53 protein-coding genes and 1 tRNA gene (2 of these 54 cut by a window edge) are annotated in these 55,749 nt (G+C 71.9%); 23 read left to right on the top strand and 31 right to left on the bottom strand.

Annotated features, from left to right (window positions below):
• The 3 genes from G3I78_RS24725 to G3I78_RS24715 all read right to left on the bottom strand — a co-directional run.
• Positions 1-384, bottom strand: the 5' portion of a protein-coding gene (locus tag G3I78_RS24725; RefSeq protein ID WP_164428208.1) for a chaplin. The gene continues 477 nt to the left of window position 1, outside the view; the window shows 384 of its 861 coding nt (coding positions 1-384); its start codon is at positions 382-384; its stop codon lies beyond the left edge, outside the window.
• Between the two features lie 149 nt (positions 385-533).
• Entirely contained in the window at positions 534-767 is a 234-nt protein-coding gene (gene chpH / locus G3I78_RS24720; protein WP_164428206.1) for a chaplin ChpH, read from the bottom strand.
• Between the two features lie 154 nt (positions 768-921).
• Positions 922-2,247, bottom strand: a complete 1,326-nt coding sequence (locus G3I78_RS24715; RefSeq protein WP_164428204.1) for a M20/M25/M40 family metallo-hydrolase — start codon at positions 2,245-2,247, stop codon at positions 922-924.
• A 198-nt stretch (positions 2,248-2,445) separates the two neighbouring features.
• Between G3I78_RS24715 and G3I78_RS24710 the strand changes: the two genes are divergently transcribed.
• The 4 genes from G3I78_RS24710 to G3I78_RS24695 all read left to right on the top strand — a co-directional run bounded on the left by G3I78_RS24710 (position 2,446) and on the right by G3I78_RS24695 (position 8,567).
• Positions 2,446-2,533: transfer RNA gene (locus tag G3I78_RS24710), tRNA-Leu, on the top strand.
• Between the two features lie 284 nt (positions 2,534-2,817).
• Positions 2,818-6,681 (top strand): Pls/PosA family non-ribosomal peptide synthetase, encoded by a 3,864-nt coding sequence (locus G3I78_RS24705; protein WP_164428202.1) that lies wholly within the window; start codon positions 2,818-2,820, stop codon positions 6,679-6,681.
• Between the two features lie 77 nt (positions 6,682-6,758).
• Positions 6,759-8,123: a M1 family metallopeptidase gene (locus tag G3I78_RS24700; protein ID WP_164428200.1), complete on the top strand. Its 1,365-nt coding sequence runs from the start codon at positions 6,759-6,761 to the stop codon at positions 8,121-8,123.
• 36 nt (positions 8,124-8,159) lie between these two features.
• Positions 8,160-8,567, top strand: coding sequence for a YchJ family metal-binding protein (locus G3I78_RS24695; protein ID WP_164428198.1), 408 nt, complete (start codon positions 8,160-8,162; stop codon positions 8,565-8,567).
• On the opposite strand, the gene G3I78_RS24690 is transcribed toward G3I78_RS24695, so the two are convergent.
• Entirely contained in the window at positions 8,564-9,265 is a 702-nt protein-coding gene (locus G3I78_RS24690) for a FadR/GntR family transcriptional regulator (protein WP_164428197.1), read from the bottom strand. The genes G3I78_RS24695 and G3I78_RS24690 overlap by 4 nt on opposite strands.
• A gap of 137 nt (positions 9,266-9,402) precedes the next feature.
• Here G3I78_RS24690 and G3I78_RS24685 point away from each other — a divergent pair, with 137 nt between their 5' ends.
• The 4 genes from G3I78_RS24685 (at position 9,403) to G3I78_RS24670 (ending at position 13,631) form a co-directional block, all read left to right on the top strand.
• Positions 9,403-9,909, top strand: a complete 507-nt coding sequence (locus tag G3I78_RS24685) for a gluconokinase (RefSeq protein ID WP_164428195.1) — start codon at positions 9,403-9,405, stop codon at positions 9,907-9,909.
• Positions 9,910-9,964: 55 nt separating this feature from the next.
• Positions 9,965-11,362, top strand: coding sequence for a gluconate:H+ symporter (locus G3I78_RS24680; protein WP_164428193.1), 1,398 nt, complete (start codon positions 9,965-9,967; stop codon positions 11,360-11,362).
• Between the two features lie 608 nt (positions 11,363-11,970).
• Positions 11,971-12,663, top strand: coding sequence for a hypothetical protein (locus tag G3I78_RS24675; protein ID WP_164428191.1), 693 nt, complete (start codon positions 11,971-11,973; stop codon positions 12,661-12,663).
• A complete protein-coding gene (locus G3I78_RS24670; RefSeq protein ID WP_164428189.1) occupies positions 12,660-13,631 on the top strand; it encodes a hypothetical protein in 972 nt (323 codons plus the stop codon). The genes G3I78_RS24675 and G3I78_RS24670 overlap by 4 nt, the downstream gene beginning before the upstream one ends.
• A 29-nt stretch (positions 13,632-13,660) precedes the next feature.
• Here the strand turns inward: G3I78_RS24670 and G3I78_RS24665 are convergent, their stop codons facing one another.
• The 4 genes from G3I78_RS24665 to G3I78_RS24650 all read right to left on the bottom strand — a co-directional run bounded on the left by G3I78_RS24665 (position 13,661) and on the right by G3I78_RS24650 (position 17,603).
• Positions 13,661-14,281, bottom strand: coding sequence for a cytochrome b/b6 domain-containing protein (locus tag G3I78_RS24665; RefSeq protein ID WP_164428187.1), 621 nt, complete (start codon positions 14,279-14,281; stop codon positions 13,661-13,663).
• Positions 14,265-14,993 carry a molybdopterin-dependent oxidoreductase gene (locus G3I78_RS24660; RefSeq protein WP_164428185.1) on the bottom strand — a complete coding sequence of 243 codons (729 nt, stop codon included), beginning with the start codon at positions 14,991-14,993 and terminating at the stop codon, positions 14,265-14,267. The genes G3I78_RS24665 and G3I78_RS24660 overlap by 17 nt, the downstream gene beginning before the upstream one ends.
• A gap of 93 nt (positions 14,994-15,086) precedes the next feature.
• The gene (locus tag G3I78_RS24655) at positions 15,087-16,622 is read right to left on the bottom strand and encodes an APC family permease (RefSeq protein ID WP_164428183.1); all 1,536 of its coding nucleotides are present in this window, start codon (positions 16,620-16,622) and stop codon (positions 15,087-15,089) included.
• A 30-nt stretch (positions 16,623-16,652) separates the two neighbouring features.
• The gene (locus tag G3I78_RS24650) at positions 16,653-17,603 is read right to left on the bottom strand and encodes a hypothetical protein (RefSeq protein WP_164428181.1); all 951 of its coding nucleotides are present in this window, start codon (positions 17,601-17,603) and stop codon (positions 16,653-16,655) included.
• A 446-nt stretch (positions 17,604-18,049) separates the two neighbouring features.
• Between G3I78_RS24650 and G3I78_RS24645 the strand changes: the two genes are divergently transcribed.
• Together G3I78_RS24645 and G3I78_RS24640 are read left to right on the top strand one after the other, a co-directional pair.
• On the top strand, positions 18,050-18,943 hold the full coding sequence (locus G3I78_RS24645) for a DMT family transporter (protein WP_164428179.1): 894 nt from the start codon (positions 18,050-18,052) through the stop codon (positions 18,941-18,943).
• Positions 18,944-19,025: 82 nt separating this feature from the next.
• A complete protein-coding gene (locus G3I78_RS24640; RefSeq protein WP_164428177.1) occupies positions 19,026-19,541 on the top strand; it encodes an NUDIX domain-containing protein in 516 nt (171 codons plus the stop codon).
• On the opposite strand, the gene G3I78_RS24635 is transcribed toward G3I78_RS24640, so the two are convergent.
• Complete coding sequence (locus G3I78_RS24635; protein WP_164428175.1) at positions 19,516-20,238, bottom strand: hypothetical protein; 723 nt, start codon at positions 20,236-20,238, stop codon at positions 19,516-19,518. The two genes, G3I78_RS24640 and G3I78_RS24635, sit on opposite strands and share 26 nt — an antisense overlap.
• 65 nt (positions 20,239-20,303) lie before the next feature.
• Here G3I78_RS24635 and G3I78_RS24630 point away from each other — a divergent pair, with 65 nt between their 5' ends.
• Both G3I78_RS24630 and G3I78_RS24625 read left to right on the top strand, forming a co-directional pair.
• Positions 20,304-20,696: a DUF202 domain-containing protein gene (locus G3I78_RS24630; protein WP_164428173.1), complete on the top strand. Its 393-nt coding sequence runs from the start codon at positions 20,304-20,306 to the stop codon at positions 20,694-20,696.
• A complete protein-coding gene (locus G3I78_RS24625; protein WP_164428171.1) occupies positions 20,693-21,016 on the top strand; it encodes a DUF202 domain-containing protein in 324 nt (107 codons plus the stop codon). The genes G3I78_RS24630 and G3I78_RS24625 overlap by 4 nt, the downstream gene beginning before the upstream one ends.
• Before the next feature lie 145 nt (positions 21,017-21,161).
• Here the strand turns inward: G3I78_RS24625 and G3I78_RS24620 are convergent, their stop codons facing one another.
• The gene (locus tag G3I78_RS24620; RefSeq protein WP_164428169.1) at positions 21,162-21,404 is read right to left on the bottom strand and encodes a hypothetical protein; all 243 of its coding nucleotides are present in this window, start codon (positions 21,402-21,404) and stop codon (positions 21,162-21,164) included.
• A 276-nt stretch (positions 21,405-21,680) separates the two neighbouring features.
• On the opposite strand from G3I78_RS24620, the gene G3I78_RS24615 reads away from it, so the two are divergent.
• The 3 genes from G3I78_RS24615 (at position 21,681) to G3I78_RS24605 (ending at position 24,436) form a co-directional block, all read left to right on the top strand.
• Entirely contained in the window at positions 21,681-21,977 is a 297-nt protein-coding gene (locus G3I78_RS24615) for a hypothetical protein (protein WP_164428168.1), read from the top strand.
• Positions 21,978-22,172: 195 nt separating this feature from the next.
• A complete protein-coding gene (locus G3I78_RS24610) occupies positions 22,173-23,216 on the top strand; it encodes a phosphotransferase family protein (RefSeq protein ID WP_164428166.1) in 1,044 nt (347 codons plus the stop codon).
• A gap of 5 nt (positions 23,217-23,221) precedes the next feature.
• Positions 23,222-24,436: an acyl-CoA dehydrogenase gene (locus G3I78_RS24605; protein WP_164428164.1), complete on the top strand. Its 1,215-nt coding sequence runs from the start codon at positions 23,222-23,224 to the stop codon at positions 24,434-24,436.
• Positions 24,437-24,442: 6 nt separating this feature from the next.
• On the opposite strand, the gene G3I78_RS24600 is transcribed toward G3I78_RS24605, so the two are convergent.
• The 3 genes from G3I78_RS24600 to G3I78_RS24590 are packed head-to-tail and all read right to left on the bottom strand — an operon-like array spanning position 24,443 to position 27,488.
• Complete coding sequence (locus G3I78_RS24600; protein ID WP_164428162.1) at positions 24,443-25,036, bottom strand: TetR/AcrR family transcriptional regulator; 594 nt, start codon at positions 25,034-25,036, stop codon at positions 24,443-24,445.
• A 26-nt stretch (positions 25,037-25,062) separates the two neighbouring features.
• Positions 25,063-26,730 (bottom strand): AMP-binding protein, encoded by a 1,668-nt coding sequence (locus tag G3I78_RS24595; protein ID WP_164428160.1) that lies wholly within the window; start codon positions 26,728-26,730, stop codon positions 25,063-25,065.
• Positions 26,727-27,488 (bottom strand): SDR family oxidoreductase, encoded by a 762-nt coding sequence (locus G3I78_RS24590; RefSeq protein WP_164428158.1) that lies wholly within the window; start codon positions 27,486-27,488, stop codon positions 26,727-26,729. Before G3I78_RS24590 ends, G3I78_RS24595 begins: the two co-directional genes overlap by 4 nt.
• A gap of 189 nt (positions 27,489-27,677) precedes the next feature.
• Between G3I78_RS24590 and G3I78_RS24585 the strand changes: the two genes are divergently transcribed.
• Together G3I78_RS24585 and G3I78_RS24580 are read left to right on the top strand one after the other, a co-directional pair.
• Entirely contained in the window at positions 27,678-28,913 is a 1,236-nt protein-coding gene (locus tag G3I78_RS24585; RefSeq protein ID WP_164428156.1) for a DUF1343 domain-containing protein, read from the top strand.
• Between the two features lie 72 nt (positions 28,914-28,985).
• Positions 28,986-30,299, top strand: a complete 1,314-nt coding sequence (locus G3I78_RS24580) for a serine-threonine protein kinase (RefSeq protein ID WP_164428154.1) — start codon at positions 28,986-28,988, stop codon at positions 30,297-30,299.
• Between the two features lie 18 nt (positions 30,300-30,317).
• On the opposite strand, the gene G3I78_RS24575 is transcribed toward G3I78_RS24580, so the two are convergent.
• A complete protein-coding gene (locus G3I78_RS24575) occupies positions 30,318-33,098 on the bottom strand; it encodes a penicillin acylase family protein (protein ID WP_164428152.1) in 2,781 nt (926 codons plus the stop codon).
• Positions 33,099-33,330: 232 nt separating this feature from the next.
• On the opposite strand from G3I78_RS24575, the gene G3I78_RS24570 reads away from it, so the two are divergent.
• Positions 33,331-33,933 carry a hypothetical protein gene (locus G3I78_RS24570; protein WP_164428150.1) on the top strand — a complete coding sequence of 201 codons (603 nt, stop codon included), beginning with the start codon at positions 33,331-33,333 and terminating at the stop codon, positions 33,931-33,933.
• 74 nt (positions 33,934-34,007) lie between these two features.
• Complete coding sequence (locus G3I78_RS24565) at positions 34,008-34,736, top strand: 3-keto-5-aminohexanoate cleavage protein (RefSeq protein ID WP_164428148.1); 729 nt, start codon at positions 34,008-34,010, stop codon at positions 34,734-34,736.
• On the opposite strand, the gene G3I78_RS24560 is transcribed toward G3I78_RS24565, so the two are convergent.
• Together G3I78_RS24560 and soxR are read right to left on the bottom strand one after the other, a co-directional pair.
• The gene (locus tag G3I78_RS24560; protein WP_164428146.1) at positions 34,682-35,413 is read right to left on the bottom strand and encodes a hypothetical protein; all 732 of its coding nucleotides are present in this window, start codon (positions 35,411-35,413) and stop codon (positions 34,682-34,684) included. The two genes, G3I78_RS24565 and G3I78_RS24560, sit on opposite strands and share 55 nt — an antisense overlap.
• Positions 35,414-35,518: 105 nt before the next feature.
• Positions 35,519-36,037, bottom strand: a complete 519-nt coding sequence (soxR, locus tag G3I78_RS24555; protein ID WP_164428144.1) for a redox-sensitive transcriptional activator SoxR — start codon at positions 36,035-36,037, stop codon at positions 35,519-35,521.
• 107 nt (positions 36,038-36,144) lie between these two features.
• Between soxR and G3I78_RS24550 the strand changes: the two genes are divergently transcribed.
• Positions 36,145-36,606: a MaoC family dehydratase gene (locus G3I78_RS24550; RefSeq protein WP_164428142.1), complete on the top strand. Its 462-nt coding sequence runs from the start codon at positions 36,145-36,147 to the stop codon at positions 36,604-36,606.
• Between the two features lie 23 nt (positions 36,607-36,629).
• Here the strand turns inward: G3I78_RS24550 and G3I78_RS24545 are convergent, their stop codons facing one another.
• The 3 genes from G3I78_RS24545 to G3I78_RS24535 form a co-directional block, all read right to left on the bottom strand.
• The gene (locus G3I78_RS24545; protein WP_164428140.1) at positions 36,630-37,256 is read right to left on the bottom strand and encodes a TetR/AcrR family transcriptional regulator; all 627 of its coding nucleotides are present in this window, start codon (positions 37,254-37,256) and stop codon (positions 36,630-36,632) included.
• Between the two features lie 101 nt (positions 37,257-37,357).
• A complete protein-coding gene (locus G3I78_RS24540) occupies positions 37,358-37,645 on the bottom strand; it encodes a YiaA/YiaB family inner membrane protein (protein WP_164428138.1) in 288 nt (95 codons plus the stop codon).
• Positions 37,646-37,704: 59 nt separating this feature from the next.
• Positions 37,705-38,859, bottom strand: a complete 1,155-nt coding sequence (locus tag G3I78_RS24535; protein WP_164428136.1) for an acyl-CoA dehydrogenase family protein — start codon at positions 38,857-38,859, stop codon at positions 37,705-37,707.
• 76 nt (positions 38,860-38,935) lie between these two features.
• On the opposite strand from G3I78_RS24535, the gene G3I78_RS24530 reads away from it, so the two are divergent.
• The 3 genes from G3I78_RS24530 to G3I78_RS24520 all read left to right on the top strand — a co-directional run bounded on the left by G3I78_RS24530 (position 38,936) and on the right by G3I78_RS24520 (position 41,397).
• Positions 38,936-39,577 carry a TetR/AcrR family transcriptional regulator gene (locus tag G3I78_RS24530; RefSeq protein WP_164428134.1) on the top strand — a complete coding sequence of 214 codons (642 nt, stop codon included), beginning with the start codon at positions 38,936-38,938 and terminating at the stop codon, positions 39,575-39,577.
• A gap of 35 nt (positions 39,578-39,612) precedes the next feature.
• Positions 39,613-40,332: a winged helix-turn-helix domain-containing protein gene (locus G3I78_RS24525; protein ID WP_164428492.1), complete on the top strand. Its 720-nt coding sequence runs from the start codon at positions 39,613-39,615 to the stop codon at positions 40,330-40,332.
• Positions 40,333-40,458: 126 nt separating this feature from the next.
• Positions 40,459-41,397: a DMT family transporter gene (locus G3I78_RS24520; protein WP_164428490.1), complete on the top strand. Its 939-nt coding sequence runs from the start codon at positions 40,459-40,461 to the stop codon at positions 41,395-41,397.
• On the opposite strand, the gene G3I78_RS24515 is transcribed toward G3I78_RS24520, so the two are convergent.
• The 12 genes from G3I78_RS24515 to G3I78_RS24460 form a co-directional block, all read right to left on the bottom strand.
• Positions 41,383-42,711 (bottom strand): MFS transporter, encoded by a 1,329-nt coding sequence (locus tag G3I78_RS24515; protein WP_164428132.1) that lies wholly within the window; start codon positions 42,709-42,711, stop codon positions 41,383-41,385. The two genes, G3I78_RS24520 and G3I78_RS24515, sit on opposite strands and share 15 nt — an antisense overlap.
• 131 nt (positions 42,712-42,842) lie before the next feature.
• Positions 42,843-43,922 (bottom strand): Zn-dependent alcohol dehydrogenase, encoded by a 1,080-nt coding sequence (locus G3I78_RS24510; RefSeq protein ID WP_164428130.1) that lies wholly within the window; start codon positions 43,920-43,922, stop codon positions 42,843-42,845.
• Positions 43,923-43,932: 10 nt separating this feature from the next.
• Positions 43,933-45,321, bottom strand: coding sequence for an aldehyde dehydrogenase family protein (locus tag G3I78_RS24505; RefSeq protein WP_164428128.1), 1,389 nt, complete (start codon positions 45,319-45,321; stop codon positions 43,933-43,935).
• Between the two features lie 102 nt (positions 45,322-45,423).
• Entirely contained in the window at positions 45,424-45,876 is a 453-nt protein-coding gene (locus G3I78_RS24500; protein ID WP_164428126.1) for a DUF3574 domain-containing protein, read from the bottom strand.
• Positions 45,877-45,928: 52 nt separating this feature from the next.
• Positions 45,929-47,266, bottom strand: coding sequence for an ABC transporter ATP-binding protein (locus tag G3I78_RS24495; protein ID WP_164428124.1), 1,338 nt, complete (start codon positions 47,264-47,266; stop codon positions 45,929-45,931).
• A 175-nt stretch (positions 47,267-47,441) separates the two neighbouring features.
• Positions 47,442-48,194, bottom strand: a complete 753-nt coding sequence (locus G3I78_RS52130) for a class F sortase (protein ID WP_164428122.1) — start codon at positions 48,192-48,194, stop codon at positions 47,442-47,444.
• A 547-nt stretch (positions 48,195-48,741) separates the two neighbouring features.
• On the bottom strand, positions 48,742-49,320 hold the full coding sequence (locus G3I78_RS24485; RefSeq protein WP_164428121.1) for a hypothetical protein: 579 nt from the start codon (positions 49,318-49,320) through the stop codon (positions 48,742-48,744).
• Positions 49,321-49,416: 96 nt separating this feature from the next.
• Positions 49,417-50,649 (bottom strand): MFS transporter, encoded by a 1,233-nt coding sequence (locus tag G3I78_RS24480; RefSeq protein WP_164428488.1) that lies wholly within the window; start codon positions 50,647-50,649, stop codon positions 49,417-49,419.
• Positions 50,650-50,672: 23 nt separating this feature from the next.
• Positions 50,673-52,103 carry a citrate:proton symporter gene (locus tag G3I78_RS24475; protein ID WP_164428118.1) on the bottom strand — a complete coding sequence of 477 codons (1,431 nt, stop codon included), beginning with the start codon at positions 52,101-52,103 and terminating at the stop codon, positions 50,673-50,675.
• Between the two features lie 121 nt (positions 52,104-52,224).
• Positions 52,225-54,456: a molybdopterin oxidoreductase family protein gene (locus G3I78_RS24470; protein WP_164428116.1), complete on the bottom strand. Its 2,232-nt coding sequence runs from the start codon at positions 54,454-54,456 to the stop codon at positions 52,225-52,227.
• A gap of 101 nt (positions 54,457-54,557) precedes the next feature.
• Positions 54,558-55,175 carry a TetR/AcrR family transcriptional regulator gene (locus tag G3I78_RS24465; protein WP_164428114.1) on the bottom strand — a complete coding sequence of 206 codons (618 nt, stop codon included), beginning with the start codon at positions 55,173-55,175 and terminating at the stop codon, positions 54,558-54,560.
• Positions 55,176-55,239: 64 nt separating this feature from the next.
• On the bottom strand, positions 55,240-55,749 hold the 3' portion of the coding sequence (locus G3I78_RS24460) for a hypothetical protein (protein ID WP_343243838.1). It continues 216 nt past the right edge of the window; 510 of the gene's 726 nt are visible here — the last part of the coding sequence; its start codon lies off the right edge, out of view — the gene reads right to left on this strand; the stop codon is at positions 55,240-55,242.

Genomic DNA, 55,749 nt, shown 5'->3' with positions numbered 1-55,749 from the left:
GCCGGAGTGCGAGCCCCCTGAGCCGCCCGCGCCCCCGTGACCGCCGTGGCCTCCGTGACCGCTGTGCCCGCCGTGGCCGCCCTGTCCGCCACGGCTTCCGTGACCGCCCGAGCCGCCGCGCCCGCCCGATCCCTTGCCGCCGCCCTGGTTGCCGCAGCTGTTGCCCATCGCCGGGTTGAGGACCCCGACGACGTCCACGGTGTTCCCGCAGGCGTTCACCGGTGCGTGCACCGGCGCCGACACCGTGTTGCCCGACAGCACGCCGGGTGAGTTCGTGCTCGATCCGCTCGCGCCCGTGTCGGCGTGGGCGGCGCCTCCCGCGGCGGCGATCACGCCGGTCGCCGCCGCCACTGTCATCAGGCTCTTACGGGTGACTTGTCGCATGTACCGAATCCCTGCCTTCGACCTTGTCTCGAAATACCGCTGCCACGCGGTTCTTTTCCTTTCGAAAAGGCCGGTCGGCCCCGGAGCGCATGGCGCGCGCTCCGGGGCCGACGGGCTCAGCCCTGTCTAACTAAGGGCGAGGCACAACGTCACTTGTTGATGCACGTGTTGCCGAAGGCGGGGTTCAGCACGCCGATCACGGAGACCGTGTTGCCGCAGACGTTCACCGGGATGTGAACGGGAACCTGGACGACGTTGCCGGACAGGACGCCCGGGGAGCCCACAGCGGCACCCTGCGCACCGGCGTCGGCGACGGCAAGGCCCGCGCCCGCGAGAACCAGGCCACCAGTGGCAGCCGCAGCGGCGACGACCTTCTTGATCATTATTCCTCCTCGTTGGCAATGCGATCCCAAGCAGCGGATCGCATCACCTGTAACGAGGAGGGAGTAATGGGGATACGAGCTTATGAGCGCATTCACCCTTCCCGACCGATCTCGCACGGGCGGCCGAATAACCGCGTCAACCCGTTCGGCGCCTTCAGCTCGCGTCGATGAAGCGGTCGAGAACGCGCACGCCGAACTTCAGCCCGTCGACCGGCACCCGCTCGTCCACGCCGTGGAACATCCCGGCGAAGTCCAGCTCCGGGGGCAGCTTCAGCGGCGCGAAGCCGAAGCCGCGGATGCCGAGGTCGTCGAAGGACTTGGCGTCGGTGCCGCCCGAGAGCATGTAGGGGATCGCCTTGGCGGCCGGGTCCTCGGCGACCAGCGCGGACTGCATGGCGTCCACGAGCGCCCCGTCGAAGCCGGTCTCCACGGCCTTGTCGGCGTGCACGTCCTCGCGCCGGACCTTGGGGCCGAGGAGCTTGTCGATGTCGGCGAGGAACTCCTCCTCGAAGCCGGGCAGGAAGCGCCCGTCGACATGCGCGGTGGCCTCGCCCGGGATGACGTTGACCTTGTAGCCGGCGCCGAGCTGGGTGGGGTTGGCGGTGTTGCTGAGGGTCGCGCCGATGAGCTTGGCGATACCGCCGAGCTTGGCGAGGGTGCCCTCCATGTTCTCCGGGTCCAGCTCGGTGCCGAGCGCGTCGCCGAGTTCGTCGAGGAAGGCCCGGGTGGTCTTGGTGACCCGGACCGGGAACTTGTGCCGCCCGAGCCGCGCGACCGCCTCCGACAGCTCGGTGATGGCGTTGTCCCGGTGGATCATCGAGCCGTGCCCGGCGGTGCCGGCCACGGTCAGCTTCATCCAGTGGATGCCCTTCTCGGCCGTCTGGATCAGGTAGAGCCGGCGCTGCTCGTTCACCGTGAAGGAGAAGCCGCCGACCTCGCTGATGGCCTCGGTGACGCCCTCGAAGAGGTCCGGGTGGTGGTCGACGAGGTACCGGGCGCCGAACTTGCCGCCGGCCTCCTCGTCGGCGAGGAACGCGAGGACGATGTCCCGGGGCGGCTTGCGCCCGCTGCGCAGCCGGTCGCGGACGACCGCCAGGGTCATCGCGTCCATGTCCTTCATGTCGACGGCGCCCCGGCCCCACACACAGCCGTCGGCGACCTCGCCGGAGAACGGGTGGTGGGTCCAGTCCTGCGCGTTGGCCGGTACGACGTCGGTGTGGCCGTGGATCAGGAGGGCGGGCCTCGATGGGTCCTCGCCTGCGATCCGGGCGACGGTGGAGGCGCGGCCGGGGTGCGACTCGAAGATCTTCGGTTCGAGGCCCACCTCGGCGAGCTTCTCCGCGACGTACTCGGCCGCCTTGCGCTCCCCCGGTCCCGAGTGGTCGCCGTAGTTGCTGGTGTCGATCTGGATCAGCTCGCGGCAGAGGTCCACGACCTCGTCCTCGCCGGTGACGCCCCTGGCCGTGTCCGTGTCGCTCACGCTGTTCCTCCCGCTGTCACTGCTGGTGGTTCCCCTCATCCTCTCTCCGTCACGGGGTCCGCCCCAAGACCGGGACCGGCCCGTCACAAGGCGTTCACGCGGAGACAGGGGCCGGGACGGGGGGTGATCGGGGCCCCTCGAAAGCCTGGTAATGTTTCCTTCGTCGCCGCGAGGGAAACCCCGCACGACAGACACCTTGTCCGGGTGGCGGAATGGCAGACGCGCTAGCTTGAGGTGCTAGTGCCCTTTATCGGGCGTGGGGGTTCAAGTCCCCCCTCGGACACCAGCCGAATCCCCCGGCCGCTCAGCGGCCGGGGGATTCGTCGTGTTCGACCCCTTGTTCGCTGTATGTGGGGCATCTCTCGCTCGGTGTAAAGATCACCAGGTCAGAGGCTTGCACTCGGCCCGCCGCGGCCCCCGGACGGCCCTCCCGGGTCGCCGTTCCGGTGGCCCGAACCTACCGTCGTACTAAAATTTCGGGCTTGTTACGAGCTGGAGCCGGACAACCCCAGGCAGACCTGCGGGCCCGCCAGCGCCCCGGAGGCTTCCGGGATCGAGACGCGAGGACCGATGGCAGCCACACACGAGAGCAGCGCTCTCGGCCTGCTCAACGAGGAGCTCAGCGCAGAGATCCGCGAACAGTTCGGCGACACCGCCCGATTCTCCGGGGGCTCCGCCGCCTCCCCCCGCACGCTCGTCGACGTCTTCGACGCCTCCGTGCGGTCCTGCCCCGACGAGCTCGCCCTGGACGACGGCACCACCCGGCTCACCTACCGCGCCCTGGCCGCCGAGGTCGAGCGGCTGCGGCGGCGGCTGGGCGAGGCCGGGGTCGGCCTCGGCGACCGGGTGGGCGTGCGGGTGCCGTCCGGCACCAACGACCTCTACGTCGCGATCCTGGCCGTCCTCGCCGCCGGTGCCGCCTATGTCCCGGTCGACGCCGAGGACCCCGACGAGCGGGCCGAGCTGGTGTTCGGGGAGGCGGAGGTCCGGGCCGTGGTCGGCGCCGGGCACGAGCTGACCGTCAACGGACGCGCCGAGGTCCCCGCCGCCCGGCCCGGCATCGAGCACGACGCGTGGATCATCTTCACCTCCGGCTCCACCGGCAAGCCCAAGGGTGTCGCGGTGAGTCACCGCAGCGCCGCCGCCTTCGTGGACGCCGAGGCCGCGCTGTTCCTCACCGAGGACCCCATCGGTCCCGGTGACCGGGTCATGGCGGGGCTGTCGGTCGCCTTCGACGCCTCCTGCGAGGAGATGTGGCTGGCCTGGCGCTACGGCGCCTGTCTGGTGCCGGTACCGCGCTCCCAGGTCAGGAGCGGTGCCGATCTCGGGCCCTGGCTGGTCGAGCAGGAGATCACCGTCGTCTCGACGGTGCCGACGCTCGCCGCGCTGTGGGAGCCCGAGACCCTCAACGACGTACGCCTGCTGATCTTCGGCGGTGAGGCATGTCCGCCCGAGCTGGCGCAGCGGCTGGTCACCGAGGGGCGCGAGGTGTGGAACACCTACGGGCCGACCGAGGCGACCGTGGTGGCGTGTGCCTCGCTCATGTCCGGTGCGGAGCCCATTCGGATCGGGCTGCCGCTGGACGGCTGGGAGCTGGCCGTCGTGGACGAGGCCGGCGACCCGGTGCCGATGGGCGCGAGCGGGCAGCTGGTGATCGGCGGGGTCGGGCTCGCCCGGTACCTGGACGCCGAGAAGGACGCGGAGAAGTACGCGCCGCTGAAGTCGCTGGGCTGGGAGCGGGCGTACCGCAGCGGTGACCTCGTGAAGGCGGAGCCCGAGGGCCTGATCTTCCTCGGGCGGGCCGACGAGCAGATCAAGCTCGGTGGCCGGCGGATCGAGCTGGGTGAGGTCGACGCGGCTCTCCAGGCGCTGCCCGGGGTCGCGGGAGCGGCCGCCGCCGTGCGCACCGCCCGCAGCGGCAACCAGCTCCTGGTCGGGTACGTCGTCACGCAGGACGGCTGGGACCAGGCGACGGCCGTGGAGAAGCTGCGGGCCGAACTGCCCGCCGCGCTCGTGCCGTTGCTCGCGCCGGTCGAGGACCTGCCGACGCGTACCTCCGGCAAGGTGGACCGCAACGCACTGCCGTGGCCCCTGGAGGGTCTTGAGACCGGTGGCCCCAAGGAGCAGTTGTACGGCACCGAGGCCTGGCTCGCCGAGCAGTGGGCCGAGGTCCTCGGGATGCCGGTCGCCAGTGCCCGCGACGACTTCTTCGCCATAGGCGGTTCCAGCCTGGCCGCCGCCCAGTTGACCACCCGGCTGCGCACCCGCTACCCGAGCGCGGCCGTCCTCGACATCTACCAGCAGCCCACGCTGCGGAAGCTGGCCCGGCGCCTGGAGGAGTCCGTCCAGGACGACGGCGCCGAGCGGGTGATCGCACCCGTGCCCGTCAAGGCCCAGGTGATCCAGACCCTCGTCCTGCTGCCGCTGTTCACACTGCTGGGCCTGCGCTGGCTGGTCCCTCTGGCCGCGCTCGGCAACGTCCTGCCGTACTCCTGGCTGCCGTCCACCTCGTGGTGGCTGGTCGGGGCCGGGGCGCTGCTGCTGTTCAGCCCGCCCGGACGGCTCGCGCTGGCGGCCGGCGGGGCACGGCTGCTGCTGCGCGGTGTCCAGCCGGGCCGTCACCCGCGCGGTGGCAGCGTCCATCTGCGGCTGTGGACGGCCGAGCGGCTCGCCGAGTTCACCGGGGCGACCTCACTGACCGGCTCCTGGCTGGAGCGGTACGCGCGTGCCCTGGGCGCCAAGATCGGCCAGGACGTCGACCTGCACTCCCTGCCGCCGGTCACCGGCATGCTCAAGCTGGGCCGGGGCGCAGCCGTGGAGTCCGAGGTGGACCTGTCCGGCTGGTGGCTGGACGGGGACCGGCTGGAGATCGGCCAGGTCAAGGTGGGCGCGCACGCCGTCGTCGGCACGCGCAGCATGCTCTTCCCCGGCGCCCGGGTCGGCAAGCGGGCCGAGGTGGCGCCGGGTTCGGCGGTCACCGGGCAGATCCCGACCGGTCAGCGCTGGGCAGGCGCGCCCGCGGTCAAGCTCGGCAAGGCCAAGCGGAACTGGCCGAAGGAGCGGCCGGTGCGGGGCACCTACTGGCGGGTGATGTACGGCATCACCGGACTCGCGCTCAGCGCGCTCCCCGTGCTGGCGGGCGGCGCCGCGTTCCTGGTGGCCCGGCCCTTCATCGCCGGGTCCGCTCCGCTGGCCGGCGCCTTCCTGGCCCTGGTCCCGGCCACGCTCGCCTTCGGGCTGGCGTACGCGCTGCTGCTCCTGGTCTCCGTGCGGCTGCTGAGCGTGGGGCTGCGCGAGGGGACGTATCCGACGCACAGCCGGATCGGGTGGCAGGCCTGGACCGTGACACAGCTGATGGACCGCTCGCGCGAGACGCTGTTCCCGCTGTACGCCGGTCTGGTCACACCGGTGTGGCTGCGGCTGCTCGGGATGCGGATCGGGCGCGGTGCCGAGGTGTCGACCGTGCTGGCGCTGCCGAGCCTGACGACGGTCGGCGAGGGCGCGTTCCTGGCCGACGACACGCTGACCGCGCCGTACGAGCTCGGTGGCGGCTGGGTGCGGATAGGGCGTGCGGAGATCGGGCGGCGGGCGTTCCTCGGGAACTCCGGGATGACCGCGCCGGGGCGGACCGTGCCGGACGGCGGGCTGGTGGGCGTGCTGTCCGCCACTCCGAAGAAGGCGAAGAAGGGCACGTCGTATCTGGGGCTGCCGCCGGTGAAGCTGCCGCGCAACGCGGCCGACAGCGACCAGAGCCGGACCTACGAGCCGCCGGCGCGGCTGCTGTGGGCGCGGGGCCTGGTGGAGCTGTGCCGGATCGTGCCGGTGTTCTGCTCGGCGGGTCTCGCCGTGCTGACGGTGGCCGCGCTGTGCGTGCTGGGCGCCTGGGCCTGGCTGCTGGCCGGGGTCGTGCTGCTCGCGGCCGGGGTGGCCGCCGGGCTGGTGTCGATGGTCGCGAAGTGGCTGCTCGTGGGGCGGCACCGCAGCGGGGAGCACCCGCTGTGGAGCGGCTTCGTGTGGCGCAACGAACTGGCGGACACCTTCGTCGAGGTGCTCGCGGTGCCGTGGCTGGCGGGTTCCGTGCCCGGTACGCCGGTGCTGACGGCGTGGCTCAGGGGCCTCGGCGCGAAGATCGGCAAGGGCGTCTGGGTCGAGAGCTATTGGCTGCCGGAGACCGATCTGGTGACGCTGGAGGACGCGGCGACCGTGAACCGGGGCTGTGTGCTCCAGACCCACCTCTTCCACGACCGGATCTTGCGGACGGATACTGTTGTTCTCCGTGAGGGCGCCACGCTGGGCCCTGGCGGGATCGTGCTGCCCGGCAGCACGATCGGGGCCCGCACCACCCTGGGTCCCGCGTCGCTCGTCATGGCCGCGGAGTCCGTCCCGGACGACACCCGCTGGCTCGGCAACCCGATCGAGGCATGGCGGCCCTGAACGCGGGCCACTCGGATCCGGTGAGCGGTGCACCGGCGGGTCCAAGTGGCAACGCAGCGCAGGGAGCAGAAGCGGCAGTGGCAGTTCAGCAGGCGGCGGGTTCGGACCCGTACTTCCCGGACCACGGTGACGCCCGGTACCGGGTGCACCGGTACGAGCTCGCGCTGGACTACCGCCCGGGCCCGAACCGGCTGGCGGGCAGCGGCAGGATCAACGCGATAGCGGGGCGCTCGCCGCTCGCCGAGTTCATGCTCAACCTGTCCGACTTCAAGATCGGGCGGGTGCGGGTGGACGGGCGGCAGGCGCACTACACGCACCGCGGCGGCAAGCTGCGGGTGCGGCCCGCGAAGCCGGTGCGGCCCGGGGCCGCGTTCACCGTCGAGGTGCACTGGTCGGGCAACCCCAAGCCGGTGAACAGCCCTTGGGGCGGGCTCGGCTGGGAGGAGCTGGAGGACGGGGCGCTGGTGGCGAGCCAGCCGATCGGGGCGCCGTCCTGGTACCCGTGCAACGACCGGCCCGCGGACAAGGCGTCGTACCAGATCTCGATCACCACGCCGTCGGCGTACGCGGTGGTGGCGGGCGGCCGGCTGCTGACGCGCACCACCCGTGCCTCGACGACGACTTGGGTGTACGAGCAGGCCGCGCCGACGTCCAGCTATCTGGTCGGGCTGGCGATCGGCAAGTACCAGACGGTGCTGCTCGGCGACCCGGGCCCGGGCGGGGTGCCGCAGCACGGGCACATCCCGGCGCAGCTGCTGCCGGAGTTCTCCAGGGACTTCGCGCGGCAGCCACAGATGATGGAGCTGTTCCAGGAGCTGTTCGGGCCCTATCCGTTCGACGAGTACGCGGTCCTCGTCACGGAGGAGGAGCTCGATGTGCCCGTCGAGGCCCAGGGGTTGTCGCTGTTCGGCGCCAACCACGTGGACGGGGCCCGGGGTTCGGAGCGGCTGGTGGCGCACGAGCTGGCCCATCAGTGGTTCGGCAACAGCGTGTCCATCGCGGACTGGCGGCACATCTGGCTGAACGAAGGGTTCGCCAAGTACGCCGAGTGGCTGTGGTCGGAGCGCTCGGGCGGCCGCACCGCCCATCAACTGGCCGCCGCCGCACACCGGTTGGTGTCCTCGCTGCCGCAGGACCTGCGCCTGGCCGACCCGGGCCGCAAGTCGATGTTCGACGACCGGCTCTACGAGCGCGGCGGGCTCACCGTGCACGCGATCCGCTGTGCGATGGGCGACGAGGGGTTCTTCCGGATGCTGCGCGGCTGGGCCGGGCTGCACCGGGGCGGGGCGGTGACCACCGCGACGCTGACGGCCCACGTCAACCGGTACGCCGACGAGTCTCTGGACGGGCTGTTCGAGGCGTGGGTGCACGGCACGGCGCTGCCGCCGCTGCCCACGCTGATCCCGGCCCGGCCCTCGCATCCGCCGACCAACGCCGGGTAGGTCTTCGCACGGGCGCCGTTCCGGGAGAATGGCGTCATGTCCCGACGCACCTCGAAGTCCCGGCCGCGCGCCGCCGCTTCCTCCTGCCCCTGCGGTCTCGCGGAGACCTACGACGCCTGCTGCGGCCGCTTCCACCGGGGCGAGGCCGCGGCGCCGACCGCCGAGGCGCTGATGCGTTCGCGGTACTGCGCCTTCGTGCAGCGCGACGAGGCGTATCTGCTGCGCACCTGGCACCCGCGGACCCGGCCGCCGGGGGTCGGCTTCGAACCCGGCATGCGCTGGACCGGCCTGGAGATCCTGGGAGCGGCCGACGGCACGGCGTTCCACAGCACCGGCACGGTGACGTTCCGGGCGTCGTTCAAGGGCGGTTCGCTGCACGAGCGCAGCCGGTTCGAGCGGGTCGACGGGGTCTGGACGTATCTGGACGGGGAGTTCCTCGACTAGGGCGCGAGGATGTCCAGCTCCTGGAGCGCGCCGGCGGTGATCTCGCGGGTCAGTTCCTCCGCGTGGGACGCGTCGCCCGCGCGGATCGCCTCGGCGAGGCGGACGTGGAGGGTGACGGCGGCCGGGTCGGGGTCCTCGAACATGACCTCGTGATGGGTGCGGCCGGTGAGGACCTCGGCCACTACGTCGCCGAGGCGGGCGAACATGTCGTTGCCGGAGGCGTTGAGGATCACCCGGTGGAAGGCGATGTCGTGGAGGAGGTAGCCCTCCAGACGGTGGCCCTTGGAGTTGGCGACCATGCCGAGCGCGCACTCGGTGAGTTCGGCGCACTGCTCCGCGGTCGCGTTCTTCGCGGCGAGGCCGGCTGCCACCGGCTCGATCGCCGAGCGCAGCACGGTCAGTGAGCGCAGCTGCCGCGGCCGGTCGGCGCCGGCCAGCCGCCAGCGGATGACCTGCGGGTCGTAGACGTTCCACTCCGCCCTGGGCCGAACCGTGACGCCGACGCGGCGGCGGGACTCGACCAGGTGCATGGACTCCAGCACCCGGACCGCCTCGCGCATGACGGAGCGCGAGACGTCGAAACGCTGGGCCAGTTCGTCGGTGCGCAGAACGCTGCCCGGCGGGTACTCGCCCGCGGTGATCGCGGGGCCGAGGGTTTCCAGTACCTGGCCGTGCAGCCCCCGGCCCGATGTGCTCATGCACTCAGAGTACGGGGCACGTCACACCGAGAAAAAGTCAGACTTATTAGTCACAGGGTCTTGAATTTGTCGTACCTAATCGGTTTCAGTTGCGTCGACATCAGATGTCGAGGACGACAGCAGACAGTGAGGCAGCGATGAACACCCCCCATGTCGTCGTGGTCATGGGCGTCGCGGGCACCGGGAAGACCACCATCGGTCCCCTGCTCGCGGCCCGGCTCGGCGTGCCCTACGCCGAGGGCGACGACTTCCACCCGCCGGCCAACATCGCCAAGATGTCGGCCGGCACCCCGCTGACCGACGAGGACCGGTGGCCGTGGCTCGACGCCATCGGCTCCTGGGCGCACGGGCGGGCGGGGCTCGGCGGGGTGGTCAGCTGCTCGGCGCTGAAGCGGTCGTACCGCGACCGGCTGCGGGCCGAGGCGCCCGGGGTCGTCTTCGTGCACCTCGCGGGCGACCGCGCCCTCATCGAGGACCGGATGGCGCACCGGCAGGGCCACTTCATGCCCACCGCGCTGCTCGACTCGCAGTTCGCCGCGCTCCAGCCCCTCCAGGAGGACGAGGCCGGGGTCGTGGTCGACGTCTCCGGCGGCCCGGAGGAGATCACCGGGCGGGCCGCGAAGGCGCTCACCGAACTCCCGTAGCACCCCTTTCCCGAAGAAGTTCCGTAGAAGTCCCCGTACCTGCAAGGGAATCCCCGTGACCAGACTCAGCGTCGAGATGCTGGCAGCGGACGCACCGGAGCCGATCACCTCGGCCGGTCACGCTCAGCTGGGCATCGCCGTACTGGCGGGCATCGCCGTCATCGTTCTGCTCATCACCAAGTTCAGGCTCCACGCGTTCCTGTCGCTGACCCTGGGCACGCTCGTGCTCGGCGCGGTCGCGGGCGCGCCGCTCGACAAGGCCATCGCCAGCTTCACCACCGGCCTCGGCACCACGGTCGCCGGTGTCGGTGTGCTGATCGCCCTCGGCGCGATCCTCGGCAAGATGCTCGCCGACTCCGGGGGCGCCGACCAGATCGTCGACACGATCCTGGAGAAGGCGGGCGGCCGTTCGATGCCGTGGGCGATGGTCCTGATCGCCTCCGTCATCGGCCTGCCACTGTTCTTCGAGGTCGGCGTCGTCCTGCTGATCCCGGTCGTGCTGATGGTCGCCAAGCGCGGCAACTACTCCCTGATGCGGATCGGCATCCCGGCCCTCGCCGGACTGTCGGTGATGCACGGCCTGGTGCCGCCGCACCCCGGCCCGCTGGTCGCGATCGACGCGGTGCAGGCCAACCTCGGCGTGACGCTCGCGCTCGGCGTCCTGGTCGCCATACCGACGGTGATCATCGCCGGTCCGCTGTTCTCCCGGTACGCCGCCCGCTGGGTGGACGTCCCGGCGCCGGACCGGATGATCCCGCAGCGCGCCTCGGAGGAGCTGGAGAAGCGCCCCGGCTTCGGGCCCACGCTGGCCACGATCCTCCTGCCGGTCGTCCTGATGCTCTCCAAGGCGCTGGTCGACATCGTGATCGACGACCCCGAGAACCTCACCCAGCGCGTCTTCGACGTCGTCGGCTCCCCGATGATCGCCCTGCTGGCCGCGGTCCTCGTGGGCATCTTCACGCTGCTGCGCCCGGCGGGCTTCGGCAAGGAGCGGCTCTCCCCGCTCGTCGAGAAGGGCCTCGCGCCGATCGCCGGCATCCTGCTGATCGTCGGCGCGGGCGGCGGCTTCAAGCAGACCCTGATCGACTCCGGTGTGGGTCAGATGGTCCTGGACATCTCCAAGGACTGGTCGATCCCGGCGCTCCTGCTGGCCTGGCTGATCGCGGTGGCGATCCGGCTCGCGACCGGTTCGGCCACGGTGGCCACGATCTCCGCCGCCGGCCTCGTCGCCCCGCTCGCGGAGGGCATGTCGACCGGCGAGCCGGCCCTGCTCGTCCTCGCCATCGGCGCCGGCTCGCTCTTCTTCAGCCATGTCAACGACGCCGGCTTCTGGCTGGTCAAGGAGTACTTCGGCCTGGACGTCGGCCAGACCATCAAGACCTGGTCGGTCATGGAGACGATCATCTCGGTGGTCGCGGGCGGACTGGTCCTGCTCCTCTCGCTGATCATCTAGGGGTACGACGACCCGGTCCCCTTCCCACCTCGGCACCGACGGCTCCACGGCCGCCGGTGCCGAGGTGTTTCCGTCACTCGAACGTCGGTTGGCCCCTGGCTGCGCACCCTGCACGAAGGCGCTTTCCGTCCGGCCCGAACAGCCCCATCATGAAAGGGACTTGGGATGACGGGGGCGTCATGGCGGTCTCACTCGGAGTACGCATCACGGGGTTGCTTCTGGCCGGGACGGTGGCGGTCGCGACGGCGGCGGCTTGCGGCGGGGGCGGCGGGAGTGGCGAGGACAGGTCCGGAGGGGGTGGGCCCAGCATCTCGGACAGCGCTTCCGGCGGGGTGTCGGGTGGGGGCAGGGGCGGTGCCTCTGGGGGTTCCGGTGGCTCGGGCGAATCGAACGGCTCGGGCGGCTCGGGCGGGGGCATGCCGACATGGCGCCCGTCGGACCAGGGCACCGGCGGGAGCGGAAGCGGTGGATCGACCGGGACCGGTGGTTCCAGTGGGTCAGGCGGCTCGGGCGGCTCGGGCGGCTCCAGCGGTTCAGGTGCGTCCGGCGCCTCCGGAGGAACCGTCACCGGCGGCTCGGGCGGCGGAGGCAGCGGAGGCAAGGGCCCCGTGGCCCCGCCCTCCTGGCTCCGGCCGGGCCCCCACTCGCCCAATCTCGAACAGTCGCCCGACCCCGAGCAGGTCTACGACGACCTCGGGGAGAAGCCCCGGAAGTGCACCAGCACCCTTGCGGTCATCGAGGCGCAGCCGGACGAACCCCGGTGGCAGGTGCTGCGCGGACTCGCCGAGGCGTGCCGGGCGCTCCAGGGCCAGGGCGGCGACTGGGACGCGGCGGCCCGGTACTTCACGGCCACCGAGGGCAGGCTCGACACCTGCAAGGGCCGCGCCGCGCGCACCGTGCTCGGTGACGTCCTGCGGTTCCACCGGGAGCATCCGTCGGCCGAGGTGACGCTGCGCGGTTCGGGGGACGGCAGCGGCGCGGACGTCTGCGACTTCCGGATCACCGAGGTGACCGCGGGCGGGGCCGGTGAGCCGATCACCATCACGGTCAGCGGCGCCTACTTCAGCGCGGACGACCTGATCTCCACGACGGTCCTCGTCGACGGGCTGCCGTCGACCGGCGAGTTCGAGATCGTGTCCCGGTCGGGCGACGGGTTCTCCTTCACCGCCGAGGTGCCTCCGCTGGACGCCTACCCGAAGACCGTGGACGTCTCGATCGACTACGGCATCCGGACCACCAAGCGGAACGCCGTGACCGTCCAGGACCCGAACCCGACGACCGCCGCCTCCGCCTCGCCGTGACCGGCACGCCGTCACCCCCGCCCGACCCGGAACCCGCTGCGCCGCCTGCTCCGCCTCCCCCGCCCCCGCCGCGGACCTGGCTGGAGCTGGTCGGCACCGCGGGCTCGCTGCTCTCCCTGTTCACGGCCGTGCTGTTCTACTTCGGCTGGGCGAGCACGGACGCCGAGACCCGGGCGCTCGGCCTGCGGGACACCCTCTTCCGGCTGTCGACCTCCGACTATCTGCTGCGCAGCGTGGACGCCCTGTACTTCCCGGTGCTCGCGCTGGCCGCCGCCTCGATGGTGGCCGCCGTACTGCACCGCGAGGTCCAGAGCGATCCGGCCCGTGCCGCGACGGCGCTGCGGTTCCTGCGGCACGCCTGGCTGCCGGCGCCGCTGCTCGTGCCGCTGTACTACCTGTCCCCCGGCCCCCTGTTCGACCTGCTCATTCCGCTGGCGGCGCTCGTCGGGGTGCTGCTGAGCGCGTACGCCCGCACCCGGCCGGAGCCCGTCGCAGCGGCCCCGCCCGATCCGCCTGAGCCACCTGAACCGCCGGAGCCGCCACGCCCCGTACCGGCCGGGGCGGTCCGGCAGCGGTCCGCGCTGATCTGGGGCCCGGCGCTGCTGGTGGCGGTCGTCGCGCTGTTCTGGGCGGTGTACGCCTACGCCGGGATCATCGGCCGGAGCCGGGCCGCCGAGACGACCGCCACGGTGACCGACGGCTTTCCCGCGGTGGTGGTGTTCAGCACGCAGGACCTCCTGATCCGCGGCGGCGGCAGCTGTGTCGCGGCCATCGACCAGAAGGGCAGCCCCTACCACTTCCGCTACGCCGGGCTGCGGCTGTTCCACGTCTCCGGTGACCGCCTCTACCTCGTGCCCCGGTACTGGGCGCCCTGGGACGGCACCCTGTACGTGCTGCGCGAGCAGGACCCCAGGGTGCGGGTGGAGTACGTCAGCGGGCGGGAGCGCCGGGCGGCGGAGTGCCCCTGAACGCGATCAGGGGCGGCTCGTCGGCCGGGTCAGGGGCGCCACAAGGGGTGTTCCCGCTCGGCCCACTCCCGGCTCACCGACCCCGTCCGCAGCCCCCGCCGTGCCTCCGGGTCGCCCAGTGCCATGCCGATGTGGCCCCCGAGGACGATGCCGATGGTGAGGGCGAGCCAGTCGTGGACGAAGGTCGCGCTGGTGCGCCACTGGATGGGGGTGAGGTGGGTGAACCACATCAGCAGGCCCGTGCCGAGCATGACGAGGCTCGCGCCGGCGATCCAGGCGGCGTAGACCTTCTGGCCCGCGTTGAACTTGCCCGCGGGCCGGACCGCCCGGCGCTTGTCGCGGCGCAGGGCGGCCCGCAGCCAGACCCGGTCGTGCGGGCCGAAGCGGTTCAGGAAGCCCAGGTCGGCGCGGAAGGCACGGGAGGCGAGGCCCGCGAGGACCGGGAGCGGCAGGGCGAGACCGGCCCACTCGTGGATCCGGACCACCAGCTCGCGGCGGCCGACGAGTTCGGCGAGCTGAGGGACGTAGAGACAGGCGGCGGTCACCACGCAGATGCCCATCAGGGCGGCCGTGGCCCGGTGCACCCACTTCTGGGAGCGGCCGAAGCGCCGGACGTCGGTGCGGGACGGGGCGTCAGTTCGTAGGCTCATCGTCCCGTCCGTTCGAGCGGCCCACCCAGGCGTCGACGTCGTAGCCCCGGTCCTCCCAGTAGCCCGGCTCCACGTCCTCGGTGACGGTGATGCCCGACAGCCACTTCGCGGACTTGTAGAAGTACATGGGGGCGACGTAGAGGCGGACCGGGCCGCCGTGGGAGTGGCCGATGTCCTTGTCCTGCATGCGCAGGGCGACCAGGACGTCCGAGCGGCGGGCCTGGTCGAGGGTGAGGCTCTCGGTGTACGCCCCGTCGAAGCAGGTGAAGCGGACGGCGCCGGCCTTGGCGGTCACCCCGGCGGCGTCCAGCAGCGCGGACAGTCGTACGCCTTCGAACGGGGTGTCCGGGACCCGCCAGCCCGTCACGCACTGGACGTCCTTGACCAGCCGGGTCTGGGGCAGGGCCCGCAGGTCGGCCAGGGTGTAGGTGCGCGGGCGGGAGACCAGGCCGTCGATCTTGAGGCGGTAGTTCCCGGCGTTCTTGTGCGGCACGGACGAGGTCACCGAGTAGTAGCGGAAGCCGCCGCCGTTGGGGAGCAGGCCCGTCAGTCCGGTGGGGTCCTTGTCGGCGGCGCTGCCGAGGAAGGCCTCCAGGCCGCGTTGCAGGGTGGGCGCGGCGACCACGCCGAGCGCGCCCAGGCCGAGGGTGCCGAGGAGGACACGGCGGCCGACCGGCTTGCCACGCTGCTCCTCGGGTTGTTCGGAGTTCACGTATCCATTCGAACACCCGCGACCCCGGCGGGGCCAGGAATCGCGGGTGCTCGTCAGACTTCCGTAATCAGTTCTCACCCGGCTCTCAGAGGGCTACGACGCCTCTTCGGCCGCCTTGTCCAGCTGGAACGCCTCGTTGCCGAGCCCGATCCGGGCGTGTGCCTCGGGCTTGCGGGACCGCAGGACCAGGCCCTGGACCAGGCCCACCACCAGGGCGAGCCCGATGATGCCGGGCAGCACCCAGCTGAGCGAGGAGCCGGGTCCGGCGCCGACCAGGACGTCGAAGTCCTTGACCGTGTAGGCGGCGATCACCAGCAGGGCGATGCCCGCGAGGGCGGAGGTGACCAGTCGCCAGGCCTGGGCGCCCGCGGCGCCGCGCCGCACGAAGAAGACGATCACGGAGGCGGAGGCGGCCGCCATCAGCACGATCACGCCGAGCGAGCCGATGTTGCCGAACCAGGTGAACAGTTGCAGCACCGGCACGGTCGGGTCGCCGGTGGGCTTGTCGTCGGTGATCGCGAAGACGGCGATGACCACGACGGACACGACGGTCTGGAGGAGCGAGCCGGTGGCGGGTGCGCCGCTGGAGCTGTTGGTGCGGCCGAAGGCGGCGGGCAGCAGGCCCTCGCGGCCCATGGCGAAGGCGTAGCGGGCGACGACGTTGTGGAAGCTGAGCAGGGCCGCGAACATGCCGGTCACGAAGAGGAAGTGCAGCACGTCCGTGAAGGTGGTGCCGAGGCGGTCCTCGGTGAGGCCGAAGAGCAGGCCCGCGCTCTGCTTCTGGGCCTCGCCGACCACGGCCGAGGGTCCGGTGGCGACGGTGAGGGCCCAGCTGCTGAGCGCGAAGAACACGGCGACACCGCCGACGGCCAGGAACATCACGCGCGGCACGAGCACGTGCGGGCGGCTGGTCTCCTCGGCGTAGACGGGCGCCTGCTCGAAGCCGGTGAAGGCGGCGATGCAGAAGCACAGGGCGGTGCCGACGCCGGCGCCGGTGAGGGTGTCCGGGTTGAAGGCGTGCAGGGACAGGCCCTCGGCGGCCGGGTCGGAGACGGCGGCGATGTCGAAGATGACGACCAGGGCGACCTCGATGACCAGCAGGACGCCGAGCACGCGCGCGTTGACGTCGATCTTCAGCCAGCCGAGCGCGCCGACGACCAGGGCTGCCGCCAGCGCCGGTATCCACCAGGCCACCGACATGTCGCCGTAGGTGGCGAAGAGCCCGGAGACCTCGAAGCCGAAGATGCCGTAGATGCCGACCTGGAGGGCGTTGTAGGCGACGAGGGCGACGAGGGCCGCGCTCGCTCCGGCGGTGCCGCCGAGGCCGCGGGAGATGTAGGCGTAGAAGGCGCCCGCGTTGTGGACGTGCCGGCTCATCTCGGCGTAGCCGACGCTGAACAGGACGAGGACCACGCCGAGGACCACGAAGAGCAGGGGCTGGCCGACGATCCCCATTACCGCGAATGTGGTGGGCATGACACCCGCGACCACCATGAGCGGGGCGGTCGCCGCCAGGACGGAGAGCAGCAGGCCTCCGGTGCCGAGGCGGCCGGCCCGCAGGGCCCGGTCCTGCCCCTTGAACGTACTGATGTCCGGTCTGCTGCTCGTACTGGAACTGTCGGTGGCCATGAGGGACCGTCCTTCTGGGGTTCGGGGGTGTCACACCGTGCCGAGCGCGCTGTCGCGGGCGGCACGGAAGGCGGAGTACGGCTCGCGGTCCGGATAGGACCAGGGGGCCGGGGTGGGGCGTTCGCCGATGCGGTGGAAGAGGGCGGCGGCCTCGGCGCCGCGGCCCTCGTAGACCTTCGCGTGGGCGAGGAAGTTGAGGTCGACCAGTCGGCGGGGGTGGCCCTCCTGCTCCCACTCCAGCCACCAGTCGAAGGCGGACTTCATCACCTGCCGGGCCCGGCGTCCGGTCCAGTGCCCGGAGGCGGCGGGGTCGCGGGGCTCGTGCCCGGCGGTGGCCAGGGCCCGGTAGCGCTCGGTGTGCGCGATGACCGGCAGAATCGCGAGCGGGGAGTCGGCGGGGGCCTGCTCGGCGGCCCAGTTGGCGAAGTCGTAGACCTCGTGCAGCGGGTCGGGGCCCGCCTCGGCCCGCCGCTCGGCCAGCCGGGCGACCATCAGATGGTGGGCGTGGTGGTGGTCGGCGTGGCGCTGTCTGACCTCGCCGAAGACCTCCGCGACCACGTCGGCCGCGCCGAGGTCGCGCTCCAGCAGGAGCAGCCCGAGCCACGGGGTCGGGTCGGCGGGCACGCGCCGGGCCGCGGTCCGGCAGGCCTCGCGGGCGGCGTCCGGCTTGCCCTTGCCCTGCCGGACGCGCTGGACCAGGGCGAGCGCGAGCAGTACGGCGGCGTCGGCGGAGTCCGGCTCGGCGACCAGCCAGTCCCGGGCCCAGGCGTCGCTGTGGGACTCCTCGGCCAGGACCGTGACCCGGTGGCCCCGGCGGTCCCACTCGTCCCCCGTCCGGGTGAGCAGCGCCCGCGCCGCCTGCCATCTGCCCTGCGCCAACGCGGCCCGCGCGTCGACGAGTTCGGCGTCGTCGAGAGCCGCGTCGAAGGCCTGCGCGGCGCGTTTTCGACTGCGGCCGAAGGGGGGCGGGGGTGGGGACACCGTGTGGGTTTTCCTCACGGAACGTGGTTCGTGGTGGCTGGTGCGGTGGTGACACCTGGGCCGCAGACGCGGGCAGGCCGATCACCGATACGGGCAGGTCCGAGCGCTGATTCGCACCGCCACCGGCTGATCACGCACAGCCAACCCCCCGCCAATGGTTCACGTCAAGAGTCGAAGGCGCATTACACGCGTCAACTCTCCATTCCTGAGGGGGACTTGTGACGATCTGGTGCTGATGGGAGCCGGTCAAGGCCCCACGCCTGTGGCGTACGCCATGGCGTCTCACCCGCCCGGACCCCACCATGGCGGGACGGTCCGCCCGTGCGGTGACCGAGTCGACGGCCCGAATGCGGGTACTCCCAGGGGCAGGCCGGGCGCCGGGACGCTACAGTCGGCGACTGATACCACCACCCCCGCCGTCCCGGCCGGACATCGAGGTACGCAGCGTGTCGGTTCTGGTTCTGACTCTCGCCGTGAGCGCTGCCTGCTGCCTGGGCTTCGGCTTCGTGCTCCAGCAGAACGCGGCGCGGCAGGCCCCCCTCAGCGACTTCCTCTCGCCCCGGCTGCTCCTCGACCTGATGAAGGTGCCGCGCTGGCTCGGCGGCATCGGACTCATGGTCGCCGGCATGGTGCTGGGCGCCATCGCGCTGGGCCAGGGCGAGATCTCCCTGGTCGAGCCGCTGCTCGCCACCAACCTCCTGTTCGCCCTCGCCCTCTCCCGCAAGCAGAGCAAGCAGCCGCTGGGCCGGCAGGGCTGGGCGGGGCTCGCGCTGCTCGCGGGCGGTGTGACGGCGTTCATCGTGGCGGGCGAGCCGCGCGGCGGCACCGCGGTCACCGATCCGTTCCGGCACTGGCTGATCATCGGCGCCATGATCGGCCTCGCCCTGCTGCTCACCACCTACGCCAAGCGCTCCCGGCTCAGCGCGGCCCCGGTCCTGCTCGCGCTGGCGGCCGGTCTCCTCTACGGCGTCCAGGACGCCCTCACCCGGGTCAGCGGCCAGCGTTTCTCCGAGGGCGGCCTCGTCTCCGTACTGACCGGCTGGCAGCCCTACGGCGTGCTCGTCCTCGGTGTCACGGGGCTGGTCCTGGTCCAGAGCGCCTTCGAGACCGCGCCGCTGCGGATGTCCCTGCCCGCCCTCACCGCCGCCCAGCCGCTCGCCGGGATCATCTGCGGGGTGGGCTTCCTGGGCGACCGGCTGCGCACCGACACCGCGGCGCTCACCTGGGAGGCGCTGGGGCTCGCGGCGGTCGTCACGGGCATCGTGCTGCTGGGGATGCACCCGGCGATGCCCTGTGGGGCGGCTCCGCGGGAACCTGCGCGGGATCTTCAGCCGAGTTGAGGGAGGGGCCGACGGGACCGGTGGTCGTCCCTGTACGGCTGCCGACTCCGGCATGAACGCGCACCCCTGCTTGGATGGGGACATGAGCGCTGCTGACGAGATCCTCGACATCGTCGACGAGAACGACGACGTCGTCGCACAGTCCCCTCGCGGCGAGGCCTACGCCGCGGGACTGCGCCACCGATGCGCCTTCATCCTGGCCAGGGATGCCGAGGGCCGCCTCTTCGTCCACCGCCGCACCGCCACCAAGCTGGTCTTCCCCTCGCTCTACGACATGTTCGTGGGCGGAGTGGTCGGCGCGGGCGAGTCCTACGACGACGCCGCCCTGCGGGAGGCCGAGGAGGAGCTGGGGGTGACCGGGCTCCCCCGGCCGGAGTTCCTCTTCAAGTTCCTCTACGACGACGGTGCCGGTCGCAGCTGGTGGTCCGCGGTCTACGAGGTCCGCTGCGAGCTGCCGGTGAGCCCTCAGGTGGAGGAGGTCGCCTGGCACGACTTCCTGACCGAGGACGAGGTGGAGCTGCGGCTCGGGGAGTGGGAGTGGGTGCCGGACGGGCTGGAGGCGTACGAGCGGCTCAGGGCGTACCGGTCGAGGGGGTGAGGGGGGCCGGAATTATTCGGGGGAGGCCGCCGCTGCCGCGGTCGAGCGAGCTGTCGCCACCGCCTCCGCTCAGCGGGCTGCTCCCCGGCGCGCTCCAGTACGGGCTCTCCCACAGCGGGTGGTCGAGGAACCGCTCCGCCAGGCCCGGCGCCGCGTCCGGGGCCACACCGACACCGACCAGGGCCGTGGAGATCCGTACCAGCGCCTCCTCCACCGGGGTGTCCGCGTCGCCGTAGGCAGGCAGCAGCAGGAGGAGCCGCAGGTCCGGGTCGCGCACTCCCTCGCCGTCCGCCGGGACCTCGTCGGCCAGGGTGAGCAGGTCGGGCCAGGAGAAGGCCGGGCCGCTGAAGTGCCCGTCGATCGAAGCCAGTTGCCGCTCGCGGGAGAGGGCCTGGTCGGTCAGGAGGTAGTCCGTGCCGGCGTCGTCAGGGAAGTTGCGGTGCACGATCCACAGCACGCGCCCCTCGGGCAGCGGGATCCGGTACGCCGGCCACACCGATGTCGCGTCCCACAGCGCCTCCGCCGCCGCGTCCATGTCCGCCGCGTCCGCGCCGAAGAGCTCGGGCTCAGGGACCGGCTCGCCCCGGACCGCGCCGAGGTAGGCGGGCCAGAACCCGGGCAGGCCGAGCAGGCGCTCGGCCGGGGCGATGCCGTGCCCGGGCATCGCGTACCCGGCCAGTGACGTGGGAACATCCATGCCCGAAACCGTAACGGCCAGCACTGACAACGCCCTTCGACAGCCGGGCCGATAGGCTCGTGCGCGTGATCGATTTCGCACGGAACGTCCGCGTCTGGTTCGCCCCCGAGGAGGTCCGGCAGGAGGGCAGCACCCCCGACTACCGGTTCTCGCTGGCCAACGAACGCACCTTCCTGGCCTGGCTGCGCACCGCCCTCGCCCTGATCGGCGGCGGCTTCGCGGTCGACCAGTTCCTGCCGGACCTGCGCTGGGGCTGGCGGGTCGGGCTGGCGCTCGCGCTGCTCGCGGCCGGGGTGCTGTGCTCGTTGCGGGCGGTCAACCACTGGGTGCGGTGCGAGCGGGCGATGCGGCGGGGCGAGGATCTGCCGACGTCACGGTTCCCGGCGCTGCTGGGTGTGGTGGTCGCGGTGGTGGCCGTGGCGATGGTCGTCGTGGTGCTCGCCGGGTGGGAAGGGTGAGCGCGGACGCGGTCTCCGAGCGCGACCCGGGTCTCCAGCCCGAACGCACCCGGCTCGCGTGGCGCCGTACGACCCTCTCGGGCACCATCTCCGCCGTGCTCGCCGTGAAGACGGCCCTGCACGGCGGCCCGTCCCCCGCGTCCCTGGTCGGCTGCGCCCTGTGCTGCGCCCTCTGGCTGGGGTTCCTCTACCTCGCCCACCACCGCATCCAGGCCCTGACCTCCCCCACCCCGCCCCCACGCCTCACTCCGAGACACGCCACGGCCGCGGTGCTGTGCACGGTGGCGATGGCGGTGTGCGGGGCGGCGCTGGTGTTCTGAGCGACGGCGGTGTGCGGGACGGCGCTGGTGTTCTGAGCGACGGCGGCGTGCAGGACGGCGCTGGTGTTCTGAGCGACGACACCGGGTGACCGGAGGGGCAGAAGCCCAGCGGATTGCGCGCCGGGGCAGCACGGGCCCGGCACGCTCACCGAGACTTCGGCGGATCGGCCGGGCGCCCCGCCGCGGCGTCCTCGCAGCCTTCCCTCCACTGCCGGGACGGTTCCCGTCCGTCCGGTGTCTCGTACTCCGCGCACACGGTCGATTCGTGCCGGCCGGCTTTGTAGCCCTCCTCGTACTGCTGCTGGTATCTGCCCTTGCAGCCGGATACGAGCAGCAGTACGAGGAGGGCTGCCACGCACCCCTTCACATGCTTGGCTCCGTCGTCCATACGGCTCACCCTTCCAGAGCGGCCGGCCACCGGGGCGGGTTCGCCGAACGGCGAGACGGCCGTCTCGGCCGCCCCGGCCCCGCCGCTCCCCGCCGAGCGCCCCACGCCTCCCCGCCGTACCGTCGAGAAAGGGAGCCCCGACACTCACCCCGCACCACGCCCGCTCCTCCGTACGACACCCGCCCCTCCGCGCCACACGCCCCGAATCACCCGAAACATCCCCCACCCATGGCACCCTGTCCGACGTCACCACCCGTCGCTTCGAAGGTGAGCCCCATGACCACCCTCCACCACGAACACGCCGCCCACACCCACGCGCACGGCCCGGACTGCGGTCACACCGAGGTGCCGCACGAGGACCATGTCGACTACGCGCACGACGGGCATCTGCACCGCGCGCACGAGGGGCACTGGGACGAGTGCGAGCCCGGTGGGCATGTGTCGCACGAGGGGCACGAGCACCAGCACGGCCAGGACTGCGGACACGAGAGCGTGCTGCACGGCGACCACGTCGACTACCTGCACGACGGCCACCGGCACGCCTCCCACGAGGGCCACTGGGACGACCACTGACCTGAGAGGGCCTGAGAGGGCCCGAGACGGCCTGAGTCAGAGGCACCGAGAACACCACCGACAGCTCCCCGCCGCACCCGGCGGGGAGCTGTCGGCCTATCGTGGGCCGGATCACGTTCCCCTCCCCCCTCTGGACGACATACCGACCAGTCGGCATGATGGTCGGAACCGTTCACGCGCGCGTAAGGAGCCCCGATGAGCCCCGACCATCCGCCAGGACTCGATCTCGACCGGCTGCGCGGCCTGCTCGACCGCGAGCGGCCCGGCCTGGTGCACGGCCCCCTGACCGGCCGGCTGATCGAGGGCGGACGGTCGAACCTCACGTACGCGGTGTCGGACGGCACGTCGAAGTGGGTCGTACGACGTCCCCCGCTCGGCCATGTCCTGGCCACCGCGCACGACATGAAGCGCGAGCACCGGGTGATCAGCGCCCTGCACCCCACGGACGTACCGGTGCCCAAGCCGGTCCTGCTGTGCGAGGACCCCGAGAACGAGGCGGCGCCCGGGGCGCCGTTCTACGTCATGGAGTTCGTCGAGGGCACCCCGTACCGCACCGCCGAGCAGCTCGCCCCCCTCGGCGCGCAGCGCACCCGGGACGCCGTGCTGGCCCTCGTGGACACCCTCGTCGAGCTGCACGCCGTGGACCCCGCCGAGGTGGGCCTCGCGGACTTCGGGCGCCCCGAGGGCTTCCTGGACCGCCAGCTGCGCCGCTGGGGCAAGCAGCTGGACGCCTCCCGCAACCGCGACCTGGCCGGCATCGACGAGCTGCACGCGACGCTCGGCCGCCGCCTGCCGCAGTCCCCCGCCGCGACCGTCGTGCACGGCGACTACCGGCTCGACAACGTCCTCATGGGCGACGACGACTGCATCAAGGCGATCCTCGACTGGGAGATGTCGACCCTCGGCGACCCGCTCACCGACCTCGGCCTGCTGGTGATGTACAGCCTGCCGCTCGGCACACCCGACTCCCCGGTCTCCACGACCGCCGAGGCGGCGGGCCACCCGGACCCGGCCGAACTGGTCGCGCGGTACGCCGAGCGCTCCGGGCGGGACGTGTCGGCGGTGTCCTGGTACACGGCGTTCGCGTGGTTCAAGCTCGCCGTGATCCTGGAGGGCATCCACTACCGCTACACCCTGGGCCAGACGGTGGGCCGCGGCTTCGACCGCATCGGCGACCTGGTCCCGGTCTTCATCCAGCACGGTCTGACCACTCTTCAAGACGGCATCCAGGAAGGCTGATCCGCATGGACTTCGCGTTCGACGCACGCACCGAGGAACTGCGCTCCAGGCTGCTCGCCTTCATGGACGAGCACGTCTACCCCGCCGAGGCGGTCGCGGAGGAGCAGCGCGCCGAGCTGGCCTCGCCGTGGGACACCCCGGCCGTGGTGGAGGAGCTGAAGGCGGAGGCGCGCAGGCAGGGCCTGTGGAACCTCTTCCTGCCCGACTCCGAGTACGGCGCCGGGCTCACCAACCTCCAGTACGCGCCCCTGGCCGAGATCACCGGCCGCTCCCCGCAGCTCGCGCCCACCGCGCTGAACTGCTCGGCGCCGGACACCGGCAACATGGAGGTGCTGAGCCAGTTCGGCGACGAGCAGCAGAAGAAGCAGTGGCTGGAGCCGCTGCTCGCCGGTGAGATCCGCTCGGCGTTCGCGATGACCGAGCCGGAGGTGGCCTCCTCGGACGCCACCAACATCACGACGTACATCGAGCGGGAGGGCGACGAATACGTCGTCACGGGCCGCAAGTGGTACATCTCCGGGGCGATGAACCCGGACTGCAAGATCTTCATCGTGATGGGCAAGACGGACCCGGACGGCGCGGACATCCGGCGCCAGCAGTCCATGATCCTGGTGCCCCGCGACACCCCGGGCGTCACCGTCAAGCGCGCGATGCGGGTCTTCGGCTACGAGGACCACTACCACGGCGGCCACGCCGAGGTGATCTTCGACCACGCGCGCGTACCGGCCGCCAACCTGATCGGCGAGGAGGGCGGCGGCTTCGCCATCGCCCAGGCCCGGCTCGGCCCGGGCCGTATCCACCACTGCATGCGGCTGATCGGCATGGCCGAGCGGGCGATCGAGCTGATGTGCAGGCGGGCCGTCTCCCGTGACGCCTTCGGCAAGGCGCTGGCCCAGCAGGGCGTGGTGCACAACTGGATCGCCGACGCGCGCGTGACCGTCGAGCAGCTGCGGCTGCTGGTCCTGAAGACGGCCTGGCTGATGGACACGGTCGGCAACCGGGGCGCCCACACCGAGATCCAGTCCATCAAGATCGCCACGCCCCGCGCGGTCGTCGACATCATCGACCGGGCGATCCAGTTGCACGGCGCCGGCGGTGTCAGCCAGGACTTCCCGCTGGCCGAGCTCTACGCCGGCGCCCGCACCCTGATGATCGCGGACGGCCCGGACGAGGTGCACCAGCGGTCGCTGGCCCGGCGCGAGCTGAAGAAGTACCTGTAGGGGCCCTTACGGCCGCAGAGCCCGCAGCAGCAGGTCGGCCAGCTGGTCGGCCACCTCCTGCGGGCTCATCGGTCCGTCCGGGCGGTACCAGGTGGACAGGTGGTGGACGGACCCGAAGTGGTAGTCCACCACCAGGTCGGCCGGGGTCGCCGCGGAGAAGACGCCCGTGGACTGCCCCTCCTCGATGAGCGCCCGGAACCGCTCGTGGTACTTGCGGCGCTCGGCGCGCACCTGCTTGTTCTTCTCCGGGCTCAGGTGGTGCATGGACCGGAAGAAGATCATCGCGTCGTCGAGGTTCTCGATCGTGGTGACCACGACGTCGGCGGCCGCCGCCCGCAGCCGCTTCTCGATCGGCTCGTCGGCGTTCGCGAGCGCGTCGAGCCGCTCCTGCTGGACGCGCAGCACGCGCGCGTACACCTCGTGCAGGAGGTCGTCCTTGGAGCCGAAGTAGTGGTACAGCGCACCCTTGGTGACGCCGGCCGCCTCGACGATCTCCTGCACGGAGGTGCGGTCGTAGCCCTGCTCGGCGAAGAGCCGGGTGGCGGCGGCCAGCAGCCGCTGTGGGACGGGCGTACCGTCTCCGTCCGTCGTCCTGGGCACTGTGCCGCCACCTGCCTTCCGAGAGGTCATTCGCTGCCTTGCGGTCGGGAACGCAGTTCCCGACGGAGGATCTTCCCACTTGCCGTCTTGGGCAAGTCGGGCAGGATCTCCACGTGCCGCGGGTATTTGTAAGCGGCCAGTCTCTCCTTGCAGTACGCGGCGAGTGCGTCGGGGTCGGTTTCGGCACCCGGACGGAGGCTGATGTACGCCTTGACGGTCTCCCCGCGGTACCCGTCGGGCACCCCGACGACGGCCGCCTCGCGCACCGCGGGATGCGTGTACAGCACGTCCTCGACCTCGCGCGGCCACACCTTGAAGCCGGACGCGTTGATCATGTCCTTCTTGCGGTCCACGACGTACAGCCAGCCCTGCGGGTCCATGAACCCGATGTCACCCGTGCGCAGCTCGCCGTCCGGGAAGGTCTCGGCGGTCGCGTCGGGCCGCCGCCAGTATCCGGGCACGACCTGCGGTCCCCGTACGACGATCTCGCCCTGCTGCCCGAAGGGCACCTCGGCGCCCTGGTCGTCCACGATCCGTACGACCGTCTCGGGCCCCGGCACGCCCACCGCCAGCGTCCCGGACACCGGGTCGACGGGCGCCTCCAGCTGGGGCGGCACGGAGGCGCAGGGCGCGCTGCACTCGGTGAGCCCGTAGCCGTTGCGGATGTACGGCCCGAAGCCGGCCCGGAACTTCTCGACCAGGGCGGGCGGCAGCGGGGCCCCGCCGGAGGAGATGTTGACGAAGGACGAGAAGTGCTCGGGGGTGACGTCCGGGTGGGCGGCCAGCGCCATGAAGGCGGTCGAGGGGCCGACCGTGTAGTGCGGCCGGTGCTCGGCGAACGCGGCCAGTACCACGCCTGCCTCGAAGCGGTACGCCAGCACGAGCGTGCCCACGCTGTTCAGACACGCCCCGAGCTGGCAGACCATCCCGGTGATGTGGAACAGCGGCGCGAGCGCGAAGTACACGGGCGCCTCGGGCAGTCCGAGCCCGGTCCGCTGCCGCTCGGCGTTGTACATGATGTTGCCGTGCGTGTTGGTGGCGCCCTTGGGGGTACCGCTGGTGCCGGAGGTGTAGCTGATCAGCGCGATGTCCGCGGGTGCGGGGTCCCGCCCCTCGGGCGCCTTGTGCCCGGCACGCGCGACCGCGACCAGGTCGTCGGCGTCCTCGGCCCGCGGCAGCCGCTCGAAGGTGAGCACGCGCGCGTCGCCGTGGGTCTGGAAATCCAACTCGCACCCGGTGAGGGCGATCCGCACCGGTGAGTCGGCCGCCGTCTCGCGCAGATACGACTCCCAGGCCCGGTCGGAACAGATCAGCGCGGCCACCTCGCCGTCCCGCAGCACATGCCCGACCTCGCCCGACTTGTACATGGGGTTGACGGGGACGACGGTCGCGCCCGCCTTCCAGGCGCCGAGCAGCGCGAGCACGAAGAGCGGGGAGTTCTGCAGCAGGACCGCCACCCGGTCCCCGCGCTCAAGGCCGCGCGCGGCGAGATGTCCGGCGACGGAGTCGCTGAGTTCGTCGACCTCGCGGTAGCTGAGCCGCCTGTCGAAGTAGGCCAGGAAGGGCCGCTCGGGCGCCTCACCGACGGCCCGCCGCAGCGCGTGCACGAGGGAGTCGTCGGGCGCGATCGGACCGCGCTGAGCCTCACTGAGCAGCGCCACCCACGGCTTGGCCGCGTACAGGGAGTCGGTCATCGCACGTCCTCCCACTTCTGCTGGAGGTGGTTCATCCCGGCGAGCCACCGGTCGGGCTGGGCGGCCCGCGCCTGGTAGTACTCGGCGACCTCCGGATGCGGCAGGATCAGGAACCGGTCCTCCGCCATCCCCCGGAACAGCGCCTCGGCCACGTCCTCCGGCTCCACGGCGGTCGGCTTGAGCACCAGGTCCCCCGCGCTCCCGGTCGCGGCGAGCATGTCGGTGCGCACGCCCTGCGGACAGATCGCGTGCACCTTGATCCCCCGGTGCCGGTACGTCAGCGACAGGTACTCGGCGAAGGCGAGCGCCCCGTGCTTGGTGACGGCGTAGGGGGCGGCCCCAATCATGGTCAGCAGTCCGGCCGCGGAGACGGTCGACACGAACCGCCCGCTCCCCCGCTCCAGCCACGCGGGCAGCAGCGCGTGCGCGGCCCGCACATGAGCCATGACGTTGACGTCCCAAGAGGCGGCCCAGGCGCTCTCGTCGAGCGAGTCGCCTCCGAAGGCGACACCGGCGTTGGCGCAGTAGACGTCGACGGTCCCGCCGAGGGCGTCGAGCGCATCGGACACCACCGAGGAGGCATCCCCGGCGACGGCGATCCCCCCGATCGCCTCGGCGACGGCCTTCGCCCGCCCGGCATCGAGGTCGTTGACGACGACCCGAGCCCCTTCCGCAGCAAACCGCCGCGCGAGCGCGGCCCCGATGCCACCTCCCGCTCCGGTCACAACCACTCCGGCGTCGTGCAGGGCTTCCACCATCGGTCTCCTTCGACTACGGCTCGACTGCACAGCCAGACTAACCGGTCGGTATGTTCAAGGAAAGGGTGAGCGGATCGCCCCGTCAGGGGCGCGGGGCTGTATCGATGTGCGGCTCCGCCGCGTGGGCGCGACAAGCCACGAATCACCCGCAGCTTCCCCGCACCCCGCGGGAGCAATACCGTGCCCCCCATGCGCCTATCCAGACGAGCCCTCCTCGCAGCGACCACGGCAGCAGCCTCACTCACCTCGGCCCCACCGGCCTCCGCCGCCCGGCCCAGCCGCAGGCGAACCGGTTTCGAGAACCTCGCCGCATCCGGATACGCCCAGCTCAGCGGCGAGCGTATCGGCATCGTCACCAACCCCACCGGCGTGACCCGGGACGTCCGCCACATCGTCGACGTGATGCACACCGACCCCCGCGTGAAGCTGACCGCCGTCTTCGGCCCGGAACACGGCTTCCGGGGCACCGCACAGGCAGGCGGCTCCGAGGGCCGCTACGACGACCCCGCCACCGGCCTCCCCGTCTACGACACGTACCTGAAGAGCGGGCAGCCCCTCGCCGACATCTTCACCGCCTCCGCCGTGGACACGGTCGTCTTCGACATCCAGGACGTCGGCGCCCGCTTCTACACCTACATCTGGACCCTGTACGACTGCATGGAGGCGGCCCAGCTCGCCGGCAAGCGCTTCGTCGTCCTGGACCGCCCGAACCCCGTCACCGGCCGCGCGGCCCAAGGCCCGGTCCTGCACAGGGAGTTCGCGACCTTCGTGGGCAGGCAGCCGATCTCCCAGGCGCACGGCATGACCGTCGCGGAACTGGCCAGGCTCTTCAACGGCGAGTTCCTGACCACGCCCGTCCCCCTGGACACGGTCCTGATGACGGGCTGGAAGCGCTCCGAGTTCTACGACGCCTGGGACCTGCCCTGGGTCCCGCCAAGCCCGAACATGCCGACCCCCGACACGGCACTCGTGTACTCCGGCACCTGTCTCTTCGAGGGCACGAACCTCTCCGAGGGACGCGGCACCACCCGCCCCTTCGAACTGCTCGGCGCGGAGGGCATCGACGCCCGCTGGGCCGCCGCCGCGAACGAACTCGGCCTGCCCGGCGTGCACTTCAGGGAGGCCTACTTCGCGCCGACCTTCTCCAAGTTCCAGGGCAAGACCGTCGGCGGGGTGCAGATCCACGTCCACGACAAGGCCGCGTACGACCCGGTCCGCACCGGGGTCGCCCTGCTCGTGACCGCCAGGAAGACCTGGTCCGGCTTCGGTTGGCGCGCGGACAACTGGATCGACAGGCTCACCGGCTCGACCCTGGTCCGCACGATGGTCGACGCCGGTGCGAGCGCCGACGAGGTCGTGGCCGGCTGGCGGGACGAACTGTCGGCGTTCCGGCGGATTCGAAAGAATTACCTGCTCTACGGATGAGCCATGACGTATGGCCAACTTCGCCCCGCAGTAGGACGATGCGCACCACTACGGGGGACGAGGGGGCCTGTCATGGCGGATCAGGCGATGAGCGTGACGCCGTACTGGGAGCTGACGTTCGACGCGGACGGGGACCCTGACCCCGGTCGGCGGGACCGGCTGCTCGCCCAGGTGGCCGGGCGGGGCGTCGAGGACCTGGTCGTCTTCTCGCACGGCTGGAACAGCGACCGTTCGGGGGCGACCCGGCTCTACAGCCGCTTCTTCGAGCCGTTCCCCGCGCTCGCGCCCACGGCGAAGCTCGGGTACGTGGGGGTCGTATGGCCGTCGATGCGGTTCTGCGACGAACCGATCCCGGACTTCCCGCGGGCGGTGGCCGCCGAGCTGCCGCCGCGTCCGGCGCTGGACAAGGACACCCGGCACGCGCTGCTCGAGACCTTCCCCGGCCGGGCCACCGTCGTCGACCAGTTGGCCCGGCTACTGGACCAACAGCCGCGGGAGGAAGCCGAGTTGGAGGAGTTCGGGCGGCTGGTGCGGCTGCTGGTGGAGGTCGTGCCGCCGGGGCCGCAGGCGCTGTTCGCGGCGGACACGCTGGCGGAGGGGGTGCCGCAGGACGAGCCGGAGATCCTCGCCGGGTCGACGGCGGCGCTGTGCGAGGAGTTCGCGGGGGCGCTGGCGCGTCTCGAATCGCCGGGCGGCGCCGAGGGGTTCGCGATCCCCAACCCCTGGGACGGGGCGCACGAACTGCTGCGGCAGGGGACGTACTACGCGATGAAGCGGCGGGCGGGCACGGTCGGTGAGCGTGGGCTCGGCCGGGTGATCGGGCAGCTCGCGAAGGCGGCGCCCGGGGTGCGGGTGCATCTCGTGGGGCACAGCTTCGGCGGGCGGCTGGTGTCGTTCGCGCTGCGCGGGCTGCCGGAGGGGGTGCGGACGGTCAAGTCCGTCACGCTGCTCCAAGGGGCCTTCTCGCACTACGCGTTCGCGACCCGGCTGCCGCACGACGCCCGGGCGGGAGGCGTGCTCCAGGGGCAGCAGAACCGGATCGACGGGCCGCTGGTGTGCTGCTACTCCAGCCATGACCAGGCCCTCGGCACGATGTATCCGCTGGCGTCCCGCATGGCGGGCGACGCCCAGGGGGTCGCGGAGTTCGGCGTCGGGCAGGTGCTGGGCGCCAAGTGGGGTGCGATGGGCCACGACGGCGTGCAGGCGGTGCCCGGCACGCCGTCCCTGAAGCTCGCCGACGCCCTGAGGAGACTTCCCGCGAAGGGCTGTGTGAACGTCGACGCGGCCGCCGTGGTCAGACGTGGCGGGGCGCCCGCCGGGGCGCACAGCGACATCGTCCACCGCGAGCTGGCCCAACTGGTGCTGGCGGCGGGCCGTGTGCACTGACCCGCCGCCGTTGTCGGCTCACCGGTGCGAGGTGAACTCCACCACCTGCTGGAAGGTCGGGCGGTTCTGCCAGCTGATGTTGTAGTGCTTGATGCCGCCGAGCGTGCGCTGCACGATCGAGTCGGCGCACCACTGGTCGCCCGCCGAGCACAGGGTGTCGCCCGGGTAGACCTGGGCCGCCGTCTTGCCGGCCGCGGTCTTCAGAGTGCTGATGAGGATGTCCCGGCAGGCGCTGAGGCTGCCGCCGCCGCAGTACTCATTGGCCAGCGGCCCCTGCACGTTCTCCCCGAGGACCGCGCGGACGTCCTTGTCGACATAGCTCCACCAGCCGTACTGGAAGGAGCTGCCCGCGTGGGCGCCGGTGGGACCGTGTGCCGCCGAAGGGGACTCGTCGACGGACAGGTTGGCCTGGAGGGCGGTGTACAGGTCGGTGCCGAGGCCCGGTTCGAAGATGCCCTTGGCCAGCAGGGGCCACCACGCGTCCAGGATGCGGATCGCATCGGCGTCGGCGTACTTCTTCGAACCCGCCGAGGTCTCGGTGCGCTTGCCGCCGTTCGTCAGCCAGGTCTGGAGCTTGGTGACCGCCGCCGCTGCCGTGGAGTCGGTGACCGTCGAGCTGTTGACCACCTTGAGCAGGTCCGGCAGGACGTCCTCCGCGCGCAGGTCGGTGAGAGAAGCGTCGGCCATGGCCTTCACCAGCGAGGCCCGGGTGACCCCGCCCGCGGCGACCAGCTTCTTGACCCGGTCCTCAAGCAGGTTGCCGCGGTGCACGGAACCGTCTCCCCAGGACGCCGTCGAGTAGTCGAGCGCCTGTTTGTTGTTCCAGGAGATGTAGTAGTCCTGGTCGATGGAGTTGGGGTGCGCGGAGGCCGGGGTGTAGTCGGCGGTGTTGGTCGCCGGGTCCCAGTTCTTCCACTCGTACGCCGACTGCGCCCACACCGGGAACTCCGCGTCGACTCCGCTCGCGCGCACCGGGTTGTCGCCGCTGTTGTAGTACGCGGTGTGCGTGGAGTCGGCGTAGAACCAGTTGAAGGTGTAGTTGATGTGCTGCACCGCGCTCTGGAAGGTCTGCGGGCTCTTGACGTAGTCGGGGTCGTTCAGCATCTGGAAGCCGATAATCGAGTCGGCCTCGTGCATGTAGGAGGAGCGCAGGGTGGTGTAGGCGACCTTCTTGCCGCCGACGGTCGCGCGGTATTCGACGGGTCCGTACTTCGTGCGCCAGACCCTCATCGTGTACGACCCCGCGGCGGTGCCGTCGGCCGTGGTCGGGGTCCAGGAGTTCTTCTGCTCGATCTTGTCCATGGCCGTGCAGGTGCCGTGGTACAGGTAGTGGTAGTCGTCCTGGCACAGCTCGACGGCGTAGCTGTCGATGATGTCCTGGCCGGAGGTCGTGGCGGACCACGCGTAGTCCTGGCCGCGGCCGAGTTCGACGTACATGCTCAGGCCCGCGAAGGAGGCGCCGCGGGCGCTGATGCCGGGGCCCTGGATCTCCTGGAGCATGAGGAGCTGGGGGGCGAAGTAGCCGGTCTGGGGTCCGAAGACGGCGACCGGGTGGCCGCTGGCGGTGTACTTGCCGCTGACGACGAGGGCGTTGGACATCCCGCGCTTGGCGGAGCTGAGGGCGTTCGCGGTCGCCGTGGCGGAGGCCGCGCTCGCGCTCTGGTCGGCTCCGGTGCCCGACGGGTCGTAGACCAGGGGCTCGGTGGTCACCGAACCGGCGTCGGGCAGCGCCTCGCCCTGCGCGTCGGCGGGCTTGGTGGCGTACGGGAAGCTCTCGCCGTTGTGGACGGTGAGGACGGCCTCGGGGTCGTTGCGCTCGCGGAAGGACTCCCAGACCTCGGTGCCCTTCGTCACGCCGTACTGCTCCTGGGCGGCCATCAGCGAGATCGCGTTGTTGACCTCGCCGCCGCCCCCGGAGCCGAAGAGGGCGCCGATGACGGAGGCCAGCGCGACCAGGTCGGTGAGCTTGAAGTGGTCGATGGTGCCGGCGTTGGTGACCGAGTCCTTGTGGCCGGTCAGGACGTACTCGCCGGGGAAGTAGCGGCCGCTGTCGGAGGCGTCGATGTAGGAGTTGATGCCGGCGATGTAGGCGTTGGCGTCGGCGAGGGCCTGCTGGCCGCGGGCGCCGGCGTTCGCGACGGCGTTGTCGATCTGCGCCTGGAGGTCGGCCTCGCTGTAGGGCGCGTTGCGCCAGAACTGCTGCTCCAGGCCCTGGTTGGAGGCGGCGCCGCCGGCGAAGTTGGTCAGCTGGCCGCGGCCTACGTGCCGGAAGACGTCCATCAGCCACAGCCGGTCCTGGGCGGCCGCATAGCCCGCCCCGAACTCGGTGCCGTATCTGGTGGTACCGGTGATGTGCGGTACGCCCGTCTTCTTGTCACGGACGATCGTCACGTCGGTGCGGCCGGCCGGGTTCAGGGTGGAGGCGACTTGATCGGATGCGACCCCGAAGGACGCGTCGTTGAAGAACGTGTTGATCGTGGCGTTGGTGAGCGTCGGGTAGCCCTTGGCCAGGTTGGCGTAGGGGCCGAGCTGGTCCTCGGCGTGGTCGGGCTGGGAGCCGAAGGCCTGGTTGAGCAGGATCTGCGCGAGGGTCGCGTTGCCGTTCTCACCGGGCGGCAGGATGTCGGAGCACTGTCCGCCGCAGTAGTCGTTGGAGGCCGCCGCCGTGGCGGTGGTCTGGGCGAGCGGGGACAAAAGACCTGCAACCAGGACGCATATGGATGCCGACTTCAGGAACCCGGAGAGTCTGCCGGGAGTTCTCAGTCTGTCAAGGAGGGTGCGCGAGTTACGCCGTGGCATGGCAGCTCCAACCGACGGGGGGTGTGCCGGGACGTTACCGCCGGTATCCCCGAGATTGAAGATGAACATGCGTCAAGTTTTGGCAGGGGTGCACGGGCTTATGGGGGGCATCGGAAATCGGATGGAGCCAAATCGCTTGTCGATACGTCTATTCGGCAACGTCGTGCGAATCCCGTACGACAACGCCGAAGTGACCGAAGTACAGGTGCAGGTGTGACGGAGGTGCAGGGCGATGGCCGGTTTCCGGAGTCTGGCGAGACAGGTGCGAGACCCGCGGTGCGATCTGGCGCTTCGGCGCTACTCGCTGCGCAAGTGCCTTGAGCGGTTCGCTCCTTACGGGCACAGGGCAACCTGGGACCACTTGAGTTCCCGGGCGGGTTTCGGTCCGGAGGACCGCTCCCCCGACCCAGCGCGGCTCGTGGCCGCACTGGAGGAGTTGGAGGAGGCGCGTTCGGTCTGGCTGGCCTACGAGGTCGAGTTCGCCGAGCGACGCAAGAAGGAGAAGCACGACGGGTTGCGCAGGCCGGGCAGTGTGGACGACTGGCACCGGCTGACCTGGGGCGGTTTCGGTGTCGCATGGTGCGACGACCCCCGGGTCCACCCCGATGAATCGCTGGCCGAGGTGCTGCGTCGGCTGATCTCCGCGCTGGAGCGCGAGCCGGGCGCGGTGTGCCCGGCGTGCGACGGGGAGCGGCTCGTCTGGAAGTACGAACTGGACCATGAGCCCTCGACCGGTCCGGTCTGCGCGGAGTGCGGAATCCTGGTGCCGCGGCCCGTGCTCACTCCCGAAGCCCTGGCGGACGCCAGGCGTGGACGGTTGCTGGTGTCGGCCTAGAGCGTGAGCGCGCCGGGGGTGCGCCGGGGATGCCGCACCCCCTGTTTGCCGGTGCCGCCTGGCACCATCGAGGAATGGTGCAGGTGTGTCTCAACGGCCCGCGCGGGGCCGCGGACGGGGTGGCGGTGCCACTCACGCCCGAGGCGATGGCCCGGTCGGCGGCCGAGGCCGTCGCGGCGGGCGCGACGGACATCCATGTCCACCCCAAGACGCCGTGCGGTCAGGACAGCCTGTCGCCGCGCGTGGTCGCGGTGACGCTGGAGGCGATCCGGGCCCGGGTGCCCGTCCCGGTCGGCGTGACCACCGGCGCCTGGGCCGAGCCCGATCCCGCCCAGCGGCTCGCCCGTGTCCGCGACTGGACCGTGCTGCCCGACCACGCCTCGGTGAACTGGCATGAGCCGGGCGCGGAGGAACTCGCCGCCGCGCTGCTCGACCTGGGGGTCGGCGTGGAGGCCGGCGTCTGGTCGGGGACCGACGGGGCGGCGAGGTTCGCGGTGTCGCCGCTGGGCCCTCGGGTGCTGCGGGTGCTGGCCGAGGTGACGGACCCGGACGCGGCGACGGCGGAGACCTCGGCGCGCGAGCTGTTGTCCGACCTGGGCACGGCACACGGCCGCCCCGTGCTGCTGCACGGCGAGGACGGCGGCGCGTGGCCGGTGCTGCGGCTGGCGGGACGCCTGGGGCTCGCGACCCGGGTGGGCCTGGAGGACATGCTGGTACTGCCGGACGGCCAACGGGCGCTGTCCAACGCTCAGTTGGTGGCCGGGGCGCTGGCCCAGTACGCGTGGGCCCAGCGCTCGTCATAGGACAGACCGAGGAGTTCGGCGCACATCGCCAGGTGCGGCTCGCCCTGGCCGCGCAGCCGGTCGGGGGCGTGGCGGGAGAGCCAGGTCCGCAGCTCGGGCACGGCGGCCTCCTCGCCATGGAGGAACCAGCCGAACGGCGAGTCGTCGACGAGCAGCTTCTCCAGCCACCAGTCGACGCACCGGGCGAGGTGCGCGTCGGCGACGGGACTCGCGTGCCAGCGGTCGAGCAGCGGGATGACCGAGCGAAGGACGGAGGCGCACAGCTCGAAGATCTCCACGATCCAGTACGGCGGTTTCGGCGTCGTGAGGATGTCCTGCCACCAGGCGAGCACGAACGCCTCCACGGCGGCGGACTGCTCGGCGGGCCAGGCACGCCAGTCGACGACGGCGAGCCCGTGGAAGCCGAGCCCGAGCGGCTCCATCTTCCCGTCGGCCAATGCCCGCGCGCCCTGCGGCAGCAGGCGGCGCATCGTGGCGGCCTGGTCGTCGAAGTGGTCGGAGACCTCAAAGGTGTACATGCGCAGCACGTCCGCCGGGACGCGGACGTGGGGCGTGCGCAGATACGCGGCCTCCTCGGGCAGGTGGCAGACTCCGCAGGCTCGCTCGCCGGGGCTGGAGCAACCGTTGAAGACCGTCTCGATGTCCGCGAGGGCCGCGTCAAGAGCGGGTGACGTCATGGGAGTTGATCCCGTCAGGACTCCGGGCGCGGTGTCGCCACCGGCCGAAGAGCGCGACGCTACCAGGCGGGCGGAGGAGGCTCCAGCGGTTTCGGCGCGCCTCACTCAACAGCGCCGCTCGGTCGTCTCCTGCCGGTGGCCGCGGCGTCCGGAGTCCGGCCGATCGCCGGCGCGCTCCACCAACAGCCGTGAACCGGTGAGGCGTTCGCCGAACACGTCGTCCGGGTTGGACAGCACACAGGTGTCGAGGGAGAGGCAGCCGCAGCCGATGCAGTCGGTGAGATGGTCACGGAGGCGGTTCAACTGCTTGATGCGCTCGTCGAGTTCGGAGCGCCACGCCTCGGAGAGCCGGGCCCAGTCCTCGCGGGTGGGGGTGCGTTCCTCGGGGAGTTCGGAGAGGGCGTCACGGATCGTGGCCAGCGGGATGCCGACGCGCTGCGCGGCCCTGACGAACGCGACCCGGCGCAGCGCGTCCCGGGAGTAGCGGCGCTGGTTTCCCGTGGTGCGGCGGCTGCTGATCAGGCCCTTGGACTCGTAGAAGTGCAGGGCGGAGACGGCGGCGCCGCTGCGGGCGGAGAGCTGGCCGACCGTGAGCTCATGGATCTTCTCGGGAATCTGGGGCACCCCTGGAACCCTACCCATGGCGTCACCCCCGTGGTCCGTTGACAGGGAGTCCCCGGCCGACCATGCTAAGCAGTCGCTTAGAAATGACATGGCGAGGAGGCCGGGACATGGCAGAGCCGAGGATCTTCACGGGCGCCGACGACCTGAAGGCGGCGGTGGGCGAGCAGCTGGGGTACACCGACTGGCTGGAGGTCGACCAGAAGCGCATCGACCTGTTCGCGGACGCCACCGGCGACCACCAGTGGATCCACGTCGACCCGGAGAAGGCCGCCGCGGGGCCCTTCGGCACGACCATCGCGCACGGCTATCTCACCCTGTCGCTGCTGCCGCTGTTCGGGCCGCAGCTGATCAAGGTCGAGAACGTGAAGATGGGCGTCAACTACGGGACGAACAAGGTGCGTTTCCCCGCGCCGGTACCCGTCGGCTCCCGTCTGCGGGCCACCGCCACGATCAACGCCGTCGACGATGTGAAGGGCGGTGTCCAGGTCACCGTCGCCTTCAGCGTGGAGCGCGAGGGCGGGGACAAGCCGGTGTGCGTGGCGGAGTCGGTCTCCCGCTACTACCTCTAACTCCCGCCACTACTTCTGAGCGGCTACTTGGCCGCCCCCACCATCCGCAGCACGAGGTCGGCGTCGAGCGCGCCGACCTCGTCGGGCGTCCAGGGGCCGTCGACGTTGAACCAGCGGGCCACGTCGATGCAGAGCGACATGACGGCGAGGGTGGTGCCCTTGACGTCGAGGACGTCGAACTCGCCGGAGGCCACGCCGTCCTCGATGATCCCGCGCACCTCGGCGTCGCACTGCCTGCGCAGGTCGAGGATCTCGGCGCGGGCGTCGGGGCCGAGGGAGTCGAGTTCGTACTGGACGACCCGGGCGGTGGTACGGCCGCCCGCGTGCCAGCGGACGAAGGAGCTGACGGCGTCCGCGAGCCGCTCGGTCGCGGTGCCCTCGCGACGGGCCGCGACCTGGAGGATCTCCAGGGCCTTGGCGTGGCCGATCCGGCTGATGCGGTGGAGCAGCTCTTCCTTGGTCTTGTAGTGGATGTACAGCGCTGCGGGGCTCATGCCCGCGCGGCCCGCGATGTCCCGGGTGGTGGTGGCGTGGTACCCACGCTCGGCGAACGCCTCCACCGCGGCGATGAGCAGCCGCCGCGCCGCGTCGGGCGTGACCTCGCCCCACGCCGCCGCGTCGCCACCGGCCGTCTCCTCCGCCGTAGTCATCGCACGCCCCTCTCCACTGTCAGAGGCACCACCATACCGCCCACCCTGAGCGAGCGCTTAGAGTCGCCGCTCAGGAGGTACGTCACCGGGCGGGCACGCGCTCACAGCTTCTCGAAGGGGTCATGCTCGGCCAGCAGCTTCTCCAGGCGGGCCTGGTCGACGCGGCTGACGATCTGGCCGGCCTCCTGACGGTCCCGGATGACCTTGGCCAGGGTGAAGGCGGAGGTCACGAGGTACAGGACGGCGATGGCGAGGAAGCCGCGCACCCAGGCGTCGGCGTCCAGGCGGAAGATGCCGACGGCGGTGGCGGCCATGGCCACGGCGAAGGAGACGACGGCCTGTCCGTAGAAGGCGGCCGTGTTCTGCTGTTTGACCGGTGTGTCACTCATGGCCAGAGTCTCGGCCCACGGTGATTCCGGCCACATCCGCTCAGCTACTCAGACGGTACTCAGAACGCCGAGACCCCCGTCAGCGCCCGCCCGATGACCAGCTTCTGGATCTGGCTCGTGCCCTCGTACAGGGTCATCACCCGTGCGTCGCGCAGCAGTTTGCCCGCCGGGTACTCGTCGATGTAGCCGTAGCCGCCGAACACCTGAAGGGCGTTGTTCGCGGCGCGCACGGCCGCCTCCGACGCGAACAGCTTCGCCTTCGAGGACTCGACGGCGAAGGGCAGTCCGCGGTCGATCAGATCCGCGACCCGCCAGGTCAGCAGCCGGGCCGCGTCCACGTCGACGGCGATGTCGCTGATCAGCTCCTGGACCAGCTGGTGCCCCGCGATCGGCTTGCCGAACTGCTCGCGCTCACCGGCGTACCGGACGGCCACGTCCAGCGCGGCCTGCGCGATGCCGACACACCCCGCCGCCACCGACATCCGCCCCTTGGCCAGCGCGGACATGGCCACCGAGAACCCCTTGCCCTCCTCGCCCAGCATCGCGGAGGCGGGCACCCGCACGCCCTCCAGGACCAGTTCGGCGGTGGCCTGACCGCGCAGGCCGAGCTTGCCGTGGACGGTGCGGCGGGTGAGGCCGGGGGTGTCGGTCGGCACCAGGAAGGCGGAGACCCCCTTGTGGCCCGGCGCGTCCGTGGACCGGGCGAACAGCAGCACCACGTCGGCCCAGGTCCCGTTCGTGATGAACATCTTGGTGCCGTCGATGACGTACTCGTCGCCCTCCCGCACCGCACGCGTGACGAGGTTGCCCGCGTCGGACCCGGTACCGGGTTCTGTGAGGCCGAAGCAGCCGACGTACTCGCCGGAGGTGAGCCCCGGCAGCCACCGCCGCTTCTGCTCCTCGCTCCCCCGGCCGGCGATCGTCTTGGCGACCAGACCGAGCGAGACGGAGACGATCCCGCGCACGGAGGAGTCACCCCGCCCGAGCTCCTCGGTGACCAGGCAGTACGCGAGGTGGTCGCCGCCCGAGCCGCCGTACTCCTCGTCGATCGTCAGCCCGAGGAACCCGACCTCGCCGAGCTTCTTCACGATCGACCGGTCGACCTCCTCGGCGCGGTCCCAGGCGACGACATGGGGAGCGATCTCACGGTCCACGAAGTCCCGCGCCAGCCGCCGGACGGCGGTCTGCTCCTCGCTGAGCCCCAGGTCGACCACGAGATCACCCCATCTTGAGAGCCGCGCCTTAAATTAGCACTGCTAGTTTATGTTCCGCAGCCCTACTATGTGCGCCATGGCCCGACCGCGCAAGCCCCTCCTCAGCACCGACCGGATCGTCGAGACGGCCCGCGTGCTCGTGGACACCGAAGGCCTGGCGGCCCTGTCCACGCGCCGGCTGGCCGCGCAGCTGGGGGTCAGCGGACCGTCCCTGTACAACCACTTCCGCACCAAGGACGAGATCCTGGAGGCGGTCGCCGACTCGGTGAGCGCCCAGGTCGACCTGTCGATGTTCGAGGGCGGCCGGGACTGGCGCACCGCCCTGCACGACTGGGCCGTCTCCTACCGCTCGGCCCTGCGCGACCACCCCAACATCGTCCCGGTCCTCGCCCAGGGCCCCGGCCGCCGCCCCGCCGGTCTGCGCCTCGCCGACGCGGTCTACGGCGCGATGGTCGACGCGGGCTGGCCCCCGGCCCAGGCCACGTCCATCGGGGCGCTGATGCGGTACTTCATCATGGGCTCGGCGCTCGGCTCCTTCGCGGGCGGCTTCGTGGACGACGCGAGCGCCTACGACCCGGCCGACTACCCGCACCTCGGCCAGGCCCACCTCCTCGCCGAGCAGCAGGAGAAGATCGACGAGCGGGCGTTCGAGACGGGGCTCAGGGCCCTGCTGGACGGGCTGGCACTCCAGTACGACCAGGTCAGGAGCCTCGCCTAGCCATACTTCGGTGGGCGCCGAACCGTCCCTGCCCCATCCTGGGACACATGACCGAGGACCCGCAGGCACGTCAGCTGGCCAGGCTCGCCGCCCTGATCGCCGACGAGACCCGGGCCGCCTGTCTCCTGGCCCTGCTCGACGGCCGCGCCTGGACGGCGGGCGAGCTGGCCCGCCACGCGGGAGTCGCCGCGTCCACCGTGAGCGAGCACCTGGGCAAGCTGGTCGCGGGCGGGCTGCTGACGGAGGAGCGCCAGGGCCGTCACCGCTATGTCCGGCTGACCGACGCCCGGGTGGCCCATCTGATCGAGGACCTGGCGGCTCAGCTCACCCCGGACCGGGCCCAACGCCCCCGGAACCTGCGGGAGTCGAGCGCGGGCTCCGCGATGGCCCGGGGCCGTACGTGCTACGACCACTTGGCGGGCAGGTTGGGCATCGCGGTCACCGATGCTCTGACGTCCCGTCAACTCCTGCGCCAGGACACGGGGTTCGCCCTGACGGACGCGGGTCTGGCGTGGTTCGCGGCCACGGGCATCTCCCTCGACCGCAAGGGCCGCCGCCCGCTGGCCCGGGCCTGTCTCGACTGGACGGAGCGCCGCCCGCACCTGGCGGGGGTCGCGGGAGCGGCCCTGTGCCGCCACGCCCTCGACGCGGGCTGGTGCGTACGCATCGGCTCTGAGCGAGCGGTGAAGGTGACGCCCGCAGGCGAAGAGGCACTGGAGGGGCTGCTGGGAATCCCTGGACCGACGTTGCGCTGAGCGCCCCTTCGGGGGCGCGGGACCGTATCGACATGCGGCTCCGCCGCGTGGGCGCGACCAGCCACTACGCACCCGTCCGAAATCCGCGAGCTTCCGCCCCCGACCTTCCCTAGCCTCAGGAGCATGATGAACCCCCGCCGCACCGAACTGCTGGCAGCCGGCGCAGCCACCGTCACCGTGGTCCTCTGGGCCTCCGCCTTCGTCTCCATCCGAAGCGCCGGCGCCGCCTACTCCCCCGGCGCCCTGGCCCTCGGCAGGCTGCTCTCCGGCGCGCTGGCCCTGGCCGCGATCTGTCTCATACGGCGGGAAGGACGCCCCCCGCGCGAGGCCTGGCGCGGCATCGCCGTCTCCGGCGTCCTCTGGTTCGGCTTCTACATGGTCGTCCTGAACTGGGGCGAACAGCAGGTCGACGCGGGCACCGCAGCGCTGGTCGTGAACGTCGGTCCCCTCCTGATCGCCCTGCTCGGCACCCGTCTGCTCGGGGACGCGATGCCGCCCCGCCTGCTGGCCGGCATGGCGGTCTCCTTCGCGGGCGCGGTCACCGTGGGCCTCTCGATGTCGGGCGACGGCGGCTCCTCGGTGCTCGGCGTGGTCCTGTGCCTCCTCGCGGCGATCGCCTACGCGGGCGGAGTGGTCGCCCAGAAGCCCGCGCTGGGCTCGGCGACCCCGCTCCAGGTGACGACGTACGGCTGTCTCACCGGCGCCGTGGTCTGTCTGCCGTTCGCCGGGCAGCTGGTGTCGGAGGCGGCCGACGCCCCGGTCTCGGCGACGCTGAACATGGTCTATCTGGGCGTCTTCCCGACCGCCCTGGCGTTCACCACCTGGGCCTACGCCCTCGCCCGTACGACCGCCAGCCGCATGGGCGCGACGACCTACGCCGTGCCCGCGCTGGTCGTCCTGATGTCCTGGCTGTTCCTCGGCGAGGTCCCCGGCCTGCTCACCCTCGCGGGCGGCGCGCTGTGCCTGGCCGGTGTCGCGGTGTCCCGCTCCCGCACGCGCCGGAGCGCCGCGGCCCCGGTGACAGCTCCGGAGCCGCGGCCCGAGAAGGCCTCAGACCCCGCGTGAACGGGCCCTGCCCGCAAGCACCTTGATGCACAGCAGCGCGATCACCGAGAGCCCGATGATGTACCCGGACACGGCCATCGAGGTGCCCGTGGCCTCCAGGAGCAGCACCATCAGGAAGGGCGCGAGCCCACCGCCGAGCACGGCCGCGATCTGGTAGCCGAGCGAAGCCCCGGTGTAGCGCATCTCCGGTGTGAACAGCTCGGCGAACAGGGCGGCCTGGGGGCCGTACATGATGCTGAGGAAGCACCCGGCGACGAAGGTGCCGACCGCCAGCCAGAGCAGCGATCCGGTGTCGATGAGCAGGAACATCGGTACGGCCCACAGGGCGATGCCGGCCGCGCCGATGGCGTAGACCCGGATGCGGCCGACCCGGTCGGAGAGCGCGGCGGCGGCCGGGATCAGGACGAGCTGGGTGAGGCTGACGCAGAGCGAGACCATGAGCACCGCGCTCTTCTTCATGTCGAGTTCGCGGGTCGTGTAGTCGAGGACCCCGGTGATCAGGATGTAGAAGGTCGCGGTGTTCACGGCGAAGGAGCCGCCCGCGAGCAGGACCGTGCCGAGGTGGTGGCGGAGGACCGTGCGCAGCGGGGAGTTCTGCTCGGTCTTCTCCTTGTCGGCCAACTCCCGCTCCGCCTGCAGGAATTCGGGGGTCTCCTCGACCTTGGTGTGGATGTACCAGGCGAGCACGAGGACGAACAGGCCGATGAGGAACGGGATCCGCCAGCCCCAGGCCGCGAAGGCGCTGTCCGAGGTGAACGCCCCGGCGAGCAGGAAGACGGTGTTGGCGGTCACCACGCCGATGGGGACGCCGAGTTGGACGACGCTGCCGTAGAGGCCGCGCTTGCCCTCGGGGGCGTACTCGGTGGCCAGCAGCATCGCGCCGCCCCACTGCGCGCCGACGGCGACGCCCTGCACGACGCGCAGGAGGACGAGCAGGATCGGGGCGGCGACTCCGATCGTGTCGTACGTGGGCAGCAGGCCGATGCCGGTGGTGGCGAGGCCCATGAGGGTGAGCGCGAGGACCAGCATGGGCTTGCGGCCCCGCTTGTCGCCGAGTTGGCCGGCGACGATGCCGCCGATGGGGCGGGCGAGGAAGCCGACCGCGAAGGTGGCGAAGGCGGCGAGGACCCCGGCGGTGGAGCTGCCCGCCGGGAAGTACAGGTCGCCCAGGACGAGGGCGGCGGCTATGCCGAAGACGAAGTAGTCGTACCACTCGACGGCGGAGGCGAGGGCGGCGGCCGTGGCGACGCGGCGGCGGTGGGGAGCCGCCGGTGCGTCCACGGAGGTGGGGTGAGCGGAAGGGGCCGTGTCCATGCGGTGCACACTCCGGTGGGTGCGTGGGGACGTTGGCGGCGAGCATACTGACCGGACGGTATGCCGTAAACGGTCTTGCGCGAAGGTTGCCCGGAGCACCCGAAGGGCCCCGGGCAACCGGCCCGGGGGACCTAGAACACCACGAGCGCCCTGCCGCCCTTCCCCGCGAGCATGTTCTCGAAGGCCGCCGGGATGCCCTCCAGTCCGATGCGTTCCGTCACCAGCGCGGCGAGGTCGAGCCGGCCCGCCCGCACGTGTTCGGCGAGCACCGGCAGGTCCTCGGCCGGATCGGAGTTGCCGTAGACGCAGCCCGCGAGGGTGCGGCCCCAGTGGAAGATCTCCAGGGCGTTGAAGGTGACCTGCTGGTCCTTGCCGCCGATGCCGACGACCGTCGTACGGCCGCCGCGGCGGGTGGAGTCCCAGGCGGCGCGGATGGTCGACGCGCGGCCCACGCACTCGACGGCGACGTCGACGCCCTGCCTGCCGGTGAGGCCGCGGATCTCGCGGGCGGTGGTGTCGGAGGCGACGACGTAGTCCGTGGCTCCCGCCGCGCGCGCCAACTCCTCCTTCTCCGGGGAGACATCGACCGCCACGATCCGTGAGGCACCGGCGATCCGGGCGGCCTGGAGCGCGGCCAGGCCCACTCCCCCGACGCCGTACACGGCGACCGTCTCGCCCTCGCGGACCCGCGCCGAGTGGTGGACGGCTCCGTAGCCGGTGAGGACCGCGCAGCCCAGCAGGGCCGCGTCGGTGAGGGGGACGCCCGCGGGCAGGGGCAGGACACAGGCGGCCGGTACGACGGTCTCCTCGGCGAACGCGGCGACGTTCAGGCCGGGATGGAGGTCGGTGCCGTCCGCGGTGCGGGCGTGGACGTCGGCGGCGCCGTTCAGGGCGTTGGCGCACAGCCAGACCTCGCCGAGCGAGCAGGCGTGGCAACTCCCGCAGGAGGGAGCCCAGTTGAGGACCACCTCGGCACCGGGCGCCAGGCCCGTGACGCCCTCCCCGACGGCGACCACCGTGCCCGCGCCCTCGTGGCCGAGGACGGCCGGGACGGGGACGCGCATGGTGCCGTCGGACAGGGACAGGTCGGAGTGGCAGACCCCGGCGGCGGCGAGCCGGACGCGGACCCGGCCGGGGCCGGGGTCCGGGAGCTCGATGTCGGTGACCTCCAGGGGAGCGCCCACGGCGGGAAGTACGGCGGCACGAACCACGGGAAGGCTCCTAGAACTGGAGGGACTTGGTCTGGAGGTACTCGGCGAGACCGTGCGAGCCGAGTTCGCGGCCCACCCCGGACTGCTTGTAACCGCCGAACGGGGCAAGGGGGTTGAAGCGGCCGCCGTTGATGTCGACCTGCCCGGTGTCCATCCGTCGGGCGAAGGCCACCGCCTCGGCCTCGTCGCCGGCCCACACGGCGCCCGCGAGGCCGTAGACGGTGCCGTTGGCGATGCGCAGGGCGTCCTCCTCGTCCTCGTAGCGCAGCACGGACAGGACGGGACCGAAGATCTCCTCCTGGGCGATCGTCATCTCGGGCGTGACGTCGGCGAAGACGGTCGGGGCGACGAAACAGCCCTGCTCGCGCGGGGATTCGGGCCCGCCCGCGACCAGCCTGGCCCCTTCGGCGATCCCCTTCTCGATGTAACCGCGCACCCGCGCCTGCTGCTTGGCGTTCACGACGGGTCCGATGCGCTCGCCGTACTTCGCGGCGGCCTCGGCGGCGAGGGCGACGGCCTCCTCGTACCGCTCCCGGTGGACGAGCATGCGGGTCCAGGCGCTGCACGTCTGGCCGGAGTTGGACATCACGTTGGCCACGCCGACGTTGACCGCCTTGGCGAGGTCGGCGCTGGGCAGGATGACGTTGGCGGACTTGCCGCCCAGCTCCAGGGCGACCTTTTTCAGCGCGGCACCGGCGGTGGCGCCGATGTGGCGGCCGACCGCGCTGGAGCCGGTGAAGGAGACCAGGTCGACGCCGGGGTGCTCGGCGAGGGCCTGTCCGGCGACCGGCCCGAGACCGGTGACCAGGTTGAGGACGCCGGCCGGTACGCCCGCCTCGTGGACCGCCTCGGCAAAGAGCTGGGCGACCAGCGGGGTGTCCTCGGCGGGCTTGAGGACGACCGTGCAGCCCGCGGCGAGGGCCGGGGCGACCTTGGCGACGATCTGGTGGAGCGGGTAGTTCCAGGGCGTGATGGCGCCGACCACGCCGATCGGCTCCTGGTGGACGGTGGAGTTGCCGACCCTCTCCTCGAAGGAGTACGTCGCCGCGAGCTCGGCGTAGGAGCCGCAGACCGCGATCGGTAGCCCGGCGTGCACGTTCTGCGAGAGCTTCAGGGGCGCGCCGAGTTCGGCGGTGACCGTCTCGGCGATCTCGTCCTTGCGGGCGGCGAGGGCGTCCCGCAGGGCGGCGAGCCGGGCGGCCCGTTCCGCGGGGGCGGTCGCGGCCCAGGCCGGGAGGGCGGCACGGGCGGCCCGTACGGCGATGTCGACGTCCTCGGCGGTGCCGGCCGGCACCCGGCCGATGACCTGTCCGTCGGCCGGGTTCACGACCTCGATCACGTCCGGGCCGGTGGCCGGGCGCCACTCGCCGTCGATGTACATGCCGTCGTGCGCCTTCATGGTGCGTCCTCCCGGGCTGGGCCGTGACAGGGGTCGTCCGGCCTCATAAACTAGCGGCGATAGTTTTCTCGCGCCAGAGCGGACCGGGACCGTCCACCCCGATCAGAAGTCCACTCGGGCGCTGTCGTCCACCCTCCCCACGGACTCCTGCCCGAACTCCTTCTCGTACGCCCGCCGGATCTCCTCGATCTTCCGGTCGCTCGCCTTGGCCTGCCCCACCGGGTACAGCAGGATCAGCTCGTACGACCGTTCCTTCTCGATCGTCCCGCTCGCGTCCCGCCACTGTCCGCGGCCGCTCTGCACGGTCAGGCCGTCCGGGAAGTCGGGCGTGACCTCCTTGTCGACGAAGGACATGAACTGCTTGTCGGTGACGGCCGGTCCGCCGTCCGGGCGCTCGGTGCCGAAGAACAACTGGGTCTCGATGTACGGCGCCCCGCGCTGCGGCGCCGAGGAGTCGGCCTCGGCGAGGTTGGCGTAGGCGGTGGGGGCGGCGACGGCCAGCAGCAGGGCGGCGGCGGTGAGGGCGACCCGGGTACGGGTGAGATGCAGATCCATGGCACATGCCTAGCGGGCGCGCGCCCTCAAGTCCCGTCGACTCGCTGGCAGTTCACTCATCAAGATCCGGAAGCCGGTCCGGGGACGGGCAGATCCGCTCGCCGTGCTGGTCGAAGACGAAGAGATGGGGGATGGAGACGAGGAGCGGAACCTGCATACCGCGGCGCAGGTCGAGGTCCGGAGTGGTGCGGACCACGAGGTCGCCGGGGAGCCGCCCGTCGGGCGGGGCGGGCTCGGGCTCGCTGTCCTGCGGGTCCTCCAGGACCACGACCGGGCCCGCCCGCAGGGAGACCGCGCGGTCCCTGAGCCGGTCCAGGACCGTGCCCTCGCGGCGGCGGCGCCTGGCCGGGCGCGGGGGGGGGCGCGGGGCCTCCAGGTCGGGGACGAGGGCGGGGCGGGAGCCGGTGTTGAAGTGGACGAGGACCTCGTGGCCCTGGAACTCCACGTGCTCCACCAGTCCGGTGATCGGCATCTCGCCGGGGCGGGCCGAGGCCGGCTTGGCGATCCGGATCGCCTCCGAGCGCAGGCCCACGATCACCTCGCGGCCCTGCTGGACACGGAGCAACTGGTGGTCCAGGGACAGCGGTTCGGGCAGCCGCAGGTACTGCTTGCCGAGGCTGATGGTCATCGCGCCGTCCAACGGGGCCCGGACCAGGCCGCGCAGGAGGTTGATGCGCGGGGTGCCGATGAACGCGGCGACGAAGACGTTGCGCGGCAGCGCGTACACCGAGCGTGGGGTGCCGACCTGCTGGAGGACTCCCCCGCGCAGCACGGCGACCCGGTCGCCGAGGGACATGGCCTCGGCCTGGTCGTGGGTGACGTAGACCGTGGTGACGCCCAACTCCTGGGTGAGGCCCGCGATTTCGGCGCGCAGATGGTTGCGGAGCTTGGCGTCGAGGTTGGACAGCGGCTCGTCCATCAGGAAGGCGGAGGGGTGGCGGGAGATGGCCCGGCCCATCGCCACGCGCTGGCGTTCGCCGCCGGAGAGCTGGGCCGGGTAGCGGTCGAGGAGGTCCTCTATGCCGAGCATGCGGGCGGTGGCGTCCACACGGGCCCGCGGGTCCTCGTCGGGGGACTCGATGCGCAGCGGGAAGCCGATGTTCCCGCGGCCCGTCATGTTCGGGTACAGGGCGAAGTTCTGGAACACCATCGCCATCCGGCGCTCGGCCGGGAGCAGGTCGTTGGCGTACTCGCCGTCGAGCCTGAGTTCGCCCTCGGTGATCTCCTCCAGTCCGGCGATCATCCTGAGCACGGTGGACTTCCCGCAGCCGGAGGGTCCGAGCAGCACGAGGAACTCGCCGGGCTCGATGTCCAGCGAGAGCCGGTCCACCACCCGGATTCCTCGCGTGTAGGACTTGCTCACGTCGTGCAGAGAGATGGCGCGTGTCATGGCAGTGCCCCCGAGGGCTCACTGGGCGAACGCTGGCGCTCCGCGGTCGGACGCCACGTGCGGGTCGTACGGGGCGTGTGAGTCACGGAAGTTAACGGATTGTGCGTGCCCCGGGGAAGACGTGTGCGGGATCCGGACGCTCCGGTCCAGCTGGTGAGAAAGCGGATGCCCCGATTCAGTGCGCGGCGCCCGCCCCGCGGTGGGGTTGGCGCACCTGGACGAGGTGGGCGAAGACGACGAGGTTGCCCGAGTAGCCGGTCCTGCGGTGGTAGGTGCCGCCGCAGGTGATGAGCCGCAGTTCGGGGCGGCCGCGGGCGCCGTAGACCTCCCGGTTGGGGAAGTGGTCCTTCTCGAACGACCTGAGCGAGTCGACGGCGTACACGGCGGTACGGCCGTCCGCCCGCCGCACCTCGATGTGGCGCCCGCGCTTCAGCTCGCTGAGTCCCGCGAACACGGCGGGCCCGGAGTCGGTGTCCAGGTGCCCGACGGCGACGGCGGTCCCCGGCTGCCCCGGCGACGGCCCGTCCGCGTACCACCCGGCGAGGTTGTCGTCGTCGTCCGGCGGCGCGGGGAGGCGGTGGTTCCGGTCGAGGCGGAGGTTGATGACGGGGGCGTCGATGCCGAGGTAGGGGACGAGGAGACGGGTGGGGCGGGAGGGGGGCAGGGGGCGGGGGTGCGTCTGCGGTTGCGTCTGCGGTTGCGGTGAGCGGTGGACGCCGGGTGCGGGTCGTGCCGTGGTGGGGCAGGGGGCGGCGGTGCGGGTGGTCCGCGGGGGTGTTGTGCCGGGGGTGGTGCGGGTGGACGGGGTGCGTGGCTTGTCGGTGGCCGGGCGGGAGTGGGGGGCGGAGGCGGGTTTGGGGGCGGGGGGGTGGGGGGCGGAGGCTTGCCGGGCAGCGTGGGCGCGGGACGCGGCGGCGCCCCTGGCCACGTGCGGGCGCGATGCGGATGCCGGTGCGCCTGCCCGGCCGCCGGGTGAGGATGCCCGCGGGACCGGACCGGGGCGAGACGAGGAGGCCCGCGGGCCCGCGGCGGCTCCCTTGCGGGGTGCGGCCGTCTGGGAGCGCGGCTTGCTCGCCGGTGCCTTGCCGGGGCGGCCACGACCCGTGCCCGCGCAGGCCGTCGCCGAACCACGTCCGCCTGGGCGCGCCTTGGAACCCGCCGGCCTCGCCGCACCGGACACAGCGCTCTTCGGCACTCCCGCACCCGGCGCCCCGCCGGCACCGGTGGCCGCCCCGTCCCACTTGGTCCGCGCCCCGTGCAGGCCCGTTCCCGTCGGGGGGCGGTTCTCGGTGGGAGGTCGCACGGCGGTGCGGGGAGAGGGCGCGGCGGGGCCGCCCGGCGAGGCGAGGGGGGTCGCTTCGCCGGGCTGGTCGGCCTGTGTCCAGTGGACCGCGCACACCACCAGGGAGACGGCGAGCGCGGCCGTTCTCGTGAGGCGGTAGGCGCGCGTCCGGTACCAGGGCCTGCGGGTACGCCTACGCGGCGCCATGCGTACGGCGACGCAGCCGGAACCAGGTCACCCCGCCGACGGCCACCAGACCCACCGCGGCGGCACCCGCGACCGGGGTGAACGCGTCCTCGCGGGCGAGCCCGCCACCGCCGGCCGGCGGACCGCCGTGGGGTCCGCTTCGTCCGGTCCGGTCCTTGCAGTCGAGCTTGAACACCGTGGGCCGGCCCACCACACCCTGCGGCCCGGCGACCTTCCAGGTCAGCCGGTACTGCCCCGCGGGCAGGACCAGGTTCCCGCTGGCGCCGGCCCCGTTCGCGAAGTTCACGACTCCGGTCAGCGTGGCCTTGGAGTCGGCCATCGTGTTCGTCGGCGCGACGGTCCAGTTGATGGCGGTGGCACCGTCGAAGCGGGAGGCGTCGAGGTAGAACCGGCAGACCTTCGGCTGGCCGAGGTGACCGGTGGCCCCCGTGCCCGCCGGTAGCACCCTGACCACCCCTTGGTCTCCGGGGGCGGCGACAGCGGACGGCGCGGCGAGGAGCACCGCGGCACCGGCGGTGAGTGCCGTCAGGGCGGCGACCCTGCACGGACGGGACGAGGTCGACATACGAGACCCTCCAAATCAGGTTATTTTCATACAAATCTCACCTGACTCGATGTCATATCGCGGCCCCGCATGGGGGGACCTTCGCCCGACACACCGTCAGACATCGCTCTTACGGCTCAACGGGCGCCGCCCCCGGGACACCTCGGCGGCCCCCTCGGACCGCTTCGGCGCCGACCGCAGCGCGACCCCCGACGACACCAGCAGCAGCGCGCCCAGCATCACGAAGGGCGCCGCCACCCCCGCGACCCCGGCGACCAGGCCCGCGGTGGCCGGTGCGGCGACCTGGCCGAGGCGGTTGCCGGTCAGCCGCAGGGCGAGGGCGGTGGACCGCGCGGCGTCGGGGGCGGCCTGGACGACCGTCGTCATGGACAGCGGCTGTCCGACGCCGAGGCAGAAGCCGAGGAGGGCGAGGATCACGGCCAGCGCCCACACCGGGACCGGCAGCGCGATGCCCGCGCAGAGCACCGCCGCCAGCAGACACGTCACGGTGAGGAGCAACGCGCGCCCCAGCAGTCGTAGCAGAGGAGTCAGCACCAGCCGGCAGGCGATCGTCGCCGCCGCGCGCAGGCTCAGCAGCAGGCCGATCACGGACGGGGCGATGCCGCGGTGCTCGCCGACCACCGGAAGGTAGGCGGTGAGGATGTCGGTGGCGGAGAGCACCGAGAGGCTGACGAAGATGCCCCCGGGCACGCCACGGGCCCGCAGGATGCGCCGCACCGGGACGCGTTCGCCCTGCCCAGCACGGGAGTCGGCGGCGGTGTCGCGGTGCTCGATCCGCCACAGCGAGGTGAAGGCGACCGCCGCTCCCGCACCCGCGACGAGCAGGGCCAGCGCGCTGGTGCCCGCCATGTCGGGGCCGCCGATCAGCGCGCCCGCGGCGACCGGGCCGACCAGCTGGCCGAGGGAGGCGCCGATGGTGAAGTGGCCGAAGTTGCGGTCCTGTTCGTGCGGGGCGGACTGGCGGGCGACGAGCGACTGGGCGCCGATGACGAAGCAGAGGTGGCCGAGGCCCATCACCCCGCTCCAGACCGCCATCGCCCAGAGGGAGCCCGCGATGCCGCTCAGCGCGCAGCCGCCCGCTATCAGGACCACGCCGACCGGCAGCAGCGGGGCACAGCGCCCGTGGTCCGTACGGCGGCCCAGCGGTACGGCGGCGAAGAGCGGCAGCAGCGCGTACACACCGGCGATGACACCGATCGCCCGCTCGTCCGCGCCCAGCGCGAGGGCCCGGTAGGAGACGGCGGGCCGGGCCATCGACACCGCCCCCTGCGCGAAGCTGAAGGCGATGACGAGGCGGAGCAGCCAGCCGCGGTTCCCACCGGGGGCCATGATGTCGTCCTCCATCGAGTCGGTCAGATGATCCCGAAGAGAATGCCTGCCCCGAGGATCAACAGGCATGTGAGCGCGGCCCACTTGACGACGAACTTCGTGTGGTCGCCGAACTCCACCTTGGCCATGCCGACCAGCACGTACACGGCCGGGACGAGCGGGCTCGACATGTGCAGCGGCTGGCCGACGAGCGAGGCGCGGGCCATCTCCAGCGGGGTGACGCCGTGCGCCGCGCCGGCCTCGGCGAGGACCGGGAGGACGCCGAAGTAGAAGCCGTCGTTCGACATGAAGTAGGTCAGCGGAAGGCTCAGCACACCGGTGACCAGGGCCATGTGCGGGCCCATGCCCTCGGGGATGACGTCCACCATCCAGCGGGCCATGTGGTCGACCATGCCGGTGCCCTGGAGGACGCCGGTGAAGACGGCGGCGGCGAAGACCATGCCGGAGACGTTGAGGACGTTGTCGGCGTGGGCCGCGAGGCGGGCCTTCTGGTCGGGGATGTGCGGGAAGTTCACGGTGAGCGCGAGCGCGGCGCCGAGCAGGAACAGCACCGGGATCGGCAGCCACTCCATGATCATGCAGGTCAGCAGGGCGACCGTGAGCAGCGCGTTGAACCAGTAGAGCTTGGGGCGCAGGGTGGGGCGGTTCGGGTCGAGGACCTGGAAGCGCTTCTCGTCGCCCTCCTCGTCGGAGGCGTCGGCGTCGGTGCCGGAGCCCGAACCGCCGGTGACCGTCGCGGCCCTGCCCGTACCGGAGGCACCGGACCCGGCGCCGACCAGGACCGTCTCGGACTCCTTCTCCTCGGCCTTCTCCTCGACCAGGACGTCGCCCAGCGTCAGCACGCCCAGCCGCTTGCGCTCGCGCATGCCGAGGACGTACGAGAGGACGAAGACGCCCAGCAGGCCGACGGCGAGGGCCGGGATCATCGGGACGAAGATGTCGCTGGCGTCGAGCTTCAGCGCGGTGGCCGCGCGGGCCGTCGGGCCGCCCCAGGGCAGCGTGTTCATCACGCCGTTGGCCATGGCGGCGACACCGGTCATCACGACCAGGCTCATCTTCAGGCGCTTGTACAGCGGGTACATCGCCGAGACGGTGATCATGAAGGTGGTCGAGCCGTCGCCGTCCAGGGAGACGATCGCCGCGAGGATCGCCGTACCGACGACGATCCGCATCGGGTCGGCCTTCGCGAACTTCAGGATTCCGCGGACGATCGGGTCGAAGAGGCCGACGTCGATCATCACTCCGAAGTAGACGATCGCGAACATGAGCATCGCCGCGGTGGGGGCGAGGCTGGTGACGCCTTCGATGACGTAGTCACCGAGCTTGGCGCCCTTCCCGACGAAGACGCAGAACAGCGCCGGGATCAGTACGAGCGCCGCGATCGGCGACATCTTCTTCATCATGATCAGGACCAGGAAGGTCGCGATCATGGCGAAGCCGAGGATGGTCAACATGAGTGGATACCTAACGTTCGCCCTTGAACTCCCACCGGAGTCGGCAGTGCGATGACGTTAGGACCCGTCAAGTGGCGTTAACAAGACGTTGACGTGCGAGCAATAAGCGCAAAACTCCAGGTCACGGCCTTGCGATCAATTCGACGGGCACTCCGTTGAGTACCGCGTTGCCTGACAGCGGGTCCAGGAGGGTGCCGTCGAGCAGCTGGTTCACGTTGACACCGGGGTCCTGGGCCGCGTGTCGCATACGGGTGCCGGGGCGGTCGTGGCCCCAGCCGTGCGGGAGGCTCACCACACCCCGGCGCACGGTGTCGGTGATCTCCACGGGGGCGGTCACCGCTCCCCCGGCGCCCTTGATCCCGACCGGCTGCCCGTCGACGAGCCCGAGGCCGTCCGCGTCCTCGGGGTGGATGTGCAGGGTGCAGCGGTTGGTGCCGCCGGTGAGGGCGGGGACGTTGTGCATCCAGCTGTTGTTGGAGCGCAGGTGCCTGCGGCCGATCAGGACGAGTCCGTCGGGCTCGCGCAGCAGGGCCTCGCGCAGCCGGGGCAGGTCGTCGGCGATCGGCTGCGGCAGCAGTTCGACCTTGCCGCTCCTGGTCTTCAGGGGCTGCGGCAGCCGGGACCTGAGCGGCCCGAGGTCGATGCCGTGCGGATGCGCGAGCAGCTCGGTGAGGCTCAGCCCGTCCGGTCGTACGCCGAAGCCGTCGCCGTAGGGACCGAGGCGCAGCATCATGTCGAGCCGCCGCTCGGGACCGCTGTCGCCGGCGAGCAGGCCCGCCAGTTCCTGGGCGTCCCGGCCGTGCACGGGCGAGTGGGCGTCCTTGACGGCCTTGCCGAGGGTCTGGCCGATGACCAGGTCGTCGACCGCGGACGGGTCGGCGCCGTGCATGCCGGTCGCGGCGAGGATCAACCGGGCGAAGATCTCCGTCTCCGCCATCCGGCCGGGCTCCAGCGGGACGGCGGGGCGGCTGAAGCGGACCTGGTTGCGGACGGCGAGGGTATTGAACGCGAAGTCGTGGTGCGGGCTCTGGGAGGGCGGGGGCGGCGGCAGCACGACGTGGGCGTGGCGCGAGGTCTCGTTGAGGTAGGGGTCGACGCTGACCATGAAGTCGAGCGCGCCGAGGGCCTTGTCGAGCCGGTCGCCGTCGGGGGCGGAGAGCACGGGGTTGGCCGCGGCCACGACGAGCGCCCGGATCGGCTCGCCCTCCGCGGTCGCGGTGTCGATCTCCTCGGCGAGCGCGGACAGCGGCAACTCGCCCTTGGCCTCCGGGTGTCGGCTCACCCGCGAGTGCCAGCGCCCGAGGGAGAACCCGTGGCTGGGTCCGGCGGGCCGGGGTGTCCGGTCGGTGGCCGCCTGCGGGAAGAGGGCGCCGCCGGGCCGGTCGAGGTTGCCGGTGAGGATGTTGAGCACGTCGACGAGCCAGCTCGCGAGGGTGCCGTGCGGGACCGTGCAGCTGCCGATACGGCCGTATACGGCGGCCGTCGGGGCGGCGGCGAGTTCGCGGGCGAGGGCGCGCGTCGCCTCGGCCTCCACATCGCAGGCCGCGGCTACGGCCTCGGGGGTGAAGTCCCGTACGGCCGCCCGCAGTTCGTCGAGGCCGAGGAGATGCGGGGCCAACTCGCCCGTGTCCACGAGGTCTTCCTCGAAGAGGACGTGTGCCATCGCCGCGAGGAGCAGCGCGTCGGTGCCGGGCCGGATCGCGATGTGCCGGTCGGCGAGCTTGGCGGTGCGGGTGCGGCGGGGGTCCACGACGGTGAGGGTGCCGCCGCGGGCCTTGAGCGCCTTGAGCTTGCCGGGGAAGTCGGGGGCGGTGCACAGACTCCCGTTCGATTCGAGGGGGTTGGCGCCGAGGAGCAGCAGGTGGTCGGTATGGTCCAGGTCCGGGACCGGGATCGCGTTGGCGTCGCCGTAGAGCAGTCCGCTGGAGACGTGCTTGGGCATCTGGTCGACCGTGGAGGCGGTGAAGACGCTCCGGGTGCCGAGTCCGGCAAGCAGCACGGGCGGGTAGAGGGCGCCGGCCACGGTGTGGACGTTGGGGTTGCCGAGGACGATCCCGACGGAGTTCGCGCCGTACCCGTCCACGACGCCCCGGAGGCCGGCGGCGACCGCGTCGAAGGCCTCCTCCCAGGTGGCCTCGCGCAGCTCGCCGTCCCGGCGCACGAGCGGGGTGCGCAGTCGGTCGGGGTCCCCGTCGACGGCCCCGAAGGAGGCCCCCTTCGGGCAGATGAAGCCCTTGCTGAACACGTCGTCACGGTCCCCGCGGGCACCGGTGACCCGGACCCCCTCGACGGTGAGCGTCAGGCCGCAGGTGGCCTCGCACAGGGGGCAGATACGCAGGGCGGTGCGGGACACGGGTCCTCCCGGGGCAGCGGTGCCTGTCCCGGGTGAGCATACCGACCGGTATGGACGGAGGGGAGACCCGCAAGGGGGTGAGGTCGGAAATCCGCGAGCCGCTAGTCGAGCACCCGGGCCAGATACGCCCGCAGCATCTCCCGGGCCTCCTGGATGATCCGCTCGTCGCCCTCGGGGGCCATCCGGAAGGCCAGGTGGACGAGGGTGTCGGCGGTCTCGACGGCGATGAGGAAGGTGCGGCGGAGGTCGTCGTCCGGTTCCCGGGAGAGGTAGCCGGAGAGCAGCTCGGTGAGGCGGTCGGCGACGCGGTGGTTGGGCTCGGCGTGGCGGGCGCCGACCGGGATCTGGTTGCCGAAGTCGACGAGGGAGAAGCCGGGTGCGGTGCGCTTCATGGCCAGGTACTCGTCCAGGACGACGTCCATGGCCGTGCGCCAGCCGCCCTCGCCGGTCTGCTCCAGGCGGCCGGTGACGCGGTCGGTGAAGCGCTCCAGGTTGCGCTGGGCGAGGGCGTCCGCCATCTGCCGCTTGTTGCCGAAGAAGCGGTACACCGAGCCGATGGGGACACCGGCGCGCAGGGCGACGGCCCGGGTGCTCAGGTCGTCGTAGCCGACCTCGTCGAGGAGGTCGGCGCAGGCGTCGAGGATTCTGGTCAGCCGTTCGGCGCTGCGCCGCTGCACGGGGGCGCGGCGAAGCGAGGTCGCTTGGGGCACGGGCTTCATGATGCCTTTCCGCCGTGGTCCGGTGAACCCCGCCACCCGGTACCGGGCCGGGGGCCTGTGACGCTCATCGCCCACCGCCGGGGTTCGCCGTGAGGTGGGCGTGCGTGACGGGGTGGCGGGGGCTTGCTCCCTCGACGCCCGCTCCCTCGGCGCTTGCTCCGTCGGGGCTCACGCCGGCCGGGGCTGCCGAGATCCCGCGCTCGCCCCCTGCGGACCGCGCCCCCGAGATCCCGCCCGCACTCCCCGCGGACCGCGTCCCAAGGGCCCCGTCCCGCGTACTCCCCGTCGCCTGCGGCTCCGAGGCCGTGACGTCGGCCGTGCTCTCCACCGGGTCGCCGTCCACGGCCCAGACCGTGCCGTCGTCGGCGTAGAGGCGGGCGGTGACCTTGTGGGTGCCCTGCGGGACGTAGCCGGACGCGAGGCGGTAGGCGGGGGCGCGCAGGGTGGTGACGGGGCTGTCGTCCACGAAGACGACGGCGACACCGCGGCCGGAGACCGCCTTGGCCTTGGCTCCGGCGGGCGAGAAGGCGAAGTTCTCGACGGTCAGCCGTACGGACCAGCCCTCGTCCGTGTC

The organism is Streptomyces sp. SID13726, assembly GCF_010548375.1.
GTDB lineage: Bacteria > Actinomycetota > Actinomycetes > Streptomycetales > Streptomycetaceae > Streptomyces.
This window is presented reverse-complemented; position numbering and strand designations above follow the sequence as displayed.

What these genes read in the sequence shown, in the direction of transcription:
- G3I78_RS24465 (WP_164428114.1), bottom strand. Translation starts at nt 55,175, where the DNA reads ATGAAGCCCGTGCCCCAAGCGACCTCGCTTCGCCGCGCCCCCGTGCAG.
- G3I78_RS24655 (WP_164428183.1), bottom strand. Translation starts at nt 16,622, where the DNA reads ATGGCCACCGACAGTTCCAGTACGAGCAGCAGACCGGACATCAGTACG.
- G3I78_RS24515 (WP_164428132.1), bottom strand. Translation starts at nt 42,711, where the DNA reads ATGGACACGGCCCCTTCCGCTCACCCCACCTCCGTGGACGCACCGGCG.
- G3I78_RS24520 (WP_164428490.1), top strand. Translation starts at nt 40,459, where the DNA reads ATGAACCCCCGCCGCACCGAACTGCTGGCAGCCGGCGCAGCCACCGTC.
- G3I78_RS24560 (WP_164428146.1), bottom strand. Translation starts at nt 35,413, where the DNA reads ATGACGTCACCCGCTCTTGACGCGGCCCTCGCGGACATCGAGACGGTC.
- G3I78_RS24695 (WP_164428198.1), top strand. Translation starts at nt 8,160, where the DNA reads ATGTCCCGACGCACCTCGAAGTCCCGGCCGCGCGCCGCCGCTTCCTCC.
- G3I78_RS24480 (WP_164428488.1), bottom strand. Translation starts at nt 50,649, where the DNA reads ATGGCCCCCGGTGGGAACCGCGGCTGGCTGCTCCGCCTCGTCATCGCC.
- G3I78_RS24500 (WP_164428126.1), bottom strand. Translation starts at nt 45,876, where the DNA reads ATGGATCTGCATCTCACCCGTACCCGGGTCGCCCTCACCGCCGCCGCC.
- G3I78_RS24575 (WP_164428152.1), bottom strand. Translation starts at nt 33,098, where the DNA reads ATGCCACGGCGTAACTCGCGCACCCTCCTTGACAGACTGAGAACTCCC.
- G3I78_RS24540 (WP_164428138.1), bottom strand. Translation starts at nt 37,645, where the DNA reads ATGAGTGACACACCGGTCAAACAGCAGAACACGGCCGCCTTCTACGGA.
- G3I78_RS24550 (WP_164428142.1), top strand. Translation starts at nt 36,145, where the DNA reads ATGGCAGAGCCGAGGATCTTCACGGGCGCCGACGACCTGAAGGCGGCG.
- G3I78_RS24595 (WP_164428160.1), bottom strand. Translation starts at nt 26,730, where the DNA reads ATGACCGACTCCCTGTACGCGGCCAAGCCGTGGGTGGCGCTGCTCAGT.
- G3I78_RS24485 (WP_164428121.1), bottom strand. Translation starts at nt 49,320, where the DNA reads ATGTCGACCTCGTCCCGTCCGTGCAGGGTCGCCGCCCTGACGGCACTC.
- G3I78_RS24685 (WP_164428195.1), top strand. Translation starts at nt 9,403, where the DNA reads ATGAACACCCCCCATGTCGTCGTGGTCATGGGCGTCGCGGGCACCGGG.
- G3I78_RS24505 (WP_164428128.1), bottom strand. Translation starts at nt 45,321, where the DNA reads ATGAAGGCGCACGACGGCATGTACATCGACGGCGAGTGGCGCCCGGCC.
- G3I78_RS24580 (WP_164428154.1), top strand. Translation starts at nt 28,986, where the DNA reads ATGGCGGATCAGGCGATGAGCGTGACGCCGTACTGGGAGCTGACGTTC.
- G3I78_RS24475 (WP_164428118.1), bottom strand. Translation starts at nt 52,103, where the DNA reads ATGTTGACCATCCTCGGCTTCGCCATGATCGCGACCTTCCTGGTCCTG.
- G3I78_RS24590 (WP_164428158.1), bottom strand. Translation starts at nt 27,488, where the DNA reads ATGGTGGAAGCCCTGCACGACGCCGGAGTGGTTGTGACCGGAGCGGGA.
- G3I78_RS24570 (WP_164428150.1), top strand. Translation starts at nt 33,331, where the DNA reads ATGGCCGGTTTCCGGAGTCTGGCGAGACAGGTGCGAGACCCGCGGTGC.
- G3I78_RS24545 (WP_164428140.1), bottom strand. Translation starts at nt 37,256, where the DNA reads ATGACTACGGCGGAGGAGACGGCCGGTGGCGACGCGGCGGCGTGGGGC.
- G3I78_RS24640 (WP_164428177.1), top strand. Translation starts at nt 19,026, where the DNA reads ATGAGCGCTGCTGACGAGATCCTCGACATCGTCGACGAGAACGACGAC.
- G3I78_RS24610 (WP_164428166.1), top strand. Translation starts at nt 22,173, where the DNA reads ATGAGCCCCGACCATCCGCCAGGACTCGATCTCGACCGGCTGCGCGGC.
- G3I78_RS24530 (WP_164428134.1), top strand. Translation starts at nt 38,936, where the DNA reads ATGGCCCGACCGCGCAAGCCCCTCCTCAGCACCGACCGGATCGTCGAG.
- G3I78_RS24585 (WP_164428156.1), top strand. Translation starts at nt 27,678, where the DNA reads ATGCGCCTATCCAGACGAGCCCTCCTCGCAGCGACCACGGCAGCAGCC.
- chpH (WP_164428206.1), bottom strand. Translation starts at nt 767, where the DNA reads ATGATCAAGAAGGTCGTCGCCGCTGCGGCTGCCACTGGTGGCCTGGTT.
- G3I78_RS24495 (WP_164428124.1), bottom strand. Translation starts at nt 47,266, where the DNA reads ATGACACGCGCCATCTCTCTGCACGACGTGAGCAAGTCCTACACGCGA.
- G3I78_RS24565 (WP_164428148.1), top strand. Translation starts at nt 34,008, where the DNA reads ATGGTGCAGGTGTGTCTCAACGGCCCGCGCGGGGCCGCGGACGGGGTG.
- G3I78_RS24665 (WP_164428187.1), bottom strand. Translation starts at nt 14,281, where the DNA reads ATGAGCCTACGAACTGACGCCCCGTCCCGCACCGACGTCCGGCGCTTC.
- G3I78_RS24690 (WP_164428197.1), bottom strand. Translation starts at nt 9,265, where the DNA reads ATGAGCACATCGGGCCGGGGGCTGCACGGCCAGGTACTGGAAACCCTC.
- G3I78_RS24705 (WP_164428202.1), top strand. Translation starts at nt 2,818, where the DNA reads ATGGCAGCCACACACGAGAGCAGCGCTCTCGGCCTGCTCAACGAGGAG.
- G3I78_RS24605 (WP_164428164.1), top strand. Translation starts at nt 23,222, where the DNA reads ATGGACTTCGCGTTCGACGCACGCACCGAGGAACTGCGCTCCAGGCTG.
- G3I78_RS24620 (WP_164428169.1), bottom strand. Translation starts at nt 21,404, where the DNA reads ATGGACGACGGAGCCAAGCATGTGAAGGGGTGCGTGGCAGCCCTCCTC.
- G3I78_RS24615 (WP_164428168.1), top strand. Translation starts at nt 21,681, where the DNA reads ATGACCACCCTCCACCACGAACACGCCGCCCACACCCACGCGCACGGC.
- G3I78_RS24635 (WP_164428175.1), bottom strand. Translation starts at nt 20,238, where the DNA reads ATGGATGTTCCCACGTCACTGGCCGGGTACGCGATGCCCGGGCACGGC.